Source organism: Mesorhizobium loti, from assembly GCF_013170705.1.
GTDB classification, from domain to species: Bacteria; Pseudomonadota; Alphaproteobacteria; order Rhizobiales; family Rhizobiaceae; genus Mesorhizobium; species Mesorhizobium loti_D.
In genome coordinates this window covers 3,533,895-3,587,624 of record NZ_CP033334.1, presented here as the reverse complement: position 1 = coordinate 3,587,624, position 53,730 = coordinate 3,533,895, and the positions used below count along the sequence as shown (strand labels likewise).

Genomic DNA, 53,730 nt, shown 5'->3' with positions numbered 1-53,730 from the left:
GGCCATGCTGGTGCGCCATGCGGCTTTCGCCGCTTGCCGGGCAAGCGTGTTGCCTATCCTGGCGATCAGGTCGGACCCGCTCTGCCGGACCGCCTCGAAGTTCGCGGTGTCGTTCGGGTCGCTGTTTGCGATGGTGGACATGGTGTCGACCTGGTCCACTCGGCCAACTCATAATCATCGCGCTGCACTTTCTGCCGCAGCGCCATACGCCAAGTGTCGACACATCACTCTTGAAGCAGAGGCAGAACCTTTTCATCCAGGAATTTGAGCCGGCTCGCCAGCGTCTCGGCGTTGGCGGGATTGGCATCGACATTGACAGGGATCAATTTCGCTACGGATTTTCCTTGCCGCGCAGCTTCAACCCAATCTTCCATTGCACCGATGTAACCGTCCAGCACCTCATACGGTGTCTGGACGTCATCGCCGGGCATATAGGCCGGAGGCACATCGCCCACGATCACCCATATCCATTGAGGCACATCTGGTCTGCTAGGTAAGATCTCGAAGAGAAAAATGTATACTATACCTTCGGCACCATACCCAAGATACTCGGATTTAATATTTTTCCCCCAGTTATAAGACTGGAGGTATTGACGGGCTTCCAGAAGAGCCGCGTCAATGTCATCCCCCGATTCAGGATCGTCGGCAGCCAGCGGCAAACGACTGACTTTACTGAGGTCTGGCGTAACTGCGTTCACGATGTTTCTCCAATACTGGCTTTTTCTGGCGACACCGTCTCTCCTAGCCCAGCGCTGAAAATACCCAGCTTCCTTGTGATGCCGTCCGAAATTACTTTCGAAGTAACGGAAGAACGTTGTCATTCAGGAATCTGAGGCGTCCACCCAGCATTTTGGCGTACTCAGGAGTAGCCGGGACATTGACAGGGATAATATTATCGACGGGCTTCCCCTCCCTGACGGCTTCGACCCATTCTTCCATAGCACCAATATAGCCATCTAACGCAAGATAAGGCGTCTTTCCATAATCGCAGTCTATATAGGCCGAAGGCAAATCACCAACAATTACCCATACCCAATATGGCACGTCCGGCTTGGCTGGCATAAAATTAAAGAGAAATATGTAAATGACGCCGTCGAGGCGATATCCGAGATATTCTCCATGAATAGCTGAAACCCAGCTATGAGACTCCAGATACGTACGGGCCCGACGCCGGGCATCCTTGAATTCTACACTGCCTCGTAGATTGCCAGGTGCCAACAGCCTAACCTTACTCAGATCAGGGCTGGCGTCTTCGACATCTTTTATCACGGCTTTGGTTTCCTTCCACCCTTGCCCAAGGCGCCCCACCTCTTGTAATCGCCCCGTTCCATGTGATGTTTAACGTGATCGGCTTGACTGAGAGCTCCAAGTTCCACACATCATCTGTCCCGCCTTCAGATCGAGGACGCTTGTGATGAACGTGCATGTTGCGGCCCGTGTCAGGGTCTATAGGCCAATCGAGATTGTATTCCACTTCCCATTTCTTACGAAGAGACCTAGAGCGGCCTCCGAGCCAGCCTGGCAACTCGTCGTGAATTGCCGTTGACTTTTCCTTGAAGAATTGGCTGCCGGCCCCCCATAGCGCGCCGGAAGCCATACCGCTGCCGATCGGCTCATCACGACCGGTCGCTTCGACGCCGCCATAAGCCGCACCCTCGACGCCCATAAGGCCTGCGCGAGCGAGAATGCCCGACAAGCCCTCCATCGTAGCTGTGCCAAACCGGCCGGTAAGTGTGATGCCCGCATTTCCAAGGCCGCTGCCACTCAGATATGCGCCAAGCATCTCCGCAGCGGTCCCGGCGGAGCCAGCTCGATCTCTCGCATCCTGTGTCCCACCACGTTCAGCGGCGAGTTCGTCTTCGTAGCTGTTGCCCGAGACCAGCGAATTCATGGTGGCGGCGAACTTGTCGGCGTACCCAAATGTCGCGCCGTCCGCTATGAGACGGACTGTGTCATTGAGCGCTACGAGCGCCTTTAGACCCACAGGCAGGGCGTCGAAGGCTGTTAAATTTCGGCTGACACGTTCCTCTGCAGATACGGGAACTGCGTTGTTCGCAATGCTCCGCGCAATCCGAGACTGGTTCTCGTTGCCCAGTTGCAGCGCCATGGCTGCCAGAACACCGGGATCAGATGTGCCTGCGAACAGATCGCCCAGCACCGCATCCCGCTCGCGTTGCGGCATGCTCTCATTGACCTGCCACTGAGAATTTCCTCCATCTGAGATTAGCGTCCGGCCCTTGATCGAAGGACGGACTGATGAAGAGAAAGCGGTTCACGGAAGAGCAGATCATTGCGGTTCTGCGCGAGCACGAGGCGGGAGCGAAGGCGGGCGATTTGGCTCGCAAGCACGGGGTCTCGGAGGCGACGCTGTATAATTGGAAGGCGAAGTATGGCGGGATGGACGTGTCCGACGCCAAGCGGCTGAAGGCGCTGGAAGACGAGAACGCCAAGCTGAAGAAGCTGCTCGCCGATCAGATGCTGGAAGCCTCGGCGCTGCGCGAGCTTCTGTCAAAAAAATGGTAGGGCCCGCCGTTAAGCGCGAAGCCGTCGCGCATCTGCAGGCCGTCATGGGCTTGTCGCAGCGTCGGGCCTGTTCCTTCGTCGGCGCCGATCGCAAGATGATCCGCTACCAGTCCCGGCGTCCGCCCGAGACGGAGCTGCGTGGCAGGTTGCGCGACCTCGCCAACGAGCGCCGACGCTTTGGCTACAGGCGGCTGTTCATCCTGCTCAGGCGCGAGGGCGAGGCATCTGGGGTCAACCGCATCTATCGTCTCTACCGCGAGGAAGGCCTGACGGTGCGCAAGCGCCGGGCAAGGCGGCGAGCGGTCGGCACGCGGGCGCCGATCCTGGTCGAGGCAAAGCCGAACGCGCGCTGGTCGTTGGATTTCGTGCATGACCAGTTCGCCTGCGGCCGGAGGTTCCGCGTGCTCAACATCGTCGACGACGTGACGCGCGAATGCCTGGCCGCGATCCCGGACACCTCGATCTCCGGCCGTCGGGTTGCCCGTGAACTGACGGAACTGATCACCCACCGCGGCAAGCCGGGCATGATCGTCTCCGACCACGGCACCGAGTTTACCTCGAACGCCATCCTCGCCTGGTCGAAGGATTGCAGGATCGAATGGCACTACATCGCGCCGGGCAAGCCGATGCAAAACGGTTACGTCGAGAGTTTCAACGGCCGGATGCGCGACGAGCTGTTGAACGAGAGCCTGTTCTTCGGTCTCGACCACGCACGAAGCGCCATCGCCGAATGGAGGGAGGACTTCAACACCGCCAGGCCACATTCCTCGCTCGGCTACCAGACCCCGGCAGCCTATGCCGAGGTCATCATCGCAACCGGCTCCGACGCTGTGCTGATGGAAGGCTCCGCGCCTCCGCCGGTTGCTCAACCCGCGCCACAAGGCGTAACAAAAACGCTCGAGGCTCTAATCGCAGCTGGATGACAGTTCAGTGGCAGGTCATCATCATTCAAGGTGTCGACTAGGTTTTTAACGACCGGCGGGAATTACGGTGACAGTGCACTATTTTCCATTTCTCGGTCCGGTGGCTCTCTCCAGCCACATGGGATGCGGCCTATAAAAGTGCACTGTCACCGTAATTCCCCACAACCAAATTGCCACTAAAATATGCAATATACAACCATAAGAGGCATTCTTGCGATCATTCATTGTCTCCGTAGCAGTGGTGCTCGCATTGCCATTTGGTACGGCTCAGGCCGACGACCTGGATGAGACCGACACTCTGTGGCAAAGCTGCCCGAAGGGCGTACTCTTCAAGGAACTCGAGCGGGGATTCTCCTGACCGTTATCCGACAAGGTTCCCTGCTGATATCCTTCCCCACAAACGGGGCAAGTGCACGTGCCGCAATCGAGCGTATTATCTTTTGAGTTCCGGCAAGATTTTCTCATCGAGGAATTTGAGCCGGCTCGCCAGCATCTCAGCGTTGGCGGGATTCGCATCGACATTGACCGGTATCAACTTCGCCACCGACTTTCCCGTGCGTGCCCCTCAACCCAGTCTTCCAGCGCACCGATATAACCATCCAGCGCCTCAAAAGGCGTCTTTCCATCATCAGCTGGCAGGTACGTCGGCGGCACATCCCCGACGATCACCCAAGTCCATGGATTCACGTCCGGTCGACTGGTCTCTATCTCGAAAAGGAAAATATAGATTATCCCTTCCGCGGCGTAACCAAGATATTCGTCCTTAATGGCCGATACCCAAGTGTAGAATTCGATGTATTGGCGGGCTTCGATGCGAGCAGAATCAAGCTCGTCGTCGCCGGTGCCGATATTGGCCGGAGGCAGGCGTGTGACGCTGCTCAGGTCGGGTTTGGCATTGTTTTCCATGACCAACTCCCTTGCCACCTTTGTATAGCCCAGCGTGAATGGTCTCCCGAATTACGGTGACAGTGCACTATTTTCCATTTCTCGATCCGGTGATTCGCTCCAGCGATCTGGGTGCGACTGACAAAAATGCACTGTCACCGTAATTCGCGTAATTCGTGGCGTCGCCGCGACAACAAACGCGCGATCCTGTTACTGCTCGTAGGGTTCGACCACAGCAAACGGTATTCCCAATGATTCCAGCAAATCAAGAACGCGTTTCGAGATGACGAGGCGGAAAGGCGTTGCGATCCCGAAGTCGTCACGGCCAGCCTTCCCATTTACCTTCAGCCAGACGAAAGGCGGTAGCTGCAGCCCGGGTTGATCCTCTTCACACTCTTCAGAGGTAGTCACCTCGGCCTCGGCGAACGACGCCCCCGAAAAGCCCATCTTCTGCAGTGCGCGCTGGGTTTCCTCAGTGACGAGGAAACAGGGGAATGTCGCAACGATCACATCACCGAACCAGCCCTCTACCACATAGTGAAGCCTGGTCACGATTGGCGGGTGGACGGTCGAGTCTAGAACGGTGTTTTCGCCTATCCCGCCCGCGACGTTCGGTCTTATTTTAAAGTATTGCATCACTCACCTATCGGGGGATTGAACAGATGCCCATATTTCTTATCGATATAAGTCACGTAGTCCAGCACTTGCTGACGGGTTGCCTGGGGGTGCGCCTCGTAAAATTGATCCCACTCGAATCGAAAAATGGTCTTGTGCAAAAGGCTATCTAGTTCTTTTGGTATGCCTCTTAGATTTGGAAGAGAGTGCATCTCGTCTTCCGCAAAGAGGTTTTTATACCTTGTCCATGCCTGTCGCTCTGCAGCGTGGTGGACGACAATATCTCCCGTCAGATTGGGGTTCGCGTCAAGAAATGTCTTTCTGTAGTTGTTCGAAAATGCTCTTCCAAGCGATGCTCCGGGATATTTTACTTTAGATGGGTCCCTGGCGATCGCCTTTATTATCTCAAGAAGTTCGGCCTTGTCAGGCTTGGCGCCTGTGCTCAAGCGGTAGGCGGCCTCTTTTGCTGCATTTATTGCACGAGACTCCGCCTCGACAGCCTGGTGAGCCACCGCCTTCTCGGCGGCGAGGTCCGATACTGTGCGCGAGCCACGATCAGCAAATTCCTCTATCGGCCTAGCAAGCTTGCCCGTCCCGCCGCGGACAATGGCCAGTCCTTTTGCAACAGCCTCTCCAGCTGCCTCTAATGCTAAGCGCCCTTCAGCAGCCGCCCCCGAGCCGGGGGTAGCCGGCAGTTGTTCAAGGAAGCCCCAAGGCGAATCGCGCAGATCCTGGAGACCCAGCCCGATGTCGTGCGGGATGCGGCCTAGAGCCTCAAAACCCTCACTCAGATAGTCGCCGAAGTCGTCCGCAGCTTGTTGGAATGCAGACCGGGCTTCGGCAGGCGGCGCTGATGGAGGCCGTTCTGTTGCGGTAGTAACGATCGGGTCGACTTGAGCCGGCCCAGAAAGGCCAGCTTGATCCAATTGCTGAGACAGGGCATCGCGAACAGCCGGATCGCGCGTTGCTGCCAGTAGGGCATCCAGCATGGCCCCTTTTTCAGCCTGCGGCACATCTTTGTTTCTAAGTGTGTCGACTAGGCTTTGAACAACCGCCCTTGGCAGGGGTTGGGGATTTTCAACGCCCAGTTGCCTTTGGGCCGCAACCGAGACGGCGATAGCCCATTTGTACGCCTCCGGATCGCCATTCTCCGGCCTGCTGCCCAGATTTGTTGCCGCCTTCCACGCAGCGTCAACATTGGGGAATACTTCTCGAACATAGCCGGCAGGGTCCGCCCGCCTAATGCCTAGTGTCTTGAGAGCAGCCGCAGCGGTAACCCGATAGCGCGTCTGCTCCTCCTCGGAACTGCCAGGCCCAGGCTCGGCATCGCGCAGCGCTGCGTGGATCGCCTGGTTGGGCATGGTCCGCATGCCGAAGGCTTGACGGCCGACATCCATCTTCAAGCTGAAGCTGTGGTACTGCTTGCCGCCCTCCTTGGCGCCATAAACGGCTGCGAAGTCGGCGGGGTCGGGTATCTTGCCGGAGTAACTGCCGGTCTTGGCGATTGCGTCCGGGGCATTCTGCGAAACGAGAGCGATGTTGGTGCGCGCCTCGATCAGTTGCGCCGTATTTGCGGCGTGTGCCTGGTCGATCAGCCGAGGAACGTCATCTGGAGACAGGTCGACGAGATAATCGGTTGTCAGCTTGATCGCCAAGGGATCCGGCGTCGGAGCGCTATTCCCGAACGCCTGCACCACACGCTGATCAGGCGTCCGTTTGCCGACGCGGTCGCCCGTCCCAGAACTGCCTGCCGCTTGCAAGCCATCGCCCGTAGCCCTGCCGTCGGAGGCGGGCGCCCCAACACCAAATATCTCCAGCGCGCGCTTCGGGTCCCTGGCAATCAGCGCTTCGAACCGCGCCCTGGTGGCAGTGCCGAACCAGTCCTTCACCTTCTGCTGCCTGATCACCGGATCGAGACCCATCTTGTCGATCAGGTCGAGCCCTTGCTGGCGGGCCGCTTCGAAGGTGACATGATCGTCGGGGTTGGCGTTGCCGATGGCGATGGCGCTGGTCTTGAGCGCGGTGTCGACCTCTGCCTGCTCGTAATCCTTGCGCCGCGCTTTCTGCCGCTGCGCCATGCGCCGCGCGCCAACCGCACGCATCGCCTCCTTCTGCCCGGCGAAAGCGGCGCGCTGGCTCTCGGGCATGCCAGGCAAGGCAGCGGCAAACAGCTTGTCGAACAGGCCGGTCTTGACCACTCGGCCGTCGTACGGATTGACCTGGCCATACATGGCGTCATGCAGGCCGGCACCGTCAGCCGGCGCGTTCGCCGCCACCTGGTCTTCGGCCTGCGCGATCTGGCCGTTGAAGCGGCGGCGCGCCAGCTCGGCGTCGAACGCCTCCTGCTGGTCCTTCATCTGCCGATAGCGCTCGGCGACTGCGGAAAGCTCATCGCCAAAACCCTGCATGGCGCCGCCGATCGACGATCCCTGCGGGTATTGCGGCGCACTGCCGGTATCGAGCCGGCGCTGGCCAATGGAGAGGGGGATGATGTGGACCATTTCAGTAGAGGCCCGAATAGCCGCCGGCTATGGCCGCGCTCGCCCGAGGCGAAAATGCCGAACCGCCTAGACTCACCGCCTTGGTCGGGTCGTAGATTTTGGAGAGGCCGCCAACGAGCGCGCTGCCGGCGCTGAAGATCGAGGCCGTTGCCGCCTGCTTGCCGGAGAAGCGCGAGATGGCGGCCTGGTCGTTGAGGTTGTTCTGGCGCAGCTGCGAGCTGTACTGGATCCCCTTGAGGTCGATCTGGCCCTGCCTGGCATTGGCCGCCAGCACCTCGGTTGGCGAGCCTGACATGCCGACGCCGGAGGCACCGGCCTGCGCGCGCGCCTGAGCCTGCAGCAAGTCCTGCTTGTGGCGCTCCTGGCTCTGTTCGAAGGCGGAACTTTGCGCCTCCGCTTGCGCCTGCTGCTCATAGGCCCTGGCCTGATAGTCGGCCATCTGCTTCTGCTGCTGGCCTTCCATCAGCGCGCCGCCGACCGAAAGAACCGTACCGAGAAGGGCAAGTGTGCACATGGTTCAGCCTCGTTCGTTCAGAGAGGGAGTTGCGGGAATGAATTTGCTTTTGACGCCGTCCACGGGCGCGCCGAGCGGCGGGCGCGGGTCGAGCGCGCCACCGGGGCTGAGGAAGGACAAGAGCAGCCTGTCGGCCTGCAGCGCGGGCCGGCTGAGCCGGGCGGGTGCCGCCGCTCGCGCGCCGGCCATGGCGGCGCGGCGCGTGGTGGTCAGGTTCACCTTCAGATCGCGGACGCCAGCGGCATCGAACAGGCTGTTGGCGGTGGTGATGGCGCGGGCGAGCGCATCAGCCTCGAAGAGTTCCTGGCGCAACTGCTCGACCAGCCGGTGCACGCCGCGCCAGCGTTCGCCAAGCAGGGTTGCCCTGGCCTTGATCTCCTCGCCAAGTGCCGCGATGTCGGCGCGGGCTTCGCAAAGCGCCGCCTCCGCGCGGCGCTTGCCGGCGGCGTCGATGGCTTTTTCGAGAAGCGCGACCTGGTCGTTGCAGTCGTCGAGTGCCGCGCGCGCGGCGGCCAGGTCGCCATCGCCGAAGACCGCGCGGTCCTCTGCCTCGGCCAGTTCGCTCTTGCGGGTGATCGCGTCGTTGAGGTCGGTGTCGAGCAAGGCGATGACGGCAGCGAATTCTGCAGCCGTCCTCGCCCTGCCGAGTTGTTCGGCATGGGGGGATGTCATTGGGATGTCCTTTTTGGAGTGTGGGCCGGCGAAGCGGGTATCTCCCCCCTCGAGGGGGGAGATCGGCAGCTTCGACGGCTCTACCTACGGCTCGGCGTCGAACACCGGCGTGAACGCGCGGATCGTGCAGGGCGTCGGGTTGACGTGGCGGATCCGCACCCGGCCTTGCCCTTCCCAGCTGTCGTCGATCGGCACTTCGACATTGCCGGTGAACAGCGTCGCCTTGCCGTCGGGTGCGACGATCGAAGGCATGCGCACCGGTTCCCAGCGGCCGCGCATGAGAGACTGCACCTCGAGCCCGGTGGTGTCGGTCTCGAGCAGCGACAGGATCGCTTTCGCCACCTTCTTGCGGCGGCCGATGACGGAGCCGTCGCGGCCGCCGACATCGAGCTCCAGCGTATCGGCGCCCGCCGCATAAGGCAGGCCGAGTTGCCATTTGGCGGCGGTCGAGCCGCCCGGCAGCGTCACCGTGCCGCCGCCGCTGACTGTGAGGCCGCGATAGACCTTGCCGTCGGCCAGCACATCGACGGACAGGCCGGCGAGATGCACGGCACCGCCCACCGTGGCCACCGCGGCGCCGATATAGGTCAGGCCGCAATCGACCTCGAAGGCATCAGTGATGGCGCCATATTCGAACGGCGCGGTCTTGATCTCGATATAGCGTCTCGTCACGCCGCCGATCGTGCGCTTGACGACCAACCAGAGGTCGTCATTGCCGTCCTGGCCAGGCGTCACCGCGGCACTCTCGACAATTGCCCAGCCGGCCCCGCTGAAAGTGCCGCCCAGGCGATGCCGGTGCATGCCGCGCACTTCCTGGCTCGGCTGATGCGTGTAGCCGCCGAGCTCGCCATTATCGAGCGGGAACCACAGCAGCGGGTCGGGATCGGTCTGGAAGGCCAGCTCGACCACGCCTTGCTTGGGAATATGCTCTGAAATCTGGCCGACATCGTCCGAGGTGAAACGGCTCTGCGCGGTCTGCGTCAGCTCGGCGATCGACCTGCGCGAGCGGGTGACATAGAGGAACGACTGGCCGGCATCGACCGGGCGGATGCGGGCGCAGCCGAAGGTGCGCGAGCGCCGGTTCTTGAACGAGGACGGCGTCAGCGCCTCGTCGATGCCCGAGCCCGACAGGGCGCGTACGCCGCCCAAGGTGCCGATCAGCAGCGCGCCGTCCGAATCGGCGATCCAGACGATGTCGTTGGCCTGGCCGCCGCCGGCCTGGATGAACTCCAGCGCGTCGTCATCCTTCTCGCCCAGCGCGAAATTGTCGAAATCGCCGGTGGCCGAGGCATAGACGGAGAACTTCCGGCTGAAGGCCAGGCGCTCCTCATAGAGCGAGCCGCTCTCGACATATTTGCCGGGAACCAGCGTGCCGAGCCGCCAGCGGGTGATCGGCGAGAGATCGGGCAGCACATGGCCATACATGCGGATCGTGACGACTGTCGCGCTGGCGCGCGCCGCTATGCGCGCCCACCGCCAACGCCCGTCCGAGCCGAGCAGACGAATGGCCCTGCCGACGTCCGTCGCCTGGAAGCCGGTGTCGCCGTTGATGCCGATGACCGAGGAGGCCGTGAAGTTGAACGGCGTCATCAAGTCGCCATCCTCGTTCGGGCTCCATTCGGCTAGCTGCGAGTTCGAGGCGTCAGGACCGCCGCCGCCCTCGAAGTCCAGGCGCAGATAGTTGAAGGGCGTCTTGTTGAAGAACTCGTAATAGCGGCGTTCGGCGGCGCCCCAGCCGGCCTGTGCGACCTGGGAGTCGATCGTCGTCCAGTCGGTACCGTTGTTCGAGCCTTGCACAACCCATTGCGTGGGCATGTCCTCGGCGCCTACCGGAGCGCCCGACGCCTGTATCCAATAGGCATTGCAGACCTTTTGCGCTCCGCCTGGAAGTTGATACTGGACCCACGCGGCGGTGCCCCCCGAGGGAAAGCTGATTGTGCGGCTGTTCTTGTCGAACAGCTGCCAGACATCCGACGTGCCGTTCTGACTTGAGACCGTGCCGCTCGGCGCGGTCAAGCTGGTCATCTTGGGGACGAAGGAGCCGTAGGATGCCGGGGTCAACGTCGTCGACGTATCGTTGATGTCGTCGTAGGGGCCGTCATCGATCACGTAATCGTCGAGCGACCATGCCGTGTGGGCGGTGCGTGTCAGAACCTGGAGCGGATAGTCGCGATGGCTGATCCACATCTGGTCGGCCGACTGGACATAGGCGAGCTCGAACAGGTCCGCCTCCAGATAGGGCGAGGCGACCTCCACCGTGCCGACGCGCGCGCCATAGGCGTAGACGCGGATATACTGGTCGCCGAATTCGAGCGCGTAGGCCTGGTCGGCCGAGAAGATGAACGGGATCAGCCGCGTCTTCTTGGCCGAAATCTTGACCTCGCCGGCGAAATAGGTGCCGCCGCGCTTGCGGATGCCGCCATGTGGCAGCGTGACGAAGTTCTCGCATCGGGCAAGTGCGGCCCGATAGAAATCGAGCGAGGCGCGGGCGTGCAGGCGCGGACTGATTTCGCCACGCGTGAAAACGTCCTGGACGGGATAAAGCGTGGTCATCAGCGCGAAATCCTGCTGTCGCCGCGCTGGCTGGACCAGGAGGCAGAGTAGAAGCGGCCGGCGCGCTGGAAGGCGTTGGCGTTGAGCGCCGCGTCCAGCGCCCGGTCATAGGCCGAGCGGGCAATGTCGATCATGCCCGATTTGTGGGTCAGCGGATGCGCGACCTTGATGGCAAGCGCCGCCACCAGCACCTCGGTGAACAGCGCGTCCCAATCATTGGGATCGGTGAGGTTGGCGACATAGCGGATGGCCAGCGGACCCGGCTGGTCCGAATAGATAAGACCGGCCTCCTGACGCCAGGAGATCGGCACGCCGTCCGGTTCGCCATTGTGGGTCAGAGGCAGCGGCCGCAGGCAGTCAGCGGGAAGCTCATAGGCGAAACTCAGGCCGCAATCATTGCCGCCCGTGTCCGCCCCCACCACCGTGGCACGCAGGATGGCGAACACCCAGGCGTATTTGGTCAGTTCCGCTTCGCGCGTCAGGTCGAAATGCAGGTTCAACAGCCGCGCCGCCTTGACGTCCTGATCGAGACTGTCGATCGGCGCCTCGTCGAGCACGGCGAGCGCCATGTTGGCGATATCGAGCGGGGTGATGGCCATGATGTCAAGCCTCCATTGGTTTCGGGTCGGTCAAGTCGCGACCCTTTGCGCGAAGGAATGCAGTCCAGACGAGATTGGGCGGGAGCTCTTCGCCCCCGCCCTCTCGCCTCGCTTCGGCTCAAGCCTCGGTGGTCTTCAGCGCGATAAACGTCATGTTCTTGACGCTGGTCGCCGTGCGGTCCCAGTTTGCCGCCAGCGCCAGCTCCGCATCGGTGGCGAACTCGCCGGTCGAGGAGGCATCGAGGAAGCGGGTGCCTGGCACATGCGGCACGAAATGCCGGCGGCCGACCATTTCGGTGACACCGCCGCCATGGCCCTGGCGTGGCTTGCGGTCGAACTCCAGCGGGCCGCCCTCGGTGTTGACCGGCAGCTCGTTCCACAGGATCGCCTTGTCCTTGAACATGAAGGCGGTGTAGACGCCCGCCGCCACCGGAATGTCGTCGTCGACGACGGCGCGCAGACCCATGTAGTAGGGGATCAGCGGCCCGCCCTGCTCGGACGACGGCACATAGTCGATGAGGTCGGCGAGCTTCAGCGCCTTCATCTGCTTGGAGTGCATCCAGATCGTCTTGAACTTGTCCGCGCGGTCGCCCATCAGATAGGCGGCCTCGATGATGTCGGTGTCGACGATGGAGGCGCCCGTCGTGCGCACCAGGTCGCCGCCGTCATTGGCGATGTTGTCGGCGACCACCCCCTTCAGGATGCCGAGCAAGGTCAGCTTGTTGGCGCGCTGCCAGTACTCGGTCTGCCGCTTGACGATCAGCTTCTGCGGATCATCGCCCGCCAGGATCGAGGTCAGGTCCGGCACGCCCCACGCCTGGGCGCGGACATTGCGCGCTGCAACCTCGCGGCGCGAGCCGACCTTCTTCATCTCGATGGAATCGGCCGGATCGTCATTGACCGGCTCGGACGGGTCGTTGCCGAGATCCTTCCAGCCGGGCATGTCGACGGAGCGACCGCCCATCGACAGCTTGGACGAGATCGCCGGGTCGGAAAACAGGATTCCGGCCTGGTAGATTTCGAGCGACTGCACATGTTCCTCGAACGCATATTGCGCATAGACGGACGGAACGATCGCGTCCGCGATACGGGTGTAGGCATCTGCCATTTCTATCTTCCTTCAGGTTTGGTTTGGTGGTGACCGCTCGTCAGAGCGGATTATTGGGCATCCAGAGTTCCGGGTTTTCTCCGGCCTCGCGAGCCAGCCGCCTTGCGCGGGCGGGGTCGCTTTTGACGAGGGCTGAAATGGCCGTCAGGTTGCGTTCGCCGGCGGCGTTGCGCTTGAACGGATTGCCGCCGCTCAGAAAAGCACCGCCGTCGATCGTGTCTTCCCTGAACATCGCCTCGCCAATGGCGTGGAACGCCTTGGCGATCCGCGGATCGGTCAGCGCCCCGTCAGGCAGAAGGATGCCCTTCGCCTTGTAGGCGTCGACCAGGCCGAGCTTCTTCATCGCCCGGTTGGCGACCTCGAGCTTCTGGCGAAAGCCGTCGCTGTCGGTCGGCCCCCAGTCCCGGACAAGGTCGTCATGGGTGGCCTCCACCGAGCGGGCGAGCGCGATCTCCTGAGCTTTTGCCTGCTCGGCCATGTAGCCGACGAACTTGTCGTGATAGGCCTGCGCGGTTCTTGGCGAAGCACCCGCCTCGACCGCCCAGGCCTTGGACGCCTGAGCGAGCTCGTCCGAATAGGCGAAGTTTTCCGGCAGGCCTTCCGGCCGGCGGTATTCGACCTTTTCCGACGAAGTGACCGGACGCATGGTCTCGGGCAGCCGGGCATGAAAACGCTCCCAGTCTTCCCGCGATGCGTCGGGGCCGGGAACGCGCAGGCTCTCACCCTGCTGACGCTCCAGCTCCGCATAGGATGTGAAAACCCTGTCGAGGCTTTCAGGCTTGGTCCAGCCCTTGGTTTCAGCGAGCTTGCGGTTGCCTTCGGAAAGACCGTCAAACCAACTCTTGCCGGCCGGCGGGATGGACCCGTTGTCTCCGTTGGCCGGTGGCCGTACTGGGTTGCCCGCCGGCAGCGCACGCGCCGCCACGGACCCGGAATCTGCCAGATCTGTCATGTGATGTTTTCCTTTGTTGAGATTGGAGGTCGAGGACGCCAAAGCTTGGTATCTCCCCCCTCGAGGGGGGAGATTGGCGCCTACGCGTTATCCCCCCAGTTCTCCCACAGCAGCGTCACCGTCCCCGTCACGGCAACCGTCCCGTCCGCATCGATGTCAGTGCCGGTGGCAAACCCCAGGTTGAGATAGAGATCGACCGGCGTCGCCGTCCCATCCAGCGTCGCCGCGGCGGCGATGTCGCCGGTCGAGGCAGTGGAGAGCGCGGCACCCGCGCCATCAAGCGTACGCGCGGTCGAGGCCAGCACATTGACCATGGTGCCGGCCAGCGTCGCGCTCGACGCAGCCGCCGAGCCGAGCGACCAGGTCAGCGCCGCATTGTCGTTGATGGTCGAGGCGCGGGCGGTCGGCACCGCGAACTGCAGCCTGGCCGTGCCGCCCTTGATGCGCACCTTGCCGTCGGCGAAATCGAATATCTTCTGGGCGGCATAGGCGAGCGCGTCGGTCACCGGCACCTGCATCCCGGCGAAGGTGAAGACGGTGCGATAAGTCCCGCCCTGCCCTGTGGTCACGGCCTTCAGGCCGAGTTTTGGCGGGGCAAGGCCGGCCTCGCGGGAAGCGGCACGGGCAAGGGTGCGGGGAAGTCCACGCGTCATTTCATGTCTCCATGGTTGGGTGAGGAATGGTGTGCGCCGCGCGCGGAGGCCAATTGGCTGTCTCTCCGAATGACGAAGGACTGGAGAGCGATAGCGGAGGGCCGGCTTAAGCCGGGGCGAGCCGCCAAAACTGAATCATCTTGACAAGGACTGGCGCTATCGCATTGTTCGAAAGGCCTGTTTTCGAAGCCGAGGTCTATCAACGCCCGAGAAACCATGACTCACTTCGTGAGAAAGCGCGCCGCCGTTCCGCCGCAATGCGACCGCACTTGGCTGGGCATCGGCCCGCGTGGCCTCAAAAGCAGGTTCTTCAGATGATCATCAAGAAAGCGATTTTGGCCGTCCTCATGACCGCGGCACTTGCGGGCTGCGAGACGCAAACCGAAGGCCAGCAGCGTGCCACCACGGGCGCCTTGCTCGGCGGCGCCGGCGGCGCTCTCGTCGGCCAGGCGATCGGCGGCAACACCAAGAGCACGGTCATCGGCGCCGCCAGCGGCGCCCTGCTCGGCGCCGTCGTCGGCTCGGCCACCACGCCGCAACGCCGCGGCGACCAACTCTGCCGCTACCAGGACCGCTACGGCCGCATCTATACCGCGCCCTGCGACGACCGCTACTACAACGGCAACTATTGATCCTTAGCTTCCTTTCCCCGTTCCACGGGGAGAAGGTGCCCGAAGGGCGGATGAGGGGCGGCGCCAAGGTCTGAAAAGCTGGCGCTGCCCTTATCCCCGGAGCAGTTCGCCGCTATCGTCTCCTCTCCAAGGGGGTGACGATGCGACTTCTGACAGCCTCACTGCTGGTTGCCTTTTCGGTCTCCGCACAGGCCAAGGAAGCTATCAACATTGGCCAGATCAGCGGTTTGCCTAGTCTTGCCGGGCGCCGCCGTCGACAATCGCATCAACGGGCGACCCCGATGGCGTTACGGATCTGAGGCCGATCAAAGATCGGCTGCCATCATCGAGTCTGAGAGCAGCGGCCAACGCACTCTTCAGCGTGATGCCCACACGTTCCTAATCAAAGTCGTCGCCACTCCCTCCGATACTCGAGCCGAAAGCGCAATCAACTTCGGCGCGAACTAAACTGCCTACCGGCCGTCGTAGGGCTCGACTGTTGCGGATGGAATACCAAAGTCCTCGAGTATATCTAGTACACGCCCCGATATGACCAGACGCAGATCGCGAGCAATGCCGAAATCATCATGACCTGCCTTTCCATTCACTTTCAACCATACGAACTGCGGGAGTTCTACGTTGGGTTGCAGTTCCAGAAAGTCATCTGACTTCGTGATTTCGGCATGAGCGAAGCTCGCACCCGAAAAGCCGATATTCTGCAAGGCCTGTTTGACTTCAGACACGACCAGAAAGCACGGGAAGGTGGTTATGATAACATCGCCGAACCATCCTTCCATCTGGTAGATGAGTTTGCTTACAACAGGGGGATGAACGCTTGTGTCCATGATGGTGCCACGACCTATTCCACCTGCGACATCGGGGTTTATGTAAAAATATTCCATCACTCACCTATCGGTGGATCAAAAAGATGACCATACTTTCTATCAATTTCAGTTATTTTTTCAAAAATTTCTCGACGCGTCGCACTTGCATGCTTCCTGAAGAAATCGTCCCATTCTGCCCTAATAACTTTTTTGTGTAAATTTACATCAATTGTCTTGTGTATCCCCCGTAAATTCTCGATTGAATTTAATTCTTCCTCAGAAAACAAACCTGGATATCGATCTAAGATCTGCCGCTCGCCTCCATGGTGAACCACATAGTCGCTGGGTTTCAGATTAGGATTTCGACCGAAGAATATTGCACGATAGTCTTTTGAGGGCTCCCACCCTACTGTTGCCCCATCATATTTGACTCGTGCCTGATCCCTAGCCAGCATTGCCCCCAGCATCGCATTGTCAAGTGCTCGTTTGGATTTGGGGACCGGTTGGAACGCGAATCTAGCCAGCCCTTGCTGGTAACGGAGCGTTTCGATGTCCACACCGCCAACGAGTGCCTCTCCTTCCTCAGCTAACTCGCCGGGCCGCCTGTTGGCGATGAAGCCTTCGGCACGCTCCGCCGCGCTAGCACTCGTCGACTCAATCGCGCGCGGTATTGCGCTCTCGACAGCTCGGCCAACCCCAGGCCCCGGTATCGCCCAGCCCAATGCGTCAGTCCCCTGACGCATCATCAGCTTCTCGACATTGTTCGAAGGCTCGTAGTAGGCGTGCTTGTAATCGGGAGGGCTGATCGTTCCTCCGGACATGCCATAGGCAAACCAATCATTTACGTTGGCTACGGCAATCCCGGCATTCGCAGCGACCTTGCCAAGGGCTTTGGCGTCCTCCCGAAACACCTCGCCCGCCGAAAGGCCCGGCTCTGCTGGTAGCGCTCGGCGACAGCGGAAAGATGTTCGCCAAAACCCTGCATGGCGCCGCCGATCGGCGATCCCTGGGGATATTGCGGCGTGCTGCCGGTATCGAGCCGGCGCCGGACAATGGAGAGCGGGATGACGTGGACCATTGGCGGCTTCCTGCTCGAATGGCTCTAGACAAAGGACGCGCCGCGCCGGCGATCACGGCACGGCCGGATCGCGCGGACGCTGCTGCGTTCGCGGGGGTTGTCGGATCGATGTTTTGGAAAAATCCGGAGCAGCGCGGGCCGTCGTCGTCCGCCGCATCGCGCCACGCCGAAATAGCCAATCTCCCCCCTCGTGGGGGTTGAGGAGTGGTCCGCGAAGCGGATGGAAAGCCAATTGCTTGGCTTTCCAAATGACGAATGTCCGGCAGGACAGAGGGGGGCGCCGTAGAGCGCCTACTTCTGTTGTCGCCAAACTTTGAACATGCCCATGCCTTTGCCGCCTACGGCCAAGCTTGAGCGACTGCTCGTCAGTTGATCGCCGTGCGACGGTCGCGGCAAAGTCGGTGGGACAGCGCCCCCCTCTGCCCTGCCGGGCATCTCCCCCACAAGGGGGAGATTGGCGGCTTCACCGCCTCGCTCCTACCCCTCCGCCCGCGCCGCCTTTTCCAGCGCCGCCAGCTGCGTCTCGTCGAGCGTCAGAAATCCCATAATGTGCTGCACCACTTCGGCGCGCGCATTGCTGAGCGCGCTGTGCAGTTCGAAGCCTTCGGGCGTCCGGGTCCGCGCCATCCATTCGCCATAGGACGGCCGCCTGTAGTAGCCGACGGTCGCCGCGAGGTCGGCCAGCACCATCTCGCCATCCTCGCCGGAGAACACGCGCAGATAGGCCTTGGTCAGCGCGTCTCGCGCTTTGGCCGGCCCGCCGGCCTGGCCGGCGCGGGCGAAGCGTTTGCCGCTCATGCGCCGCCTCCCGCCGGCGCCTGGCCGCCCGGTGTGCCTTGGCCGGCGCCCTGCCCGCCACCCGCGCCCTGCAGCATGCCTTGCAGGCCGTCGAGCAGGCCGCTGTCGCGCGCCTGCACCGCCGCCGGCACCGCATCCTTGGCCGCCTTGCCGGCGCTGGCGATCGCCGCCATGCCGGCCTGCGCTTGCTGGGCCTTGGCACGCGCATCGCGCATGCCGTCGACCTCTTCCTTGCGGCGAAAAATGCGCTGCGGGCTGCGGCCGGCGCTCTGCACGATCTTGATCGCCTCGTCGCTGTCGATATTGTCCATGACGCCCGGATCGAACTGCGCCATCTGCATGGCGGTCGTCACCACCTGGATGGTGTCGCGCGCCTCGGCCGAGCGCCTGAGCACGTCGAGCGGACCGGTGAAGGTCGGCCGCACCGTCTTGCCGGCCAGGCTTTCCGGGGGCACGAAGCGGCTGTCTTCGTCGTAAAGCCCCTTGTCGACGAGAATGCCGAGCTCGCGGTCGAGATTGGTGGCGAAGCCCGCCTGGATGATCGAGCCGGAAGGCCCGAGCAGCGCGCCCTTCTCTTCCTGCCGGATCAGCGCTTCGGTCGCCGTCATCTGCGGGTTCTGCACCAGCGTCTGGAACAGGTTGACGAACATCATGTCGCGGATCTCGTCGGCGCGGCTCTGCGCGTAGTTGAAGGCATAGGTCGGGTTCTGCCCGGTGGTGATGGGCACGATCAGCGGCCGGCCATTGTCGTCGATCAGCCCGGGATAATTCTCGCCGGGATTGAGCACCGGCACATAGTCGAGCCTGGCCTTCGAAGCGGTGGCCGGATCGGTGATCTGCTGCAACGCGCGGAGCCCAGAGCGGCGCACCGCGTTCTCCTCGCGCACCGTGGTCAGCGCCTCGATGGCGGGCGAGATGCCATAGGGGTCGCCTTCGTAGCGGCGCCAGTTGAAGGTCGACACCGGGAAGGTACGGAACCCGCTTTCCCTGACGATCTCCTCCTCATCCTCGATCACGTGGTAGGAGGCAAACGCCGTGTCGAGATACTGGTACTGATCGCCCAGCCGGTACATCCTGCGCTCGTCGCGCGGCTGGATGCACTGGACCAGCGAGATCTTTTCCTCGCATTTGACCGGATCGTCGACCAGCACCTTGATACGCGCCGGCAGTTTTTCATAGCCGAGCAGCTGCGCCGCCTGCCGCGCCGTGCGCTCGTAACGGCGATGGAAGATATCGACCTGGCCCCAACGGTTGCGGCTGAGATAGCCCTCGACCACGGGGATCGAGGCATAGTGGATCAGCGTGTTGCCGAACCCTTCCTCGGCATAGAGATAGGCCGGGCCGTAGCGCACGACATTGCGCAGGCAGGCTTGCGTGGCCGGCACGAAATTCGAATTGGCGGAGTAGCGCAGCGAGAACAGGAAATCGCGCAGCGCCTCCGCCCACTCCTTCTCCTCGTCGGTCTCCTCGTCGTTCATCGCCGCCGTCGACAGCCCGTGCCATTTTTCCGACTGCGGGATGATCAGGCTTTCCAAGCCCGCGGCGAGCCGGTTGGCGGCCGAGTTGATGGTGTTGGCGTAGACGCGGCTACCCCGCCGTTCCTGCCTCTCGGCCTGGGAGTCCGGCCCGGCGCTTCGGCGCCCGTTCCAGACATCGGGCGCGTCGGGGTCGCAGAACTCCGCCACCTGCTCCCACACGGCCTCATACTGGCTGCGCTCGCTCTCGAGCTCGGACTGACGGGACAGGATATCGCGGGCGCGGGAATCGGTCATGGGGATCTCACTGGGAAGGAAGGGATTGATGGGGCGCGCGGCGCCGAAGCTGCCGATCTCCCCACTTGTGGGGGAGATGGCCGGCAGGAGGGGGGCGCCGTAGAGCACCAACCCCTGCGTCAGGCCCGCCTGTCCTGAGGATGCCGGCGCGACTTGAGCAATGACGAGGAATACCCGCTGATGGTCTGGGCGTTCGCCAAGAGGGGGTGAAGTGAGAGCGGCGGCCAAGCTGCTGATCTCCCCCCTCGAGGGGGGAGATTACCCCCGCTTCTTCACCAGCCGTGCATGCCGGCGCCAGTACCACCAATCCAGCACGCGTTTGCGAAAGCTTCGCTTCATCGCGGTCATGGTCAAAGCCCCAGGAGCACGCGGCGCTGGCCGGTGAGGCTCGCCGGCGCGAGGTCGGTCTTGATCGTGCTGGCAGTGCCCTGGCGCTGTTCGAGCTCAGCCCGCAATGCCGCTTCGCGCGCCTGCACGTCCTTGTCCTCGGCGGTCGGCGCCGGCGGCAGCGGCTTCAGTTCCGGTGGTTTTTGAAACAGACACATGGTTCCAGCCTTCTCTTGTCCAGTCGTAGAGGAAGAAATCTTCGCCATTCCTGCCGTAGCCCGGCAGCAGGCAGCGTTGCGTGGCGCCCAGCCGGCCAAGCCAGCGCAGCGCCAGATGATTGGCGGCCAGGGCCCGGGCCTCGACCCGCCAGGCCTCGCGTGCCGCGACCTGAGGTCCAAGCACGGCATGAAAGAATTCGGTGATCCCGGGCACGCAGCGCCGCATGCGGCGCGTGCCCCAGCTCCAGGCGATCCACAGCCCGCTCCGCTGCTCGGCCGCGCCAAACCCCGCCTCCGGATTGCCGTCGAGCTCGGCGACATAGGCAAACCCCTGCAGCGCCGTCAGTGCCAGCAGCGCCGGCGACCAGTGGTCGAGCTGGCAGTCGATCTCGGCGCGGTCCTCGGGGCGCAGGTTCGCAGCGATGTAGGAGAGGTCACGCAGGGTTGCGGGGATGATACGGATCGTCATGCATGGACTTTCGTCGGTCGGAAGCGAAGCCATCGTCAGCGAAGGAAGCGCCGGCGATCGCAGCTTCGTCATTTCAGGGCGGAGCAAGGAGCAAGCGACGCAGACCCCTGCAGCTGCTCCGCAGCCCAGGCAATCCATTCCGAGACATCAAGGCGTCGCGACGATGCAGCGGCGCCGCGTTGCTTCGCGATCGTCGCGGCCGCGCCAACCATCGCACAAAAACAAAACCCGCCTCAGGGGCGGGTCGTTGGCGCAAATCAGCACCATGGACAACAATATACCATTGCTGCCCTCACGCGGTCAATGGCGTATAAGAAAAAATTCCCATCTTATGCTTGAACCGTCAATGAGCCCAACCGGAGTTCTATCATTGCGGCAGTGCACAAATTCTCGTCGCCCCACTGGAGAGGCCGGTTAGCGTTGCATCGCCACGACAACAACAGCGCGACTCCGTTACTGCTCGTAGGGTTCGACCACCGCAAACGGTATTCCTAATGATTCCAGCAAATCGAGAATGCGTTTCGAGATGACGAGGCGATAGTTTGCAGCGATCCCGAAGTCGTCGCGGCCGGCCTTCCCATTCACTTTCAACCAGACGAAAGGTGGAAGCTCCTGCCCAGGTTGATATTCATGAAACTCTTCGGATGTCGTCACTTCGGCTTCAGCGAACGTCGCACCTGAAAAGCCTATCTGCTGCAATGCACGCTGGGCTTCTTCGGTGACGAGATAACACGGGAACGTCGTAACGAGCACATCACCGGTCCAGCCCTCCACCACGTAGTGGAGTTTGGTCACAATCGGCGGATGGACACCAAAACAGTGTTTCTGCCAAGCCCGCCAGCCACATCAGGTCTGATATAGAAATACTGCATTATTCACCCCAAGAAGCGGTCGCATCAGAGAATGAATGCACTGTCACCCGCAATCCCATCCCTATTCGCCGTCGTAAGCCTCGACCACCGCAAACGGAATGCCTAACGATTCCAACAAATCGAGAATGCGTTTTGAGATGACGAGGCGGAAAGGTATTGCGATCCCGAAATCGTCGCGGCCGGCCTTCCCATTTACTTTCAGCCAGACCAAAGGTGGCAGTTCCAGCCCGGATTGATCCTCCTGGCACTCTTCCGAGATAGTCACCTCGGCGTCGGCGAACGTCGCACCTGAAAAGCCCACCCCCTGCAGTGCGCGCTGGGTTTCCTGGGTGACGAGGAAACAGGGGAATGTCGCAACGATCACATCACCGAACCAGCCCTCTACCACATAGTGGAGCCTGCTTACGATTGGCGGGTGAACGCTCCGGTCGAGAACGGTGTTTTCGCCAATCCCACCAGCGACATTCGGTCGTATTTTATAGTATCCTGCCGACTCGTTGGGCGAGTGTCCCCCTGTCGCTTCGACAGCTTTCGACCTCAGGATGGCAATCCATCGTTTCAACGCCGCCCCCCATGACTCGCCGAGACTGAGACATCAAGCCCCTTCAAAAGGTTCAATCAAGGCATTGGAGATCCCAAACGACCTGAGGGCGTCGAGAACGCGTTCGGAAAAGACAAGGCGATAGTCTTTCGCGATTCTGAAATCATCGTCGTCGGCATCCCCGTTCACTTTCAGCCATACGAATGACGGAAGCTTCTGGTCCGGTTGCATTTCTTCGAACAATTCATAGGTGGTACCTCGACCTTGCCGAACGCTATGCCGGAAAAGCCACTCTTGAGAATCTTCTCTTTGACATCCTCAGTGACAATGTAGCACGGGAACGACGTTACCATACTATCCCCCAGCCAACCATCAAACTCATAATGCAAACGGGTTACCGCGGGAGGATGCACGGCCGTATCCATGATGGTATTGTCACCAAGTCCGCTCGAAAATTCCGGCTCCAAATAATAATACTTCATTTCTTACCTACTGGTGGGCTGAAGAGGTGGCCATATTTTTGATCTACCTCCGCAGCCTTCTCTAGCCGCGCCCTAACGATCCGCCCGCGCCGCCTTCTCCAGCGCCGCCTTACGCTGAATTTCGATCGTTCGATTCCAGAAGCGCACCACTTCAAAATGCTCTTGTCTGGTCAACCAGATCTTGTTCTCCAAACTGACTGGATCGCCACCAACAATAATCGGTGTGATCTCAAACAGCTCCATGCCCTTGGGGCGCGAGTATTCATTTTGGTTGCTCATTTTCAGTCCTCTTCCAACCGAGAGAATAGATCGGCGAGGTCACGCGCAACGATGTCAGCGTATCGCCGATCCATACCAATGAATGGGATCTGCACGATTGGCATGGCCGCATCGTCAGTGTCAAAGCCATAGCCTTCACCCGCTCCGTTCGATCCGAATAGGAGGATGCCCGGCGCATACTTCTCAACCTCATACTCTATGTTGAATTGCACCAATTCTTCGGCTTTAAAGAAAACAATATAGCTATCGCCGATGAAACCTTCGCCTCCATTATGCTCCTTGAGGAAATCGGTGTAATCCTTGGGCAGCGCGACTCCCAGGCGTGCGGACAGGCCATCGACCAGCGAGGCTTCAGCCGGCGCATCAAGCTCTCCTTCGGTTAAACTATATCCCATCGCTATGCTCCTAGGTCTTTCTTTAACTGCTCCCACCATGGCGTAACCTGTTTTCGATGAACGTCGCGTGGCAGGATGATCTTGTTAGAGATGCCGTCGGGCTACCGCCAAACTTCACTGGCTTGATTTCATGCACATCCACGAGTTTGCCGGCAAGCCCTAGCTTGCGGCGGATAGTGTGATTGGTGTTGTCAGCGGCGTTACTAGCCGCATTGTACTCTGTACCTTCTAACAATCTGAATGGATTACGGTGACAGTGCACTATTTGATAGCGTGGCAGGCAGATGCTTAACCCAGAGGCTTATTTGGCACGAGACAGTGCGCTGTCAACTTAGTGCCAGATCAGTCAATCCTCTTCCGGCTCGTCAAATAAACGAATCCCAGCCGACTCATTGCCGAGGCGTTCAAATACTTCCAGAGCCCGCTCTGAGACGACAAGTTCGTGGTTCGGGGCCATGCCGAAGTCATCATGTCCCGGCCGCCCTTGGATCTTCATCCACACGAAAGATGGAAGTTTCGTGCTTGGCTGCAGCCGATGAAACAGCTCCGAGGCTGTCACCTCGACATCGGCAAACGTTATCCCTGATACACCTATCTCCAACAATTCCCGCTCAGCTTCTTTGGTGACAAGATAGCAAGGAAAGCTCCTGATCAGGACATCGCCAATCCAAACATCGATCTCATAGTGGAGTTTGTGCACAATCGGCGGGTGAACGCGGTTGTCGAGAACCGTGTTTTTGCCAAAATCGCCGGCAACAAATGGCTGTACATAATAATAATCCATTACTCACCTATATTTCCCGACAGGCGGGACGAAATGGTGACCATACTTCTTATCCATCATTTCCGAATGATCCAGAATTTGCCGCTCTGTAGGATTCGGGTACTTTGCGTAGAATTCGTCATTTTCCCCCCTAAGGATAACAAGATGCAGAATATCGTTTAGATCCTTGGGGATCCCGCGGAGATTTTCTACCGAGTTGATCTTCTTCTCCGATAAGAAATTTGGGAGCCTCTTCAGTAATTGCTGCTCAGCTTGATGGTGGATTACCAAATCCTTGACGTTCACGTTAGGGTTCGCCTGAGCATATCCTTTTCGGTAATTATTTGTAGTCGCCTCGCCAAATTTTGCGGCGGGGAGCTCTACGCGATCGGGGTCTCTGGCAAATAGCTCGCTCGCCACCGCGGCGATCATCTTGCGGTCCAACTTTGACTTCCGAGGCGAACGGATCGTCTGGCGAGCGCCCTGCAAGGGGCTGAGCGTCTTAACGCCAGAGAGGGCGTTGGAGTCAGCGATTGGAAGCTCCACGGCGGCTTCAAGCGATATCGTGGGCTGCTTGGAGAAATCCGTCGGCTGCGGCTTGGCCGGTATGCCGGCCGATTGCCCGGCAATCACCTTCTCGACCTGGCCGGGAGCTGTCTCGGGGATCGAAGCATTCGCTCCCTCCGAACTTGCAAAGGACTTTCTGATTGGGCCTTCTGCTCGACCGGCCGCTCTAGAACCAACCGATTCAACCGCCCCCGGTATTGCGCCTTCAACGGCTCGACCAACCCCGGGCACCGGTATCGCCCAACCCAATGCGTCAGTCCCTGACGCATCATCAGCTTCTCGACATTGTTCGAAGGCTCGTAGTAGGCGTGCTTGTAATCGGGAGGGCTGATCGTTCCTCCGGACATGCCATAGGCAAACCAATCATTTACGTTGGCGACGGCGATCCCGGCATTCGCAGCGACCTTGCCAAGGGCTTTGGCGTCCTCCCGAAACACCTCGCCCGCCGAAAGGCCCGGCTTGCCGCCAGGGAGAATTCCACCCAGACCGGTATCATCCAATTCCCGGACCAGGGCTGCCCGCACGACAGGATCTTTCGTGCGCACGAACAACGCGCTTGCCTTCGCGTAACTGTCCATGACGTCCATGCTTCCGCTGTCACGGTCCTCGGCAAGCCTAAGGAGAATGGAGAGCGGCACGGGCTGAAGATTTTCATCATCGATGCCCAATGCTTTTTGCCGGGCGACAGACAAGGCTAGCGTTTTGTCGTATGTGTCTTGGTCAAAAGCCGCTGGATCGGAAGGCCCATTGCCAAGTACAGCCTTCCAGCCTGCGGCGATCTCCGGAGACAATTCGCTGACGTAGCCACCGGGATCGGCACGTCTCCTCTCCAGGACCAGCTTTGCCGCGACGGCGGTTGCCTCATGGAGCGCCTGGTCTTCCTGCGAAGCGTTCGGCCCCGCATCAGCATCGCGAAGGGCGGCATGGATCGCTTGGTTCGGCATGGTGCCCATGTCGAAGACTTGCTTCCCGACATCGGCCCGCCGCTCAAGAGCCTTCAGGCGCCTGTCACCCTCGTCGAGGCCATAGATGGCTCTGTAGGCATCCCTGCCTGGCATGCTGCCCGAGTAGGTGCCTGTGCGGGCGATTTCGTCTGGCGCTTCGGCCTCGGCGCGAGCGAGCGCGACGCGCGTCTCGATGTCCTGGGTAAACTTGGCCAGCTTTGCCTTTAAGGACAGCGCATCCTGTTCCTCCTGCGGAAGGTCGTCCCTGAACGCCTGTGCTATGCGTTCATCCGGGGTCGGCGTGCCAACGCGGTCACCTTTCCCCGCAGCCATGTCTGGGCTGCCTGGCAAGGAGCTACCCTCAGTCTGCGCGCTATCGCCCGTGGCCTCGCTGCCGGAGGCCGCCGCCCCCACCCCAAACACCTCCAGCGCCCGCCTCGGGTCCTTGGCAATCAGCGCTTCGAACCGCGCCTTGGCGGCGGTGCCGTACCGGTCCTTGGACATCTGCTGCCTGATCCCCGGGTCGAGCCCCATCTTGTCGATCAGGTCGAGCCCCTACTGCCGGGCTGCTTCGAAGGTGACGTGATCGTCGGGGTTGGCGTTGCCGATGGCGATGGCGCTGGTCTTCAGCACCGTGTCGACCTCGGCCTGTTCATAGTCCTTGCGCCGCTGAAGCTGCCGTGCCGCCATGCGCAGCGCGCCGGTTCGACGCATCGTCTCCTTCTGTCCGACGAAAGCGGCGCGCTGGCTCTCGGGCATGTTTGGCAAGGCAGCGGCAAACAGCTTGTCGAACAGGCCGGTCTTCACCACCCGGCCATTGTACGGATCGACCTGGCCATACATGGCGTCATGCAGGCCGGCACCGTCAGCCGGCGCGTTCGCCGTCACCTCGTCTTCGGCCTGCGCGATCTGGCCGTTGAAGCGGCGGCGCGCCGGCGTCGAACGCCTCCTGCTGGTCCTTCATCTGCTGGTAGCGCTCGGCGACAGCGGAAAGATGTTCGCCAAAACCCTGCATGGCGCCGCCGATCGGCGATCCCTGGGGATATTGCGGCGTGCTGCCGGTATCGAGCCGGCGCCGGACAATGGAGAGCGGGATGACGTGGACCATTGGCGGCTTCCTGCTCGAATGGCTCTAGACAAAGGACGCGCCGCACCGGCGATCACGGCACGGCCGGATCGCGCGGACGCTGCTGCGTTCGCGGGTTTGTCGGATCGATGTTTCTGGGAGGGACCGGCCGACGTTGCGGACTAGGCGCGGCCCTAGCGCCCCGTGCGTCGTCATCCATGGGCGAAGCAAGGAGGGAGCGACGCGGCGCAGACCATAGGAGCTGCTCCGCAGCCCAAGGCATCCATGCCGAGACGCATGAGCGCCGCTACGGTACGGAATTCTGTTCCGCCGCAGTCTTCGGCCGGTGTCGCGGCATGGAGTCTCGGGTCAGGCCCGAGAATGACGAAGTGTGGAAGTTACCGAAACGCCCCCAGCGGGTCGCTCTGCCCCGCCGGCCGTCGCGCTGCCTTGAACTCCGCCGGGTCGACCACCGCCTCGCGCAGCATCATCACGCCATAACGGGTCGCCGCCATCAAATCGTCGCGCAGTTTTACAACCTGACCATCCTTGCGATGGAAAATCCTGAATTCCTCGAGCCACTCGCCGAGGGTGGAGAACACCTTGAAGCGGCCGGATTGCATGCGGTCGAGCATCTCCATCAGCCCGGCCTCGACCGAGACCGAGCCGTCGGGAAATTGCGCGTGGCGCGACAGCATGTTCAGCCCGTGCGCCGCATATTGTTTGGCAAGCGCCACCCCCGCCCCTTCCAGCGTCTCGCGGCGGCCGTCGCGCGGCCAGGCGAAGGGCAGCCATTCGCCCCAGGGTTTCAGGGTCAGCGTCTGCATGGCCGGCGTCTGCTGAGAGGCCCGCGCTGATTTGGTGACATAGACGACATCGGCTTCCGTATCCCAGGCGAGCTCGACGGCGGCGGAAGGATGGTCCCAGCCGAAATCGAGCGCGCCGATGCGCGGCCAATAGCGCGGCAGCCGGAACGGCTCGCAGACAATCAGCGCCTCGGCGACGGGAAAGATGCGGCCCGAGCCCAGCACGGGAATGCCCTGGGCGCGGGCCTCGCGCTCATGTTCGGGATAGGCAGCAACGATCGCCTTGCGTTCTTCGGGCGAATAATGCGCGGCATCGTCGATGGTCATGAAGGTGACGTGACGGGACATGGCGGGCCTGATTCAGCTTGTGAGATGACCACTGCATGGCGCTGTTCAGGCGTGGTTTTTTGGGGTCGGATGCGACAGTTCTTGGGAGAAGGCGGAGCGCGCTTTTCGATCTTTTTACCCAGCCACCGCCCGCATCTGCGCATGCTGCCGCACATGCTCCAGCGTCAGCTCCAGCCCGATATGCGACAGCTCTGTCGCAGCCGCCTCCGCGGCATGCGTGGCGGGTTCCACCACGCGCTCGAACATCTCCTGTTCGTAAAGCTTCACGGCTTGCCTCCAGTCACCGGCCTCGACCAGGTGGCGGGCGAGTTCGGCCGCGTCGAGCATGGCGGCGTTGACGCCCTCGCCGCCGAAGGGCGACATGACATGGGCGGCGTCCCCCAGCAGCGTCACGCCGACCCGGTTCGGCCAATGGTGGCCGATCGGCAGCGCGTGGATGGCGCGGGCCACGATATTGTCGTTGCTGGCCGCGATCAGAGCGACGAGCTCCGGCGCCCAGCCCTCGAATTCGGCCATCAGGCGGGCTCGCGCCGCCGCCGGCGAAGCGAAATCGAACGTCCTCTCCGCCCAGTCGGCGGGCACGCGGAAGATGGCATAGCCGCGCAGATGCGCATTGGCGTTGCGCTGCACGATCATGCCGCGGCCGTCGCCCTCGGCGCCGATCTTGCCGCGCCCGACCAGCTTCGACAGTTCGGGATGGCTGGCGTCGACATCGTCGATGCCGAATTCGATGAAGGTCAGCCCTGTATATTGCGGCCGGTAGCGCGAGACCAGCGGCCGCACCCGCGACCAGGCGCCGTCGGCGCCGACGACGAGGTCGAACGGGCCGAGCAGGTCGGCGCCGAAGGCCAGGTCATAGGCGCCGTCGGGGCGCGCATGGACCTCGCGCAGCTCCCTGCCCCATTGCACGCTGCCTTCCGGCAGCGAGGCAAGCAGGATGTCGCGCAGCGCCGAGCGGTCGACTTCCGGCCGGTCGCCGCTGTCATCGTCATCGGCCAGCACCAGCCGGCCGTCCTTGTCGTAGAGCCGGCTGCCCTGGTCCTCGTAGCGGGCGATGCGCAGGAATTCCTTTTCGAGGCCGGCGCGCCGCAAGGCGAGCTGGCCGGAGTCGACATGCAGATCGAGCGTGCCACCCTGCGGCCGGACCAGCGCATGCGCCTCGCGCTCGAAGACGGTGGCGGCGATGCCGTTGAGATGCAGGATGCGCGCCAGCGTCAAGCCCGCGGGGCCGGCGCCGATGATGGCGATGCGCAAAGGGATTCCGGTCATGGACAGGGGTCTCGCATTGATTTATATAGGAGCCTATACAATAAACATAGGCACCAATGCAAGTCATGACCGACTGGACCCTGTTCTCGAACCCCGCCCCACTCATCAACATGGCAGCGCGCAGCCTCGCCCGCCTTGGCGAGCGGCGGGTGAAAGCCTTCGGCTTCTCGATCGGCCAGATGCCGGTGATCTATCTCCTGCGCGACGGCGCGGCGATGTCGCAGAAGGAACTGGCGCGCTTCGCCAAGATCGAGCAACCATCCATGGCGCAGATGCTGGCGCGCATGGAACGCGACGGCCTGATCCGCCGCACGCCCGACCCCAATGATGGCCGCAGCAGCCTGATCTCGTTGACCGAAGCGGCGCTGAAAAAACTGCCCGCCGCGCGCGAGGCGCTGGACGAAGGCAGGGACGAGGCACTGGCCGGTTTCAGCGAGGACGAGGTGGCGACGCTGCTGGGCATGCTCAGGCGGCTGAACGAAAACCTGGACCGGATGGTGGCGCGGGAGGTGGAGTGAGCAAGTTCAGGCCCCCAGGTTCCGAGGCCCACCTAGCTCTTATACCCCTCGTTCAAGCAATCATTCTTCCAGGCCCAGTCGAAGTCGGCCCGCGACATGGACTGGCCCATGCCCGGCTCGACAAACGGGCCGGCGGTGTTGTCGATATAGACGATGAAGCGCGCCTGCTTGGTGAAGGTGCCGACCTTGGCGGTGATGACGCCGCAGGTCTGGCCGGACGAACTGTCGCCGGTAAGCTGCACATGTGAGAATGTGGCGGAAGGATCGCTCACCAGCTTGTGCATCTTGCCTTCGGCGGCACTGATTGCATCGGCGCGCCAATCGCCGCTGCCGCTACAGGCCGAAAGCAAGGCGCAAAGGAGAAGCAGTTCCGCAATCTGGCGCATGTGGGATCCCGAACGTCGCGCCCGACGCTACCCGGCCACCGGTTGCCGCAAAAGCGGTATTGCGGATCATGGTTTCGCGGCGGTTGACCCCTTCGCCATCCTCTCCACCTCACCCGCCGACAGGAACAGCAGCACCACATCGCTCATGCCGAGCAGCGGCGTGAAGGTGACGATCGTTATCCCGCCGGTCGCATTGGTGCGGGTCAGGCCTTCGGAATAGATGTCGAGCGGCGGCTCCTCGTCGAACCAGACGCCGTGCAGCGTCTCGCCCTGCCATTTCTCGCGGCCCTTCTCGAAACTCTTGAACGACAGCACGCTCTCGCCGGCCTGCACATCGCCGCCGCCACCATGGCGCACCACGACGCTGTCGAGCGCGCCCGGCGCGCCACGGCCCATGATGGTCTGACGAATGGCATCCGCCGGGATCATGCCGGTGCCCAAGGCCGCCTGCTGTTGCGGTGGGCCGACCAGCACGCGCTGCGGGTTGTCGCGCGTGCCCTCGCCGGTCACGCCGGCCGCCCAAAGCCGTACAGGCGTGTCGAAAACCTTGCCTTGCCACCAGGCGGGATAGCGGCCGGTCAGATGCATCGCCCATTCCGCGCCGCCGGCCCTGGTCTTGCCGAGCTGGTTGCCGGCCATGAACAGGCGCTCGCGGTTGACCGCTCCAGCCGCGTGAAATTCGGCCTGGCGCGGATACGGTCTGTACGCCGCCAGCTGGTTGCTGCGTCTGCGGCGGTCAAGTTCCGCCAGCAGCGCCAAATATTCCGTCTTCGCGGCGATCGGCGGGCTCTTCGAGGAACGGCCTGACGACGGCTTCGAGGGCCCGGATGCGGCTGCGGATCTGTTCATCGCTGAGGGCGTCCAGATGGTTGACGGCGGCGACATCGAAATCCTTGGGCAGGACTGAAAGCACGATCTTCAGATACTGGTCGGGCTTGTCGGCCCGCACCTCGGCGATGACGCCGGCGCCATGGGCGCGGAAATCGGCCCGCACGGCGGCGAGAAAGTCGTCGCCCAGCGTCTTTTTCGGCCGCTTCGGCCGAGGCGTCGGCGCGGCCGCCTCGCCGGCCGGCTTGCGCCTTGCCGGTCTTGTCTTGCGGCGCGCCGGCCCGGCGCCGGCTTCGTCAGCCATCGACCTGGCCCATCGCCTTTGCGGCGGCATCGCTGGCCGCCTTGCCCGCCTTCGGCATCGATCCGACCGGCTTTCTCGAGCGGCCGGTTTTCTTCTTGGCCCGCTTGGCCCGCTTGGCGCGCTTCGGCTTGGCGGTCGCGGCAGTTTTTGCCGCACCGGCGCGTTTTGCCATGCTGGCCTGCGCCTTCAGCCGCGCCAATACGAGACCGATGGCATGCCCGCCAATGCCGGCTTGCGGAAAACCAAAGCCGCCGGCCGCATCCCGCACCATGCCGATCAGCACGCCAGGCGCCACCGGCTCGACGCGGCCCAGACGCGGCCGGGGCGCGGCGCCCTCGAACTCGCCAATGGCGCTGACGATGTCGCGGCCGTCATCGTCGGTGATGATGGTGGCATAGCGTTGGGTCATCGGATTCTCGCAGAGGGGGGCGCTGTCCCGCCGGCGTCCAAAATCGGCAGCCTCAGCGCCGTCACATGACAAGGCGCCAAAAACACAAAACCCGCCTCGGCGGCGGGTCGTTGGCGCAAATCAGCACCATGGACGAGATGATAGCCTGACTGCCCTCACCCGGTCAAGGAAAAAATTCCTAGGCCTCAAAACCCGCCTCAAGCCTCCTCCTCGATCATGCTCTGTGCGACCTGCGTGGCGCCGCCATTGATCTGGGCGGCGACGATGTGGCCGAACGCCACGGCACCCACGCACAGCAGCACCGACAGGCCGATGTTGAGCGCCGCCCGGCCGAAGCCGCCGGCGCGCAGCAGGTCGAGCGTCTGCAGGCTGAACGATGAAAAGGTCGTATAGCCGCCGCACAGGCCGATCATCACGAACAGGCGAAGGCTTTCGGAGGCGGGATAGCGCCCGCCGGCCAACGTCAGCGTGCCGAAGAAGCCGATCAGCAGCGAGCCGCTGATGTTGATGATGATGGTTCCCCAGGGCAGTTCACTGCTCACCGGCAGCGCCCAGGTGGAAACGAGATAGCGCGCCAACGTGCCCAGCGCACCACCGGCCATGACCAGAAGACAGTTCGAAAAAGACATGCTCGATCCTCTCTGAGACGAGCACATCGGCCCGCCGTGGCGGCGGAATCGACAGATTCCCACCGCGGTTTTCGCGGCAGGAGTCATCAGCCATCACTGGCGGTTTCGGGAGAACCCCATTCCCATCACTGGTAAGATGCCAGACATCTCCCATTACTGGCAACATGCCAGAGCGCGGCCGCTTCGACAAGCCGGCGGCGGAAGCGGGAGGCTGAAAACACAAAACGGCGGCGGGTCGTCGGTGCAAATCAGCACCATGGTCGAAATCATGGCACGACTGCCATCACCGGACAATCGGATCGCCAACGGCCGATCGCCGAAATCCGGCATTGGCTAGCCGGCTTTTCTTCAGCCCGTAGCTGTGGGATCATCGGTTGAAGCTCATGGAATGATTCCCGTCACGGCCTTTGTGGGAGAGGACGATGGACAGACCAGCCATGGCATCCGTTTTCAGGATGCGACATGCTCCAGCCTCGGTTTCCGGGGTGCGAAGTACCGGCCAGGGACAGGCCGATCCGGTGATCCGCGTGAACTCGCTTGGCGAGGCGATCCGCTTCGTCGCGGGTGCATACCCCAACTACGACATCGGCGCCGTTGCCATCACGTGCGGCGATCCGTCGATCCCGCGCCTCGGCAGCCTGGAGGTCAAGGCGCTGTGGCGCGAATATGGCGAACGCCTGACGCAGGAATAGACTGTTTCCCACGACAGACGGCCTGCCCGTCGTCCGGATCGAAGATGACCGTACCCGGCGCCTTCATCGGCTGGTCGGGATTGCGGCGGCGATCCCGCTGGTGCTGCTGGTCGCGCTGTTCGCCGACAGGATCCGAGGCGGCACGCTTTGGCTCCGGATCGGAAACGCGGCTGGCGCGTTTCCGATCCGGTGAATAGAGGGAGCAATCGTCATGAATGTCGCCAACCTGCAACTCGAGGGCCTGCTGATGGCCGTCGCCTCGATCAACCATGTGCTGGTGCGCAAAGGCGTGCTGACATCGGAGGAAATCGATATCGCCCTGCGCAAGGCCGAGGCCGGCGAGACCAGCGAGGAGCGGTCCGGCGGCATGTCGGCGTCGAGCCGTGACGCCGTCAACTTCCCGATCCGGCTCCTGGAGCTCGCCAACCAGTGCCAGCCGGAGGCGGACATGCCCTCATTTTCGAAACTGGCCCGCATGGTCGGCCAGATGAAGGAGCCATATAACGACCAGATGTGAGATCAGCCGTTTCACGGAAACGGCTGACTCCTCTGATCATCCCCTATGCCCTGCCCGGCCAGCCCGGGTTCAGCGCCAGCGTCTGTCCCGGTCCGTGCACCGCCGCGAACAGCAGTCCGGCGATGAAGGAAAAATGGTCGACGAAGAAGCCGAACTCGGCCTGGTTGCCGGCCCAGTGGCTAGGGCCGTGGAAGGCGAAGGCCAGGAACAGCACATAGGCAGCGGCGACAAGGGCCGCCTGCGTGAAGAAGGCGCCGCTCAGGAAACACAGTACCAGCGCAACCTCCAGGATGGCCGCGCACCAGGCGAGGAAGAGAGGGAAGGGAAAGCCGGCGGCGGCGATGAAACCCGCGGTGGCGCCCATGCCCATGAACTTGAAGGTCACCGCCATGAGGAAGACGGCGGCAAAGATCAGGCGGGCAATGAGAAGGGCCGTGGTCTGCCACGGCGATTGAGCGATTTGCGACGGCATGACTTTCTCCAGGGGTTTGAAAACCGTTTCGCTCCCAAGGACGTGCGACCTTAGGCGGTTCCGACATCCCCCTCGCGAATTTACCCATAAGGTATCCGCCCGCCACGGCGGCAGGCGGTCACCCCGCTTCAAACGCCCTTCCGCCCCGGCCGAGTCGCTCGCCACAAAAATCGCGAAACTTGTTCGTAACCATGATCGTGGTAGCCTTAGCTTGGGCTAATGCACAGACTTGTCTGATGCAGTGTTTGGGTGGGTTGAGAATTGGGCGCGCGTGTCAGGCTGGGGACGGGACCCTTTCTGGTCGGGTCATCGGTGGTGGAGTGCAATGGCTGCGGCGGCAGCGGGCAGGTTTTCCAATGCCCGCGCTGGACAAGCTCCAACGGCCTTTGCTGTCCCGCGGGCACCCACCATCGTGGCTGCCCCGGCGCCAGCGCGCCCTGCGCAGAATGCGGCGACACCGGTCACCGCGACGCCGGCCCGGTTCATTCGCCGGCCTGAACAACGGCTTGCAAGCCGTTCCTGCCGGGGCGATCCGCCGTCATGGAACCAGCAGCGCCGATCGCTGTTATGTCTGATCGCGGCATCGCGTGGTACAATGTCCGCGCGACCATGCGGCTGACAGAAAGCGAGGCCCGCCATGCCTGACGACAAATCGAAGATCAAACAGGACCGCAAGCTGGTTTCGAGCGAGGAAACCTACGAGGTTGCCGCGTTTGCCCGCAAATACGGCATCCCGCAGAGCGAAGCCCAGACCATCATCAAGCGCTACGGACCTTCGCGCAAGAAGCTCGACAACCATATGGCGGCGCGCGGATAGAGGGCGGCTGCCGCGAGCCGCGAGAACGGAGGGCCGCGACCATGTCCGACACCATACGCAGGACCGGCAGCTGCCTGTGCGGCGGCGTGCATTTCGTCGTCACCGGTCAGCCGACGCGGGTCGGCCTCTGTCATTGCAAGGACTGCCGCAAGGCGGGCGGCTCGGTCTATTCGGCCTTTGCCATCTGGCCGCGCGATGCCTTCGAGACATCGGGCGAAGTCGCCACTTACGGGACGCGCAGCTTTTGCCCGACCTGTGGCGGCCGCGTGGCCTGGGTCGGCGACACCGAGGCCGAAATCATGCTTGGAAGCCTCGACGTCGTGCCGACCGACCTTGCGCCCGAATATGAATTGTGGATCAGCCGCCGCGAGACCTGGCTGCACGCCTTGCCGGGCGCGGAGCAATTCGAGCATGACCGGCCGCGGGCCGAAGACGCCGATCCGCCCGCGCCGCGACCTTTGTCGGACGCCGTCGCTGGCGACTGAAAATTGATCCTTCGGGCCTGGAACCCTCCCCTGCCAGCGACGTTATCCGGCGCCCCTTAGGCATGCCGCGGTTTCCTCGGACCGCGGGCCAAACCTACCCGTCACGGAGACTTCAGTTGAACGACAAGATGTTTCCCCGACCGATCCGCCTGAAATTTGCCCCCGAGCGCGAGCGCGTGGTGCGCAGCGCCTGGGAGGGCCTGGAATGCCTCGGCGACTGGCCGTCCGGCCAGGGCCGGCGATACCGGGCGGCGTTGCGCAGCTGCCGCGATGCGCTGGATGGCTGGACGCCGCCGGAAAAGGCGATGCGGGCCATGATCGATGCCGCGCGCGAAGCAGACATCCTCCGATAACTGAAAACAAATGGGGCGGGAAAAACAATGGCCGATGTGATGCTGTCGACACCAATGCGCATCAAACCGCACGGCTCGGACACGATCCGTGAGGTGGTGAGCCTTCAGGACGCCAGCGAGATCCTGATCGACTGGCCGCATGCCAGCCGCGGTCCCTTCTACCAGGCCGCGCGCGAGAAGGTGGAGGCGGCGCTGGAAAACAAGGACGGCGCGGCACAGGCGCAGGAAGCCTTCACCGCGCTGTGCGATCACGCCGGCGTTCTGGTTCGCTAGAACATTCCAGGAAACTGTGAAGCGGTTTCGCCTGACAAAAAAGCAGGCGATGCCCTCGCCTGCTTTTTTGCGGAGCGGGTCTTTTATTGGGCCGGCAGGTCGCCATCCACGATAGGATGAGACGTTTCGAACCCGAAACTCTTCGGCGCCATCAGCATAAGGACGATCACGATTGCGATGGTGGCAATAAACGTGGCTGTGTTAGCAATATCCCTCAAGTTTCCCGTCCTTTCAAATCCGATTCGTTAAGGAAACGTTTCCCGATCTGTGAGGTTCCATTACCCCGGCGGCAAAGCCGCCAGCCTGGCTTCTACTTGGACGGCGGCTGCGCCGGCACTTGGCCGGGCTTGATCACCGGCGTGTTGCCTTGGTCGGGCGCTGGCGCCGCCATTCCCTGGTCGCCGGTGGCCGGCGGCTTCAGCACCCCGCCGCAATCATTGAGCTTTTCAGTCAGATTGCCGTCGCCGGACGGCTGCTTGCCTTGCGCCGGCTGGACACGGCATTTGTCGGCTTGCTGGGCCGGGTTCTGCAGCTGATCCGTCTGTGCCGCCGCCGGCAGCGCTGCCAACACCAGCATCAGGGACGCGATGGCGAGAGGTTTCATCTCGGCCTCCTTCTCCTGCGCGGCCGCCCCGTGGCGACCTTCCTTTCGCAGGGACAACGCCTGTCGGCGCAAAAGGTGGCATCCAAGGCGGTGATAGGATCAAGGCGGACGTCGGCCCACCTGCAAACCGGATCAGCGGGTTTCCCCGGCATCGTCCTCGGACGGGGCAGCCGGCGGGTCCGGCCTTTGCGGGCACTCCTCATAGCGGTGGTCGCGGCCGCCGCAGAAGGAACAGCACATCGCCTCGCGGCCCTCGTCTCCGGGCCACCACCGCGGTGTTTCGTAAGCTTTCCTGTCCATTCCCAGCAATGCGCGACACGCGATTTGGTTGCGCCGATGGCCGCGCCGCGTTCAGGCCTCATGCTTGGCCTGTCGCGGAACCGGCGGGACGAAGGATGAGTTCTGTGGACAATGAGAGCCCGCTCGGGGATCCTCCGGCAAAAGTGAAGCGGCTTTCGACCGAAACCGCGTTAGAAGAGGTAACAATGATATCGGTTCGCTTTCGAATCTTGTTGATGACCTTGGGCACCGTGCTTGCGGCAACCGGTCTGGCCGAGGCGCGGCCCGACAGCCGTTCCATGAACTGCGCCGAAGTCCAGGCCATGATCCAGAGCCGCCGCGCGGTGGTGCTGACCACCGGCCCGAACACCTATGACCGCTATGTCAGGCAGTTCGGCAATGAATGCGACTGGCCGGAAGTGCCGATGTCGGCCTATATTCCGGCGCGCGACGGACACTGCCCGGTTTATCGCTGCGAAGAGCCGGTCAACAACTTCCCGAATTGACGCTTCGCCGTACTGGCGCCATAACCGTTCCAGCTTCTCCCGCTTCGTCTAATGGTAGGACAGCGCCCTTTGAAGGCGTGAATCGTGGTTCGAGCCCATGAGCGGGAACCAGTCTTCGACCGGCTGGAGCAATTCCGGGAAACCGTGAAACGGTTATCCCATGGAATTGCGTCTACGAACTCCCGGTTTTGGAACCGGTGCTCCTGAAACCATTTCATGGACCCCGCGTTGACGACCTGGCATGGCCAGACACAGGAGGCATTTCATGACCGTCAACTGCCGCATTTCCATCGACAACCGGCCGGACGCCACCGACGCAATTTTCCAGGCGGTGCCCAGGATCGGAGAAAGCGTTTCGCTGTCGGTCGACGGAAGCCCGCAGGACCTGCGGGTTTCGCGCGTCGTGCATGTCCCCGACGGGACACTGGATGGCGCAGCGATCATCGTCGAGGTGACGACCAACATCCTCTAGCCCTGCCCGCCGCCGGTCGGGGGATGGTTGCCGTCGCCGCCGACGGCCACCACCGAGCCTCACGCGACAGTGACTGGCAGGGATGAAACTTTGCGCCGACGCGAACGTTCAATATCCGCAACGCCGTCGAGGTTCCAATGCAGACCGCTTGGTTTTCCAAACCCGTGGTGGTTTCTGTCGGTGTCACCGGTGCAACCCGCAACCTGTCCAACACGCAGCAAGCCATCGAATTGCTCACGACCCATTGGCGCGATGCCGGTAGCCTGAAACATCAGTCCGCGCTGCGCGCCTGCCGCCGGGCGACCAGCGGCGACATGTCCCCCGATACCGCCAGGGAGGCCTTTGTCGAGGCCGCGCGCGAAGCGCACATACTGGTCGAGTAGGAACTGGCTGGTCGAATGGGAACCGGTCGCCGCCCGAATTCACGGGCCGCGGTCCCTATTCACAATCTCGTGATCGATGGAACCGACTGAAACGACAGGCGTTTTTTTGCAGGCGTCTTTTTGTCAGGCAACATCAGGAGGCGTTTATGCGCATCATGAATCTCGTCACGCTCGCCCTCATCATCCTTGGCGGCCTCAACTGGCTGGCCATGGCTGTGACCGGCCATGATATAATCGGCACGATCCTTGGGGGCGCCATGCTGGCCCGCCTTGCCTATCTGATCATAGGCCTTGCAGCCATATGGCAGCTCATGCCGGGCTTCCAGAGCTTCACCGTTGGAGAAGTCGATGCCGAGAGGCATCTCCCGCATCATCGGTGACCGGCAGGCCGGGGCGGCGGAAAAAACCTGCCGCCCCACCTGAGCGCAGCGCCGCGTGAGCAGCGCTCGTTATTACGCGCATCGCGCATGCTCCGCGATTGCCATCGGCAGGTGCCCGCCGTCGGATAAGCGCGACACCAAGGTCTCTGACGGGCGTCAGATGCCGAAGCCGCGCGCTTCGTCATCGGGCTCGGTGCCGGGTTGCGGCACGATGATCGCTGCCAGCGGCGCGGCCAGCTGCCATCTGAGATGCCCCGCGGACCGCTCGAGGACGGCGGAGCCCCCAAGCGACTGCGGCGCCACCCGCTGCAGGACGACGGTGCCGAATCCCTTGCGCGTGGTCTCTTCGCGTCTGTCGTCGGGACGGGGCGCGGATGTCTCGTTCCAAAGCAGTTGGAACTCACGCTCGCCCGAGCCGCCGGCATCGTGGGTGCCGGAGCCGATCGTCCAGGTGACTTCGATCCGGCCGTCTTCGCTGCCAAGCGCGCCATATTTGGACGAATTCGTGCCGAGCTCGTGGAAAGCCATGCCGAGATTCTGCACCGCGTTCGACTGCAGCGTCAGGACCGGACCGGAGAGCAGGATCTGCTCCTCGCGGCCGAAAGGCTTCAAATGTTCCTGGATCAGGTCGAACAGGCTGGCGCCGGCCCATTCCGAGGTGACAAGCAGATCATGCGAACGCGAAAGCGCCATGATGCGGGCACGGATCAGTTCCTCGAACTCGTGCGGGTCATTCGAGCGCTTGCTCGTCTCCCGGACCATCGACAGGATGACCGCGAACTGGTTCTTGACGCGATGGTTGACCTCTCGCATCAGCAGCCTGATCTTGCGCTCGCTCTCCTTGGCTGCGGAAATGTCGCGGGCGATCTTCGAGGCGCCGACGATCTCGCCATTGGCGTTCTTGATCGGCGAAACCGTCAGCGAGACAGAAATAAGCGCCCCGTCCTTGCGCTTTCGCGTCGTCTCGTAGCTGGCCACCCGCTCGCCGGCGCGAACCCGGCTGATAATCTCTATTTCCTCGCTCTTGAGGTGATCGGGAATGAGCATGACGATCGACCGGCCAATCGCTTCCTCGGCGCTGTAGCCGAACATGCGTTCGGCCGCCAGGTTCCAGCTGGTGACGATGCTGTTCAGATCCTTGCTGATGATGGCGTCGAAAGAGGAATCGATGATCGCCGCAAGGCGCGCATCCGCGGTCGCGCTCTGTTTTTGGTTGGTTGCTCCGATGTCAGCTGTCGCCGCCACGATATCGCTCATTTGCATGAGGTAGCGCGCAAACGGATCAAGGCAATCTCGCCCCAGGACAATCCGTACGGGCCGCGCGTCACGACCGAAACGGATTTCACTCCGAAGGCCGATCGTTTATCTTGCCGTCGCTCTCGGGCAGCACGCCGAAGTCTTGCGATTTGACGCCCTGCTCGGCCGTCAGGAAGCCATCCGAGGCAAGGCCACGTCGCAACAACTCCCTGACCGCGGCCGAGCGGCTTGGCATGCGCTTCTCGAATCGCCAGTTTTCCAAGGCCGCCAATTCGTCGGCGGTGAGCATGATTTGCAGCCGTTCGGGCCGTTCCAGTTCAGCCATGTGCGCCTCTCGCTCAAGACTAAAAATACAGCGAGTTAGTATCTAACTCATTATTCTATAATTGGGGTAGTGCGTGTCACACGTCAAGATCGGCCAGTGAGCGCTCCGCGTATCAGGCTCATGATGCGTATCAAACGCCGGACACACATTCCTGTAACTATCATAACTAATTGATTTATTTATGTATTTTATGGAAATTTACTTGTCATCCCGTCACGCTGGGCTCATGTTTCGATCTTGACAGAAAACCGTTCCCCTTGGGAGGTTTCAATGCGGTACGATTACTCCACGCGCTTGCGCGACGACGTCCATTCAGCGGTCCAGAAGGCATTCAAGACGGCTGGGATCGTCAACATCTCGGCGACGGCGGAACAGGTCCGGATGAGGAATCTGGTCGAGAACGTCGCCCTTGAGGACATTGAACACCTGGTGCTGCAGGCCGCCCAACTGCTTGGCGCGGCGATCGAATTCGACGCCTTGAACAGTGGCTTGATTGTGCTTGGAAACCATCTCGTCGAGGATGACGAGGAGAGCGCGATCACCCCAGTCGATCTCGGTCAATCCGCATCGATGCAGTAATCCAGGGACAGTGCCGACAGGCGCCCTATATGATCCGGGAAGCCTTTAACCGGAGACGCCCTGCCATGACCCTTGCCACGCGAAAACTCGGCAGCCAGGGGCTGCAAGTCTCGGCTATCGGCCTCGGCTGCATGGGCATGAGCCAGTCCTACGGTCCGGCGGACGAAGCCGAATCCATCGCCACGCTGCATAGGGCCATCGAACTCGGCTGCACCTTCCTGGATACCGCCGAGGTCTATGGCCCGTACGGCAACGAGGCCCTGCTCGGCCGGGCGCTGAAGGGCAAGCGCGGCCATGTCACCATCGCCACCAAATTCGGTTTCCGCATCGAAAACGGCAAGCAGGTTGGGGTCGATAGCCGGCCCGGCCATATCAGAGACGTTGTGGACGCCTCGCTCGGCCGGCTCGGAACCGACCATATCGACCTCCTCTACCAGCACCGCGTCGACCCGGCGGTGCCGATGGAGGATGTCGCCGGCGCGGTCGGCAAGCTGGTTGACGAGGGCAAGGTTCGCTTCTTCGGCCTGTCGGAGGCAGGCAGCGCCAACATTCGCCGCGCCCATGCCGTGCATCCCGTCTCGGCGGTGCAAAGCGAATATTCGCTGTGGGAGCGCAATCTGGAGCCAGAGATCATCCCGCTGCTCGGTGAACTCGGCATCGGCCTGGTGCCGTTCTCGCCGCTCGGCCGTGGCTTTCTCACCGGCGACGTCATGCGCGCCGAGGACTATCCCGAAGGCGACTACCGCCGCGACGACCCGCGCTACCAGGGCAGGAATTACGACGCCAACGTCGAGGCGGCCGGCACGGTGCGCGACGTGGCAACGGCCCGAGGCGTCAAGCCGGGTCAGGTCGCACTCGCCTGGCTGCTGTACAAGGGAAGCGATTTCGCGGTCGATATCGTGCCGATCCCCGGCACCAAGCGGACAAAATACCTGGAGGAGAACATCGCCGCCGCCTCGCTGAAGCTCGACGCCGCCGAAATGGCCGCGCTCGACGAGGCGCTCGCGCCAGGGAAGATCGCCGGCCCACGCTATGGCGAGCGTGGCATGGCGATGGTGGACCGGTAGAGATGGTGGAGATCGGCAGGAAGCGGATATTGCCGAGGCCGATGTTGTGATGTCGCCTTTGGGGCCGATAGTGGACGGGCAGCTTCTGGCGTCCGAAAAGCCTTAGCGGACGTTCCGCTTGCTGCGACTAAGATCTCCGACTAACCGGCCTTTGGCCCCTCGGCCGCTTTGCGCCAGTCCTGCCGTCCGGCAAGCTTTGCTTTGTCAGCTGGCGGTGAACGGCATCGCCGGGCTTGCGTCCTTCGGCTGTTCGCCGAGGGCAAAGACAGCGCTCGCCTCGCTGACGATCGAGACATGGTCCTTTGCTGCTGCTCCAGCGGTTGCGCCGTCGCCGCGCAAGATCGCGGTGACGATGGCGTCATGCTCCTGCCAAGACTTGGCGAGTCGACCAGAAAGCCTGAATTGCGCCCGCCGGAACGGCGCCAGCCGGCTACGCGTCATCACGGTCAGTTCGTAGATGTGGGTGCTGTGAGCGCCGCGATAAAGCCGACTGTGGAATTCGGTGTTGAAATATTCGTAGTCTTCCTGGGCGCCCAGCCGCACCAGGCGGGCCGAGGCCTGATGCTCGACCTCCAGCGCGCGGCGCTCGCCGCCGGTCATGCGTTCTGCGCAGAAGCGCGCGCATATCCCTTCCAACTCGGCCATGCTTTCGAACATTGAGGCGAGATGCTCCTGCGTAACGACTGCGACGATGGCGCCCCGGTTGGGTCGCCGCTCGACCAGACCCATGGCGCTGAGTTGGCCGAGCGCCTCGCGAACCGGCGTGCGTGAGACCTCGAAGCGGATGGCAAGCGAAACCTCGTCGAGCTTTTCGCCTGGACGCAGCACGCCGGTGACGATGCGGTCGCCGATCGCCCGCACCATCTGATCTACGGTCGTGCCCGACCGGATCAAGCTGCGCTTTCCCGACATATCTGTCTCGCCTCCCATGCGTTGGCTGCCATGAAATCAACTGGCTGGACGGCACGATCCCGACTCAGTCGCATTCTCTATGCCTATGTTTTAATCTTCCTGTCAAATTGGCTGTTTTCAAGGCAAAAAGTGCATGCAATTGCCTCTCGCTTGTGCATAGTGCGTTAAAAGTGTCATTGATTTTATTAGATAAATTTATCAATCCCAACTGGCACAGTGATTGCATGCACTTTGTTGAGAAGGCGTTAACCGACCCGGAAAAGGGTCCTATAGGGGAGCATAAGAGATGACCGACAAATTCATGCTTAGCCGTCGCCAGTTGCTCAAGACCTCCGCCGCCGGGGCGGCGCTCGGGCTTGCCTCCGCGGCCTTTCCCATCTCCCGGGCCTTTGCCGCCACCGCTACCGTCGGCTTCATCTATGTCGGACCGAAGGATGACTATGGCTACAACCAGGCGCATGCCGAAGGTGCGGCGGTGCTGAAGGGCATCGAGGGCGTCACCATCGTCGAGGAAGAGAACGTGCCGGAAACGGTCGACGTCCAGAAGACGATGGAATCGATGATCAATCTCGATGGCGCCTCGCTGATCTTCCCGACCTCGTTCGGCTATTTCGATCCACACATGCTGGCCATGTGCAAAAAGTTTCCCGACGTGCAGTTCCGCCATTGCGGCGGCATGTGGGACAAGGCCAAGCATCCGATGAATGCCGGCTCCTATTTCGGCTATATCGGCATGGGCCAGTATCTCAACGGCGTCGTCGCCGGCCACACATCGAAGACCAAGAAGCTCGGCTTCGTCGCCGCCAAACCGATTCCGCAGGTTTTGCTGAACATAAACTCCTTCCTGCTCGGCGCGCGCTCGGTCGATCCGACCATCACTTGCCAGGTCATCTTCACCGGCGAATGGTCGCTGGCGGTCAAGGAAGCAGAAGCCACCAACGCCCTGGTCGACCAGGGCGCCGACGTCATCACCTGCCATGTCGACAGCCCGAAAGTGGTGGTCGAGACGGCAGCCGGGCGCGGCGCCTTCGTCTGCGGCTATCACGCCAACCAGAGCCCGCTGGCGCCGGAAAAATATCTCACCGGCGCCGAGTGGAACTGGGCCAAGGTCTACAAGATGTTCGTCGACGAGCTGACGGCCGGCACGCAGCTGCCCAACTTCACGCGTGGCGGCCTCGCCGACGGCTTCGTCAAGATGAGCCCTCTCGGCCCCGCCGTCGGCGAGCCGGCGCGCAAGCAGTTCGACGCCACGCTGGCCGAAATGATGAAGGGCGGCTTCGCCGTCATCAAGGGTCCGCTGAAGAGCAACAAGGGGGCAGTCGTGGCCACCGCGGGCCAAGCCTTCCCGGAGACCGCGATCGAACTCGAAAGCATGGACTATCTGGTCGACGGGGTCGTCGGCTCGACCGCCTAATCTTGAGGGGAACGGGTCGATGGCTAATACGGTGACAGGAGCCGGCATGCCGGCATTGTTCGGAGCCAGGGGATATCCTCCGGCGCTGGAATGGATCGCGAGGCGGGCGGAGGCCTTCGTCATTCCGCTCGCGGCACTTGTCGTCGGCATGGCGCTGTTCAGCCTGTTCATCTTGGCTGTCGGCAAGTCGCCGATCCTGCTTTACGAGACCATGTGGCGGGGTGGCTTCGGCTCGTGGTTCTCGATCCAGAACTCGCTGTCGCGGGCCGCACCGCTGCTTCTGGCGGCGCTGTGCGTGGCGCTGCCGGCGCGACTTGGGCTCGTCGTCATCGGCGGCGAGGGCGCCATCGTGCTCGGCGGCGTCGGCGCCGCGGCCATCGGCGTTGCGCTGAGCGGCGCGCCTTCCTTCATCGTCATTCTTGCCATGGGCGTGGCGGGCATGGCCGCCGGCGGCATCTGGATCGGTGCCGTCGGCGCGCTGCGCCACTACCGGGCCGTCAACGAAACCATTTCCAGCCTGCTGATGGCCTACATCGCAATCGCGCTGATGAACCAGTTGGTGGAAGGGCCGCTACGTGACCCGGCCTCGCTCAACAAGCCGTCGACGCAGCCGCTGGCGGACATGTACCGCATCGGCAACATTCCGGGCATGGACGTGCATTGGGGGCTGGTCGTCGGCGTCGTCGCCTGCATTCTCTCCTGGGTGCTCATCGAAAAGACCCGCTGGGGATTTGCCGCGCGCATCGCCGGCGGCAATGTGCGGGCGGCCCAAGTGCAAGGGCTTGCGGTCGGGCCTCTGATCGTTGGCTTCACGGCGCTCGCCGGCGGGTTCGCCGGGCTTGCCGGCATGCTGGAAGTCGCCGCCGTGCAAGGCAGCGCCAACGCCTCGCTGGCGGCCGGCTATGGTTACACGGGCATCCTCGTCGCCTTCCTTGCCCGCCACAACCCGCTGGCCATCATCCCCGTCGCCATCCTGCTTGGCGGCATCGATGCCTCGGGCGGGCTGATCCAGCGCCGCATGGATCTGCCGGACGCCACGGTGCTGGTGCTGCAAGGCATGATCTTCATCGTCATCCTGTTCAGCGAAACCTTCTACGGCCGCTTTAAGGCCTTCAATCCCGATCTCTGGAAAGGAGCCTCCTGATGGGCGCTACCGAGATCGGCCTGTGGGGCGTGCCGCTGGCCATACTGGGCGGGGCCATCCGCGTCTCCACTCCGTTCATCTTCGTCTCGTTGGGCGAGGCGATCACCGAGCGCTCCGGTCGTATCAATCTGGGCCTTGAAGGCACGCTCGTCTTCGGCGCCATGACCGCCTATGCGGTGGCGGTGAAGACCAATTCGCCCTGGCTCGGCCTGCTTGCCGCGGCCTTCGCCGGACTGTGCTTCGGCCTGTTCCACGGCTGGATCTGCAAATTCCCGAAGGTCAACGACATCGCCATCGGCATCGCGCTGATGCTGTTCGGCTCGGGCCTCGCCTTCTTCTTCGGCAAGCCATTCATCAAGCCCAAGGCGCCCAATTTGCCGGCCATTCCCTTCGGCGGCTGGTCGGACATTCCGCAGGTTCAGGCCGCGCTCGACGTCAACGTGCTGTTTCTCATTGGGGCCGTGCTTTCGGTCATCCTGTGGTGGGCGTTCCGCAACACCCGCGCCGGCCTCATCGTGCGCGTCGTCGGCGACAGTTCGGACGCGGCACGTGCCATGGGCCTCAACCCCGACACTATACGGCTGCTGGCCACCGGCGTCGGCGGCGCGCTGGCCGGCATCGGCGGCGCCTATCTGTCGCTCTATTATCCCGGCAGCTGGACCGAGCGTATCTCGTCGGGCCAGGGGCTGATGGCGGTGGCGCTGGTCATCTTCGCGCGCTGGAACCCGCTGGGATGCTTTGCCGCCGCCCTTCTGTTCGGCGGGGCCGGCGCGCTCGGCCCGGCGCTGCAATCTGTAGGCGTGACCCAAGGCTACTACCTGTTTTACGCCGCCCCCTACATCCTAACCCTCATCATCATGATCGCCACCTCGTCGCCGACCCGCTCGCTCGCGGGCGCGCCGGGCGAACTGTCTATCACCAAATGACTGGAGTTTTGCCCGTGAACGCCAGAGTCGAAATTACCCAGCATACGATCGATGCCGAGCCCTATCCGTGGCCCTACAATGGCGATCTGCGGCCCGACAACACGGCACTGATCATCATCGACATGCAGACCGATTTCTGCGGGCCGGGCGGCTATGTCGACCATATGGGCTACGATTTGTCGCTGGTGCGCGCGCCGATCGAGCCGATCAAGTCGGTGCTGTCGGCGATGCGGGCCAAGGGCTACACCATCATCCACACGCGCGAGGGGCATCGCCCCGATCTCGCCGACCTGCCGGCCAACAAGCGCTGGCGCTCGCGCCGCATCAATGCCGGCATTGGCGATGCCGGTCCGTGCGGGCGCATCCTGGTGCGCGGCGAGCCGGGTTGGGACATCATCCCCGACCTCTATCCGATCGAGGGCGAGCCGATCATCGACAAGCCCGGCAAGGGCTCGTTCTGCGCCACCGACATGGAGCTGATCCTCAACCAGCGCGGCATCCGGAACATCGTGCTCACCGGCATCACCACGGATGTCTGCGTGCACACAACCATGCGCGAGGCCAACGACCGTGGCTATGAGTGCATGATGCTGGAGGATTGCTGCGGGGCGACCGATTACGGAAACCATCTGGCGGCGATCAAGATGATCAAGATGCAGGGCGGCGTTTTCGGCACGGTGTCGAATTCGAAGGTGCTCGTCGCGCAGCTGCCGTGAGGAGGCGGCGATGAGTGACAGCATCAGAAAAGCCGTCGGCGTCGAAACCATCGGCATGACCATGCGTTTCGGCGGCTTCACGGCGCTGGACGGCGTTTCGGTGAAGGTGCCGGCAGGCTCCTTCCACGCGCTGCTCGGCGAGAATGGCGCCGGCAAGTCGACCCTGGTCAAATGCATGATGGGTTTTTATCACCCGACCTCCGGCGACATCGTGGTCGACGGGCGCGAAGTTAAGATCGCCAGCCCCAGGGACGCCTCGGCGCTTGGGCTCGGCATGGTCTACCAGCATTTCACGCTGGTGCCGTCGCTGACGGGAGCGGAGAACCTTGTCATCGCGCGCGAGAAGGTGCCGGGCGTTATCGACTGGCGCAAGGAGGGCGCCGAGCTCGCCGTGTTCATGGAGCGCATGCCGTTCAAGCTGCCGCTCAATGTCAAGGTGGCGGAGCTTGCCGCCGGCGAGAAGCAGAAGCTCGAAATCATCAAGCAGCTCTATCTCGGCCGCTCCTTCCTGGTTCTGGACGAGCCGACCTCGGTGCTGACGCCCGGTGAGGCACAGGAGGTGCTGGGGCTGGTGCGCGACATGACCAAGGCCGGCGACCTCACCGTGCTGATGATCTCGCACAAATTCCATGAGGTCACGGCGTTTGCCGACGATGTCAGCGTGCTGCGCAAGGGCAAGCTCACCGGAACCGGCCGCGTTGCCGACCTCGACCACAAGGCGATGGCGGCGATGATGATCGGCGACCAGCCGATCGCGGCGCTCGACAGTCGCACGGCGCCCAAGGCCGATGCCGAGACGGTGCTGAAGATCAAGTCGCTGAAGGCGCCGGACCGCACCGGGTTGAAGTCGATCAACATCGCCGATCTCGGCGTACATTCGGGCGAGATCGTAGGCATTGCCGGGATTTCCGGCAACGGCCAGAAGGAATTCCTGGAAGTGCTGGCCGGCCAGCGGCCGCGCGACGCCGGCGAAGTGCTGGTGCGCGGCGAAGCTTATGCGGCGACGCGCGCCGAGGCGCGGGTGCTCAATGTGCGGCTCATTCCCGAGGAGCCGCTGAAGAATGCCTGCGCACCGAAAATGACGGTGGCCGAAAACATCTCGTTCCGGACCTTCGACATCGACGGCAATGGCAAGCCGGTCAATTGGATTAGCGCCGGCGCCATCCGCGCGTTCAGCGGCCGACTGGTCGAACAGTTCAAGGTCAAGACCGCATCGCTGTCCTCGCCCATCGCCTCGCTGTCGGGCGGCAATGTGCAGCGTGCGGTGCTGGCGCGCGAACTAACCGGCGAGGTCGACCTGCTGATCGTCTCCAACCCATGCTTCGGCCTCGACTTCTCGGCGGTGGCCGAAATCCGCGCCCGCATCATGAAGGCGCGCAATGCGGGTGCCGCCGTGCTGCTGATGTCGGAGGACCTCGACGAGTTGCTGGAACTGTCGGACCGCATTTTTGTCATGTCGGACGGTGCTCTGGTCTATGAGACGCCGATCGCCAGAGCGAGCGTGCAGACCATCGGCGAGCATATGGCGGGGCATCACTGATGGCTGAAATCGACGCGCAGCCATTCGCCTTTGCGTTCAAGCCCGTCACGATGGCGCTGGTTGTCATCGACATGCAGCGCGACTTCGCCGAGCCGGGCGGCTTCGGCGCCAGCCTGGGCAACGATGTCAGCCGGATCACGGCGATCGTACCGACGGTGAAGCGGCTGATCGAAGGGTTCCGCGCCGCCGGACTGCCGGTGATCCACACCATGGAGTGCCACCGCGCCGACCTCTCCGACCTGCCGCCGGCCAAGCGCGACCGCGGCAATCCGTCGATCCGCATCGGCGATGTCGGCCCGATGGGCCGGGTGCTGATCGTCGGCGAGCCGGGAACGGCCATCCTCGACGAATTGGCGCCGCTGCCCGGCGAGATCATCATCGAGAAGCCCGGCAAGGGGGCGTTCTATGCGACCAGGCTCAGTGAGGAACTGAAGCATCTCGGCGCCCAGCAACTGGTTTTCGCCGGCGTCACCACCGAGGTCTGCGTGCAGACGACGATGCGCGAGGCCAATGATCGCGGCTATGAGTGCCTGCTCGCCGAGGACGCGACGGAAAGCTATTTTCCCGAGTTCAAGGCAGCCGCCATCGCCATGATCCGCGCACAGGGCGCCATTGTCGGCTGGACGGCGACGACCGACCAGGTGCTGCAGGGACTTGCCAATGGCTAATCTGAGTTTTGCCGGCCTCGTCGATGGCGGCTGGCGCGACCTGGCGTTCGAGCCTTTTCGCGAGGGCATCACTGTGCACTGGCTGCTCAAGGGCGGACCGGTCGAGCCGTCGGTCGCGATCCTCGACTACCGGGCCGGCGCCGGCGTGCCGCGCCATCGCCACGTCGGGCTGGAAACCATCGTCGTGCTCCAGGGCACGCAGAGCGACGAGAATGGCTGTTATCCCGCGGGCAGCGTCATCCTGAACCCGGTCGGGACCGAGCATTCGGTGTGGACGAAGGACGGCTGCGTGGTGTTGATTCAGTGGGATCTGCCGGTGATCATTCTGGGGGAGGCCACATGAGCGAGATCCGCTTCGACATCGGCAGTCTGCATGCGGCCTATGCGGCCGGTGTCAGTGTTGCCAACATGATCGATACCGTTCACGCCCGCATCGCGGCAGCCGACGATCCCGGCATCTTCATTCATCTCGCCGCCAAGGCACAGATGCTGGCGCAGGCGCAAAAGCTCGGACCGTTCGATCCGGCGGGCAGGCCGTTGTGGGGCGTGCCGTTCGCGGTCAAGGACAACATCGATGTCGCGGGAATGCCGACCACGGCAGCCTGCGCCGAATATGCGTACGTGCCGGAGCACGACGCCACCGTGGTGGCGCGGCTGAAGGCAGCCGGCGCGCTGGTGGTGGGCAAGACCAATCTCGACCAGTTCGCTACCGGACTGGTCGGCGTGCGCACGCCCTATCCGATCCCGAGGAACGCCGTCGATGCCAGCCTGGTGCCCGGCGGCTCCTCGTCAGGATCGGCGGTGGCGACAGCGCGCGGCATCGTCTCCTTCGCGCTCGGGACCGACACCGCCGGCTCCGGCCGCATCCCTGCCGGCCTCAACAACATCGTCGGGCTGAAGCCGACTGTCGGCGCACTTTCGGCCGCCGGCGTTGTGCCGGCCTGCCGTACGCTAGATTGCATCTCGGTGTTCGCGCTCACCGTCGACGACGCCTATGCGGTGTTTGGTGTCGCGGCGGCCAAGGATGCCGCCGATGCCTATTCGCGCGCCATCAAGGTGCCGGCGTTTGCCGCGCGCCCGCCGGTGCTGAGCGTCGGTGTGCCTGCGAAAGGCGACCTGAAGTTCTTCGGTGACGCCTCGATGCAGGCCGGCTTCGAGACGGCCCTTGGCCTTCTGGAAACGCTTGGCTGCCGGCTGGTCGAAATCCCGTTCAGCGATTTCTACGCCACAGCCAGTCTTCTCTACGAAGGCGCCTGGGTGGCCGAACGCTACGCCGCGGTCCGCGACTTCATGGATGCCAACGAGGCCGCCATGCATCCGGTGACGCGGAAAATCATCGGCGGTGCGCGCGGCCTGTCGGCGGCCGATGCCTTCAAGGGTCTCTATGCGCTGCAGGCCTGTAAGGCGAAGCTCGCTTCGGCCGTCGCCTCGGTCGACCTGTTCTGCGTGCCGACCGCGCCGACGCATTACGCGCTGGATGCCGTGCTCGCCGATCCGATCACCACCAACAGCCGGCTCGGCACCTACACCAATTTCGTCAATCTGCTGGACATGTGCGGCATCGCCGTGCCGACCGGCAAGCGCCATGACGGGCTGCCGATGAGCGTGACCTTGCTCGGCACGGCAGGCAAAGATTGGCTGACGGCGGCACTTGCGCGCGACATCCATGCCGCAAGCGGACTGCCGCTTGGCGCGACCGGCTGGCCGCAGCCGGGAAGTGCGTTGCCTGGCAACATTGCGCAGGATCAGACGATCGATCTGGTGGTGGTCGGCGCGCATCTTTCGGGGATGCCGCTCAACGGTCAGCTAAGGGATCTAGGCGCCCAATTCTCGAGAGTAACGAAAACCACACCTGCCTACCGGCTCTATGCTCTTGCCGGCCAATCCGTGCCCAAGCCTGGCCTCGTCCGGGTATCCAGGGATGGCATGCGAATAGACGTCGAGGTCTGGCGGCTTGACCCGGATGCCTTCGGACGGTTCGTCGCCGCCATCCCCCCACCGCTGGGCGTAGGAACGATCGAACTCGAGGACGGCAGCGCGGCCAAGGGGTTTCTGGTAGAAACCGCCGGCCTGACTGACGCTTCCGATATCTCCGCCTATGGTGGCTGGCGTAGTTTTGTCAGATGCGACCAAGAAAGGGCCAATCTTCTGGCGACCTAGCAACCTCAGCTGGGTCTCCGACGGTGTCTGCTTTCAGGAACGGCGAAGGTGACCTTAATGGCCGATATGCGGCGCGAGGCCGCCATCAGCACCTTTACCGGGAGAGCCCGCCCACCCGGTCGCTCGCGGCAGTCGGGTTTCATCCCTAGCCAGCCGCCGCGGCCGCCACCTTCCTCGGAGCCGCCCGCCGTCGCGCGCGCCGTTTGGCGACGAGCTTCAACGCGATCGGCGGCTCTTTCGACAGCGCGCCCGTCACCGCGCCGGCCATGCCGTGCGCGACGAAATCCGCGCTGATGTCCTCGGCGAGCCTGGCGGCCGCTTCCTTGTCGCCGTTGCCGGTCTCCGACCAGAACACGATGCCCACCCGAAGTGCCGCCTTCGCCCGCTTCAGCCGGCGAACCAGGAAGCGGGCGTGCTTGACGGAATCGCGGTTGAGGAAGCCGACCACGACCGTGTCGATGGCTTCGAGTTCGAGCCGGCGGATGCTGGCGGGTTCCATGTCGGCAAAGCCCGCCTTCGGCGCGGTCGCCCCCTGGACTTCCAGGACCTGCGCCAGCATCGCGGCCGCGGCATCGTCGAGTTCGCCTCGCCCGCCGGCGCAAAGCACCGACAGGCCGGTGCCGTCTGGCAGGTCGGCCGCGTCCTCATCGGCCGCGTCGCCGGGCTCGCCCCCCTCCTCGGCCTGCTCATCCTCCTCACCCGCTTCCTCTTTCGCTTCGTCCTCCAGATTGGCCACCAGCACCAGGGCGCTGGCCGCCACTTGCCGTCTTTGCAGGTCACCCATGACGCCGCGCACACGGTCCCGTTCGCCCAGCAGAAGGGCCGGAATGGCGACCTTGTCGTAGAACTCGACCAGGTATTTTTCTTCCAGCATCTCCTCGGCATGATCGGTGGCCTCGTCCGGATCGCCGGCCAGAAGCCGCTGGTAGAGCCGCGCATGAGGTTCCAGGACGGGCTCGTTGCCGAACAGCACGTCGAGGAATTCGAACTGCGGCACGTGCCTGCCCAGAACCACCAGGCAGACGGTGAGCGGCGTCGACAGCACCAGCCCCAGCGGCCCCCACAGCCACGTCCAGAAGATCGCCGCGACGATGATCGCCAGCGGCGACAGCCCGGTTCGCGAACCGTAGAGCCAGGGCTCGACGACATTGCCGGTGACCAGTTCCATCACCACGAACAAGGCGGCCGTCCACAGGACGAGTCCCCAGCCGGGCGCCACGGCCAGCGCCAGGAACAGCGGCAAAAGCATGCCGATGGCGGGGCCGATATAGGGAACGAAACGCAGCGCCAGCGCCAGCAACCCCCAAAGCAAGGCATTGGGAATGCCGAGGATCCACAGCCCGATCGCGATGGGAATGGCGTAGACGGTGTTGACCACCAATTGCATGAGCAGATAGAGCCCCACGCGCTTGCCGGCATCCTGGAGCGCCTCGGTGGTGCGGTGAAGGTCGCCATAGCCGACAAGCCTGATGAAGCGGTCGCGCAAATCCTCCCGCTCGAGCAGCATGAAGATGACGACGACAATGATCAGCCCGGCCGATCCGAGCGGGCTGATCAGCGGACCGACGATGTTCTGCAGGACCTCGAGCGGCCTTTCGTGCGCGACGATTTCGACGGGCACCGGCACGCGCGGCGGCTTGTCGGGCGTGGCGGCCGGCAGCGTTGCGTCCTGCCTGTCGATCTCCTGGCCGACACGCTCGACCACGCCGCTCAATCTCGAAATGATCCCTCCCCCGACCCCGGTTTCCTTGAGCGAGCGGATCTTGGCCAGGATGTTGGTCTGATAGACCGGGATGTTCTGCGCCAGTTCGCTGACCTGCGTGGCGACGATGAAGCTGAACAGGGCAAGTGCCGCGAAGGCGGCCAGCACGCTGGCGATGACAGCCGCGATCCTGGGAATGCCCACCCGCTTGAGCGCCGAAACCAAGGGCGCGAGCGCGAAGGTCAGCAGCAGTGCAATGGCGATCGGCAGGAACACCTCGCGCCCGAAATACAGCGCAGCCACCGCGGTGACGGTGGTCGCCACATTTGGCAGTGACGTTCGCGGGTGGGGCGCGGCGGCCGAAAGAATGTCGTCCAGCCCCTGCGACGCCATTCCATTCCGACGATTGTTCGCCACCTTGTACCTCTCCCCTGCCAATGGCCATGGTCCGATATATTGAACCGGCGTGCAACCTTGGCCGGCGGCTGTGCGCTGCTCCCCCAACGGGCGCCGGTCCGAATGGCTCCATGCGCTTGACATTTTGTGCACATGTCAATAAATGAGTGACCACTCACTCAAATGGCTTGGACATGGCACGCCCTCTCAGCGAAGAAAAACGTCAGGCAATCCTGGCTTCGGCTACCGAACTGGTGGCGACGCTTGGAACCGGCGCGGCCACGGCCAAGATCGCCAGGGAGGCCGGCCTCTCCGAAGGCACGCTCTTCAACTACTTCGCCAGCAAGGATGAGTTGCTCAACCAGCTCTACCTCGAGATCAAGACCGATCTCGGCAACGCCTTGCTGACTTCGTATCCGTCGCAGGCCAGCGTGCGCGAGCGCAGCCGCCACGTCTGGAACAACTTCATCGACTGGGGCGCGAAACACCCCATGAAGCGCAAAGCCATGCGCCAGCTCAGCGTCTCGGAGCGGATCACCGAGCAGAGCAGGCGTCAGGGCAACGCGGCCTTCGGCGATATTAACAGGATGATCGAGGAAAGCCTCGTCGATGGCGGGCCGAAGGGCTGCTCGATGGCCTTTGCCGGAGGCATTTTCGAGGCCCTCGCGGAGACGACGCTCGAATTCATCG

General features: G+C 62.8%; 66 protein-coding genes, 1 tRNA gene, 1 pseudogene and 1 riboswitch (2 of these 69 running past the window's edge). Of the genes and pseudogenes, 25 read left to right on the top strand and 43 right to left on the bottom strand.

Translation table 11 applies throughout. The annotated features are described in order from the left end of the window. From EB815_RS17485 to EB815_RS17470, 4 genes are all read right to left on the bottom strand, one after another. Positions 1–141: the 5' portion of a hypothetical protein gene (locus tag EB815_RS17485; protein ID WP_155772447.1), read on the bottom strand. It extends 66 nt beyond the left edge of the window; the window shows 141 of its 207 coding nt (coding positions 1–141); the start codon lies at positions 139–141; its stop codon lies beyond the left edge, outside the window. Positions 142–224: 83 nt separating this feature from the next. Next, on the bottom strand, positions 225–821 hold the full coding sequence (locus EB815_RS17480; protein WP_245303359.1) for a hypothetical protein: 597 nt from the start codon (positions 819–821) through the stop codon (positions 225–227). Further along, complete coding sequence (locus EB815_RS17475; RefSeq protein ID WP_245303358.1) at positions 790–1,269, bottom strand: hypothetical protein; 480 nt, start codon at positions 1,267–1,269, stop codon at positions 790–792. Before EB815_RS17475 ends, EB815_RS17480 begins: the two co-directional genes overlap by 32 nt. Next, positions 1,238–2,182, bottom strand: a complete 945-nt coding sequence (locus tag EB815_RS17470) for an HNH endonuclease signature motif containing protein (protein WP_065005337.1) — start codon at positions 2,180–2,182, stop codon at positions 1,238–1,240. Before EB815_RS17470 ends, EB815_RS17475 begins: the two co-directional genes overlap by 32 nt. A gap of 74 nt (positions 2,183–2,256) precedes the next feature. Between EB815_RS17470 and EB815_RS33615 the strand changes: the two are divergent. Next, positions 2,257–2,409 (top strand): annotated as a pseudogene (locus EB815_RS33615) (transposase); the annotation flags it as partial. Further along, a complete protein-coding gene (locus tag EB815_RS17465; protein WP_245303357.1) occupies positions 2,376–3,446 on the top strand; it encodes an IS3 family transposase in 1,071 nt (356 codons plus the stop codon). The pseudogene EB815_RS33615 and the gene EB815_RS17465, both read left to right, overlap by 34 nt. Positions 3,447–3,977: 531 nt before the next feature. Here the strand turns inward: EB815_RS17465 and EB815_RS17460 are convergent. From EB815_RS17460 to EB815_RS17415, 10 genes are all read right to left on the bottom strand, one after another. Next, a complete protein-coding gene (locus EB815_RS17460; protein WP_081294883.1) occupies positions 3,978–4,352 on the bottom strand; it encodes a hypothetical protein in 375 nt (124 codons plus the stop codon). Positions 4,353–4,541: 189 nt separating this feature from the next. Beyond that, the gene (locus tag EB815_RS17455) at positions 4,542–4,967 is read right to left on the bottom strand and encodes a hypothetical protein (protein WP_065005335.1); all 426 of its coding nucleotides are present in this window, start codon (positions 4,965–4,967) and stop codon (positions 4,542–4,544) included. After that, positions 4,967–7,447, bottom strand: coding sequence for a hypothetical protein (locus EB815_RS33440; RefSeq protein ID WP_196772383.1), 2,481 nt, complete (start codon positions 7,445–7,447; stop codon positions 4,967–4,969). Before EB815_RS33440 ends, EB815_RS17455 begins: the two co-directional genes overlap by 1 nt. Before the next feature lies 1 nt (position 7,448). Next, the gene (locus tag EB815_RS17445) at positions 7,449–7,961 is read right to left on the bottom strand and encodes a hypothetical protein (protein ID WP_065005334.1); all 513 of its coding nucleotides are present in this window, start codon (positions 7,959–7,961) and stop codon (positions 7,449–7,451) included. 3 nt (positions 7,962–7,964) lie between these two features. Next, the gene (locus tag EB815_RS17440; protein WP_065005333.1) at positions 7,965–8,633 is read right to left on the bottom strand and encodes a hypothetical protein; all 669 of its coding nucleotides are present in this window, start codon (positions 8,631–8,633) and stop codon (positions 7,965–7,967) included. 84 nt (positions 8,634–8,717) lie between these two features. After that, on the bottom strand, positions 8,718–11,186 hold the full coding sequence (locus tag EB815_RS17435; RefSeq protein WP_065005332.1) for a hypothetical protein: 2,469 nt from the start codon (positions 11,184–11,186) through the stop codon (positions 8,718–8,720). Next, positions 11,186–11,785: a hypothetical protein gene (locus tag EB815_RS17430; protein WP_065005331.1), complete on the bottom strand. Its 600-nt coding sequence runs from the start codon at positions 11,783–11,785 to the stop codon at positions 11,186–11,188. The genes EB815_RS17435 and EB815_RS17430 overlap by 1 nt, the downstream gene beginning before the upstream one ends. 118 nt (positions 11,786–11,903) lie before the next feature. Further along, on the bottom strand, positions 11,904–12,893 hold the full coding sequence (locus EB815_RS17425) for a Coat protein (protein ID WP_065005330.1): 990 nt from the start codon (positions 12,891–12,893) through the stop codon (positions 11,904–11,906). A 40-nt stretch (positions 12,894–12,933) separates the two neighbouring features. After that, positions 12,934–13,845, bottom strand: a complete 912-nt coding sequence (locus EB815_RS17420) for a hypothetical protein (RefSeq protein ID WP_065005329.1) — start codon at positions 13,843–13,845, stop codon at positions 12,934–12,936. Positions 13,846–13,925: 80 nt separating this feature from the next. Further along, on the bottom strand, positions 13,926–14,498 hold the full coding sequence (locus tag EB815_RS17415; RefSeq protein ID WP_065005328.1) for a hypothetical protein: 573 nt from the start codon (positions 14,496–14,498) through the stop codon (positions 13,926–13,928). A 314-nt stretch (positions 14,499–14,812) separates the two neighbouring features. Here EB815_RS17415 and EB815_RS17410 point away from each other — a divergent pair, with 314 nt between their 5' ends. Next, the gene (locus EB815_RS17410; RefSeq protein ID WP_040980804.1) at positions 14,813–15,130 is read left to right on the top strand and encodes a YMGG-like glycine zipper-containing protein; all 318 of its coding nucleotides are present in this window, start codon (positions 14,813–14,815) and stop codon (positions 15,128–15,130) included. Positions 15,131–15,582: 452 nt separating this feature from the next. Here EB815_RS17410 and EB815_RS17405 read toward each other — a convergent pair whose 3' ends face one another. From EB815_RS17405 to EB815_RS17340, 17 genes are all read right to left on the bottom strand, one after another. Continuing rightward, entirely contained in the window at positions 15,583–16,011 is a 429-nt protein-coding gene (locus tag EB815_RS17405; RefSeq protein ID WP_065005327.1) for a hypothetical protein, read from the bottom strand. Beyond that, complete coding sequence (locus EB815_RS17400) at positions 16,011–16,844, bottom strand: hypothetical protein (RefSeq protein ID WP_065005326.1); 834 nt, start codon at positions 16,842–16,844, stop codon at positions 16,011–16,013. Before EB815_RS17400 ends, EB815_RS17405 begins: the two co-directional genes overlap by 1 nt. Before the next feature lie 644 nt (positions 16,845–17,488). Further along, the gene (locus tag EB815_RS17395; RefSeq protein WP_065005325.1) at positions 17,489–17,809 is read right to left on the bottom strand and encodes a hypothetical protein; all 321 of its coding nucleotides are present in this window, start codon (positions 17,807–17,809) and stop codon (positions 17,489–17,491) included. Continuing rightward, positions 17,806–19,581 (bottom strand): portal protein, encoded by a 1,776-nt coding sequence (locus EB815_RS17390; RefSeq protein ID WP_065005380.1) that lies wholly within the window; start codon positions 19,579–19,581, stop codon positions 17,806–17,808. Before EB815_RS17390 ends, EB815_RS17395 begins: the two co-directional genes overlap by 4 nt. Positions 19,582–19,931: 350 nt before the next feature. Further along, positions 19,932–20,057, bottom strand: coding sequence for a hypothetical protein (locus EB815_RS33975; RefSeq protein WP_280940267.1), 126 nt, complete (start codon positions 20,055–20,057; stop codon positions 19,932–19,934). After that, the gene (locus EB815_RS17385; RefSeq protein WP_065005379.1) at positions 20,026–20,595 is read right to left on the bottom strand and encodes a hypothetical protein; all 570 of its coding nucleotides are present in this window, start codon (positions 20,593–20,595) and stop codon (positions 20,026–20,028) included. Before EB815_RS17385 ends, EB815_RS33975 begins: the two co-directional genes overlap by 32 nt. Positions 20,596–21,048: 453 nt before the next feature. Continuing rightward, positions 21,049–21,390, bottom strand: coding sequence for a hypothetical protein (locus EB815_RS17380; protein WP_245303356.1), 342 nt, complete (start codon positions 21,388–21,390; stop codon positions 21,049–21,051). Positions 21,391–21,528: 138 nt separating this feature from the next. Next, positions 21,529–22,029, bottom strand: a complete 501-nt coding sequence (locus EB815_RS17375) for a hypothetical protein (RefSeq protein WP_245303355.1) — start codon at positions 22,027–22,029, stop codon at positions 21,529–21,531. Positions 22,030–22,562: 533 nt separating this feature from the next. Then, the gene (locus tag EB815_RS17370; protein WP_065005324.1) at positions 22,563–22,769 is read right to left on the bottom strand and encodes a hypothetical protein; all 207 of its coding nucleotides are present in this window, start codon (positions 22,767–22,769) and stop codon (positions 22,563–22,565) included. Between the two features lie 2 nt (positions 22,770–22,771). Further along, positions 22,772–23,164: an SMI1/KNR4 family protein gene (locus EB815_RS17365; protein ID WP_065005377.1), complete on the bottom strand. Its 393-nt coding sequence runs from the start codon at positions 23,162–23,164 to the stop codon at positions 22,772–22,774. A gap of 346 nt (positions 23,165–23,510) precedes the next feature. Next, positions 23,511–23,948: a hypothetical protein gene (locus tag EB815_RS17360; protein ID WP_065005323.1), complete on the bottom strand. Its 438-nt coding sequence runs from the start codon at positions 23,946–23,948 to the stop codon at positions 23,511–23,513. A 3-nt stretch (positions 23,949–23,951) separates the two neighbouring features. Continuing rightward, complete coding sequence (locus EB815_RS17355; protein WP_065005322.1) at positions 23,952–24,560, bottom strand: hypothetical protein; 609 nt, start codon at positions 24,558–24,560, stop codon at positions 23,952–23,954. Beyond that, complete coding sequence (locus EB815_RS33435; protein ID WP_196772382.1) at positions 24,557–25,942, bottom strand: hypothetical protein; 1,386 nt, start codon at positions 25,940–25,942, stop codon at positions 24,557–24,559. Before EB815_RS33435 ends, EB815_RS17355 begins: the two co-directional genes overlap by 4 nt. A gap of 51 nt (positions 25,943–25,993) precedes the next feature. Next, positions 25,994–26,326: a hypothetical protein gene (locus EB815_RS33430; protein ID WP_065005320.1), complete on the bottom strand. Its 333-nt coding sequence runs from the start codon at positions 26,324–26,326 to the stop codon at positions 25,994–25,996. Continuing rightward, entirely contained in the window at positions 26,304–26,546 is a 243-nt protein-coding gene (locus EB815_RS33425) for a hypothetical protein (RefSeq protein ID WP_065005319.1), read from the bottom strand. The genes EB815_RS33430 and EB815_RS33425 overlap by 23 nt, the downstream gene beginning before the upstream one ends. A gap of 356 nt (positions 26,547–26,902) precedes the next feature. Continuing rightward, positions 26,903–27,658, bottom strand: coding sequence for a terminase large subunit domain-containing protein (locus EB815_RS17345; protein ID WP_065005318.1), 756 nt, complete (start codon positions 27,656–27,658; stop codon positions 26,903–26,905). Between the two features lie 114 nt (positions 27,659–27,772). Next, positions 27,773–28,927 (bottom strand): FAD-dependent oxidoreductase, encoded by a 1,155-nt coding sequence (locus tag EB815_RS17340; RefSeq protein ID WP_056571613.1) that lies wholly within the window; start codon positions 28,925–28,927, stop codon positions 27,773–27,775. Between the two features lie 65 nt (positions 28,928–28,992). Between EB815_RS17340 and EB815_RS17335 the strand changes: the two genes are divergently transcribed. Continuing rightward, positions 28,993–29,445 (top strand): MarR family winged helix-turn-helix transcriptional regulator, encoded by a 453-nt coding sequence (locus EB815_RS17335; RefSeq protein WP_056572139.1) that lies wholly within the window; start codon positions 28,993–28,995, stop codon positions 29,443–29,445. Positions 29,446–29,477: 32 nt separating this feature from the next. Here EB815_RS17335 and EB815_RS17330 read toward each other — a convergent pair whose 3' ends face one another. The 5 genes from EB815_RS17330 to crcB form a co-directional block, all read right to left on the bottom strand. Next, positions 29,478–29,831, bottom strand: coding sequence for a hypothetical protein (locus EB815_RS17330; RefSeq protein WP_056571609.1), 354 nt, complete (start codon positions 29,829–29,831; stop codon positions 29,478–29,480). A gap of 66 nt (positions 29,832–29,897) precedes the next feature. Next, positions 29,898–30,590: a terminase large subunit domain-containing protein gene (locus EB815_RS17325; protein WP_245303354.1), complete on the bottom strand. Its 693-nt coding sequence runs from the start codon at positions 30,588–30,590 to the stop codon at positions 29,898–29,900. Then, the gene (locus tag EB815_RS17320; RefSeq protein WP_056571604.1) at positions 30,568–30,963 is read right to left on the bottom strand and encodes a hypothetical protein; all 396 of its coding nucleotides are present in this window, start codon (positions 30,961–30,963) and stop codon (positions 30,568–30,570) included. Before EB815_RS17320 ends, EB815_RS17325 begins: the two co-directional genes overlap by 23 nt. After that, positions 30,956–31,372, bottom strand: coding sequence for a hypothetical protein (locus EB815_RS17315; RefSeq protein WP_056571600.1), 417 nt, complete (start codon positions 31,370–31,372; stop codon positions 30,956–30,958). The genes EB815_RS17320 and EB815_RS17315 overlap by 8 nt, the downstream gene beginning before the upstream one ends. Positions 31,373–31,569: 197 nt before the next feature. Continuing rightward, the gene (crcB, locus tag EB815_RS17310; protein WP_065005316.1) at positions 31,570–32,001 is read right to left on the bottom strand and encodes a fluoride efflux transporter CrcB; all 432 of its coding nucleotides are present in this window, start codon (positions 31,999–32,001) and stop codon (positions 31,570–31,572) included. A 70-nt stretch (positions 32,002–32,071) separates the two neighbouring features. Next, positions 32,072–32,134, bottom strand: a riboswitch (Fluoride riboswitch). Positions 32,135–32,423: 289 nt separating this feature from the next. Here crcB and EB815_RS17305 point away from each other — a divergent pair. Both EB815_RS17305 and EB815_RS17300 read left to right on the top strand, forming a co-directional pair. Beyond that, positions 32,424–32,693 carry a hypothetical protein gene (locus tag EB815_RS17305; RefSeq protein WP_056571594.1) on the top strand — a complete coding sequence of 90 codons (270 nt, stop codon included), beginning with the start codon at positions 32,424–32,426 and terminating at the stop codon, positions 32,691–32,693. A gap of 211 nt (positions 32,694–32,904) precedes the next feature. Next, complete coding sequence (locus EB815_RS17300; protein ID WP_056571591.1) at positions 32,905–33,210, top strand: hypothetical protein; 306 nt, start codon at positions 32,905–32,907, stop codon at positions 33,208–33,210. A gap of 43 nt (positions 33,211–33,253) precedes the next feature. On the opposite strand, the gene EB815_RS17295 is transcribed toward EB815_RS17300, so the two are convergent. Then, complete coding sequence (locus EB815_RS17295; protein ID WP_056571588.1) at positions 33,254–33,682, bottom strand: DoxX family protein; 429 nt, start codon at positions 33,680–33,682, stop codon at positions 33,254–33,256. A gap of 637 nt (positions 33,683–34,319) precedes the next feature. Here EB815_RS17295 and EB815_RS17290 point away from each other — a divergent pair. From EB815_RS17290 to EB815_RS17275, 4 genes are all read left to right on the top strand, one after another. After that, positions 34,320–34,499 carry a DUF3606 domain-containing protein gene (locus EB815_RS17290; protein WP_027052489.1) on the top strand — a complete coding sequence of 60 codons (180 nt, stop codon included), beginning with the start codon at positions 34,320–34,322 and terminating at the stop codon, positions 34,497–34,499. Positions 34,500–34,540: 41 nt separating this feature from the next. After that, positions 34,541–34,984, top strand: a complete 444-nt coding sequence (locus EB815_RS17285) for a GFA family protein (RefSeq protein WP_056571585.1) — start codon at positions 34,541–34,543, stop codon at positions 34,982–34,984. A 116-nt stretch (positions 34,985–35,100) separates the two neighbouring features. Next, positions 35,101–35,337 carry a DUF982 domain-containing protein gene (locus EB815_RS17280; RefSeq protein WP_056571581.1) on the top strand — a complete coding sequence of 79 codons (237 nt, stop codon included), beginning with the start codon at positions 35,101–35,103 and terminating at the stop codon, positions 35,335–35,337. A 27-nt stretch (positions 35,338–35,364) separates the two neighbouring features. Next, positions 35,365–35,610 carry a DUF982 domain-containing protein gene (locus tag EB815_RS17275; protein WP_056571578.1) on the top strand — a complete coding sequence of 82 codons (246 nt, stop codon included), beginning with the start codon at positions 35,365–35,367 and terminating at the stop codon, positions 35,608–35,610. 310 nt (positions 35,611–35,920) lie between these two features. Here the strand turns inward: EB815_RS17275 and EB815_RS17270 are convergent, their stop codons facing one another. Continuing rightward, positions 35,921–36,214: a hypothetical protein gene (locus EB815_RS17270; RefSeq protein WP_056572137.1), complete on the bottom strand. Its 294-nt coding sequence runs from the start codon at positions 36,212–36,214 to the stop codon at positions 35,921–35,923. A gap of 515 nt (positions 36,215–36,729) precedes the next feature. Here EB815_RS17270 and EB815_RS17265 point away from each other — a divergent pair. The 5 genes from EB815_RS17265 (at position 36,730) to EB815_RS17245 (ending at position 38,234) form a co-directional block, all read left to right on the top strand. Then, on the top strand, positions 36,730–36,999 hold the full coding sequence (locus tag EB815_RS17265) for a hypothetical protein (RefSeq protein WP_081294881.1): 270 nt from the start codon (positions 36,730–36,732) through the stop codon (positions 36,997–36,999). 37 nt (positions 37,000–37,036) lie between these two features. Next, positions 37,037–37,110, top strand: a tRNA-Gln gene (locus tag EB815_RS17260). A gap of 154 nt (positions 37,111–37,264) precedes the next feature. Further along, entirely contained in the window at positions 37,265–37,471 is a 207-nt protein-coding gene (locus EB815_RS17255; protein WP_056571572.1) for a hypothetical protein, read from the top strand. Positions 37,472–37,608: 137 nt separating this feature from the next. Further along, on the top strand, positions 37,609–37,854 hold the full coding sequence (locus EB815_RS17250; RefSeq protein WP_056571570.1) for a DUF982 domain-containing protein: 246 nt from the start codon (positions 37,609–37,611) through the stop codon (positions 37,852–37,854). A gap of 146 nt (positions 37,855–38,000) precedes the next feature. Then, a complete protein-coding gene (locus EB815_RS17245; RefSeq protein WP_056571567.1) occupies positions 38,001–38,234 on the top strand; it encodes a DUF378 domain-containing protein in 234 nt (77 codons plus the stop codon). Between the two features lie 156 nt (positions 38,235–38,390). Here the strand turns inward: EB815_RS17245 and EB815_RS17240 are convergent, their stop codons facing one another. The 3 genes from EB815_RS17240 to EB815_RS17230 form a co-directional block, all read right to left on the bottom strand. Beyond that, on the bottom strand, positions 38,391–39,479 hold the full coding sequence (locus EB815_RS17240; RefSeq protein ID WP_244494084.1) for a sensor histidine kinase: 1,089 nt from the start codon (positions 39,477–39,479) through the stop codon (positions 38,391–38,393). A 97-nt stretch (positions 39,480–39,576) separates the two neighbouring features. Further along, complete coding sequence (locus tag EB815_RS17235) at positions 39,577–39,816, bottom strand: hypothetical protein (RefSeq protein ID WP_056571560.1); 240 nt, start codon at positions 39,814–39,816, stop codon at positions 39,577–39,579. Between the two features lie 312 nt (positions 39,817–40,128). Further along, a complete protein-coding gene (locus EB815_RS17230) occupies positions 40,129–40,377 on the bottom strand; it encodes a hypothetical protein (RefSeq protein WP_155772445.1) in 249 nt (82 codons plus the stop codon). 83 nt (positions 40,378–40,460) lie between these two features. On the opposite strand from EB815_RS17230, the gene EB815_RS17225 reads away from it, so the two are divergent. Then, a complete protein-coding gene (locus EB815_RS17225) occupies positions 40,461–41,462 on the top strand; it encodes an aldo/keto reductase (RefSeq protein WP_056571554.1) in 1,002 nt (333 codons plus the stop codon). 204 nt (positions 41,463–41,666) lie between these two features. Here the strand turns inward: EB815_RS17225 and EB815_RS17220 are convergent, their stop codons facing one another. Continuing rightward, complete coding sequence (locus EB815_RS17220) at positions 41,667–42,374, bottom strand: GntR family transcriptional regulator (protein ID WP_056571552.1); 708 nt, start codon at positions 42,372–42,374, stop codon at positions 41,667–41,669. 286 nt (positions 42,375–42,660) lie between these two features. On the opposite strand from EB815_RS17220, the gene EB815_RS17215 reads away from it, so the two are divergent. Genes EB815_RS17215 through atzF form a run of 8 tightly spaced genes read left to right on the top strand, consistent with a single transcriptional unit; the run spans position 42,661 to position 50,942 of the window. After that, positions 42,661–43,788, top strand: coding sequence for a BMP family ABC transporter substrate-binding protein (locus EB815_RS17215; RefSeq protein WP_056571547.1), 1,128 nt, complete (start codon positions 42,661–42,663; stop codon positions 43,786–43,788). A 19-nt stretch (positions 43,789–43,807) separates the two neighbouring features. Next, a complete protein-coding gene (locus EB815_RS17210; protein ID WP_081294880.1) occupies positions 43,808–44,932 on the top strand; it encodes an ABC transporter permease in 1,125 nt (374 codons plus the stop codon). Continuing rightward, complete coding sequence (locus EB815_RS17205) at positions 44,932–45,858, top strand: ABC transporter permease (protein ID WP_056571541.1); 927 nt, start codon at positions 44,932–44,934, stop codon at positions 45,856–45,858. Before EB815_RS17210 ends, EB815_RS17205 begins: the two co-directional genes overlap by 1 nt. Before the next feature lie 14 nt (positions 45,859–45,872). Then, entirely contained in the window at positions 45,873–46,574 is a 702-nt protein-coding gene (gene biuH, locus EB815_RS17200; protein ID WP_056571538.1) for a biuret amidohydrolase, read from the top strand. Positions 46,575–46,584: 10 nt separating this feature from the next. Beyond that, entirely contained in the window at positions 46,585–48,114 is a 1,530-nt protein-coding gene (locus tag EB815_RS17195; RefSeq protein ID WP_056571535.1) for an ABC transporter ATP-binding protein, read from the top strand. Further along, complete coding sequence (locus EB815_RS17190; protein ID WP_056571532.1) at positions 48,114–48,782, top strand: cysteine hydrolase family protein; 669 nt, start codon at positions 48,114–48,116, stop codon at positions 48,780–48,782. Before EB815_RS17195 ends, EB815_RS17190 begins: the two co-directional genes overlap by 1 nt. Then, positions 48,775–49,125 carry a cupin domain-containing protein gene (locus tag EB815_RS17185; protein ID WP_056571529.1) on the top strand — a complete coding sequence of 117 codons (351 nt, stop codon included), beginning with the start codon at positions 48,775–48,777 and terminating at the stop codon, positions 49,123–49,125. The genes EB815_RS17190 and EB815_RS17185 overlap by 8 nt, the downstream gene beginning before the upstream one ends. Then, positions 49,122–50,942 carry an allophanate hydrolase gene (atzF, locus tag EB815_RS17180; RefSeq protein WP_056571526.1) on the top strand — a complete coding sequence of 607 codons (1,821 nt, stop codon included), beginning with the start codon at positions 49,122–49,124 and terminating at the stop codon, positions 50,940–50,942. Before EB815_RS17185 ends, atzF begins: the two co-directional genes overlap by 4 nt. Before the next feature lie 145 nt (positions 50,943–51,087). Here the strand turns inward: atzF and EB815_RS17175 are convergent, their stop codons facing one another. After that, positions 51,088–53,061: an AI-2E family transporter gene (locus EB815_RS17175; RefSeq protein ID WP_056571523.1), complete on the bottom strand. Its 1,974-nt coding sequence runs from the start codon at positions 53,059–53,061 to the stop codon at positions 51,088–51,090. 173 nt (positions 53,062–53,234) lie between these two features. On the opposite strand from EB815_RS17175, the gene EB815_RS17170 reads away from it, so the two are divergent. Next, on the top strand, positions 53,235–53,730 hold the 5' portion of the coding sequence (locus EB815_RS17170) for a TetR/AcrR family transcriptional regulator (protein ID WP_056571520.1). Its footprint extends 74 nt past the window's final position; 496 of the gene's 570 nt are visible here — the first part of the coding sequence; it begins with the start codon at positions 53,235–53,237; the stop codon falls past the right edge of the window.

Coding starts and splice junctions, on each gene's coding strand:
- EB815_RS17480 (WP_245303359.1), bottom strand. CDS start 821: ATGACAACGTTCTTCCGTTACTTCGAAAGTAATTTCGGACGGCATCAC.
- EB815_RS17470 (WP_065005337.1), bottom strand. CDS start 2,182: ATGCCGCAACGCGAGCGGGATGCGGTGCTGGGCGATCTGTTCGCAGGC.
- EB815_RS17460 (WP_081294883.1), bottom strand. CDS start 4,352: ATGGAAAACAATGCCAAACCCGACCTGAGCAGCGTCACACGCCTGCCT.
- EB815_RS17455 (WP_065005335.1), bottom strand. CDS start 4,967: ATGCAATACTTTAAAATAAGACCGAACGTCGCGGGCGGGATAGGCGAA.
- EB815_RS33440 (WP_196772383.1), bottom strand. CDS start 7,447: ATGGTCCACATCATCCCCCTCTCCATTGGCCAGCGCCGGCTCGATACC.
- EB815_RS17445 (WP_065005334.1), bottom strand. CDS start 7,961: ATGTGCACACTTGCCCTTCTCGGTACGGTTCTTTCGGTCGGCGGCGCG.
- EB815_RS17440 (WP_065005333.1), bottom strand. CDS start 8,633: ATGACATCCCCCCATGCCGAACAACTCGGCAGGGCGAGGACGGCTGCA.
- EB815_RS17435 (WP_065005332.1), bottom strand. CDS start 11,186: ATGACCACGCTTTATCCCGTCCAGGACGTTTTCACGCGTGGCGAAATC.
- EB815_RS17430 (WP_065005331.1), bottom strand. CDS start 11,785: ATGGCCATCACCCCGCTCGATATCGCCAACATGGCGCTCGCCGTGCTC.
- EB815_RS17425 (WP_065005330.1), bottom strand. CDS start 12,893: ATGGCAGATGCCTACACCCGTATCGCGGACGCGATCGTTCCGTCCGTC.
- EB815_RS17420 (WP_065005329.1), bottom strand. CDS start 13,845: ATGACAGATCTGGCAGATTCCGGGTCCGTGGCGGCGCGTGCGCTGCCG.
- EB815_RS17415 (WP_065005328.1), bottom strand. CDS start 14,498: ATGACGCGTGGACTTCCCCGCACCCTTGCCCGTGCCGCTTCCCGCGAG.
- EB815_RS17410 (WP_040980804.1), top strand. CDS start 14,813: ATGATCATCAAGAAAGCGATTTTGGCCGTCCTCATGACCGCGGCACTT.
- EB815_RS17405 (WP_065005327.1), bottom strand. CDS start 16,011: ATGGAATATTTTTACATAAACCCCGATGTCGCAGGTGGAATAGGTCGT.
- EB815_RS17395 (WP_065005325.1), bottom strand. CDS start 17,809: ATGAGCGGCAAACGCTTCGCCCGCGCCGGCCAGGCCGGCGGGCCGGCC.
- EB815_RS17390 (WP_065005380.1), bottom strand. CDS start 19,581: ATGACCGATTCCCGCGCCCGCGATATCCTGTCCCGTCAGTCCGAGCTC.
- EB815_RS17385 (WP_065005379.1), bottom strand. CDS start 20,595: ATGACGATCCGTATCATCCCCGCAACCCTGCGTGACCTCTCCTACATC.
- EB815_RS17370 (WP_065005324.1), bottom strand. CDS start 22,769: ATGAGCAACCAAAATGAATACTCGCGCCCCAAGGGCATGGAGCTGTTT.
- EB815_RS17365 (WP_065005377.1), bottom strand. CDS start 23,164: ATGGGATATAGTTTAACCGAAGGAGAGCTTGATGCGCCGGCTGAAGCC.
- EB815_RS17360 (WP_065005323.1), bottom strand. CDS start 23,948: ATGGATTATTATTATGTACAGCCATTTGTTGCCGGCGATTTTGGCAAA.
- EB815_RS33435 (WP_196772382.1), bottom strand. CDS start 25,942: ATGTCCAAGGACCGGTACGGCACCGCCGCCAAGGCGCGGTTCGAAGCG.
- EB815_RS33425 (WP_065005319.1), bottom strand. CDS start 26,546: ATGGTCCACGTCATCCCGCTCTCCATTGTCCGGCGCCGGCTCGATACC.
- EB815_RS17345 (WP_065005318.1), bottom strand. CDS start 27,658: ATGTCCCGTCACGTCACCTTCATGACCATCGACGATGCCGCGCATTAT.
- EB815_RS17340 (WP_056571613.1), bottom strand. CDS start 28,927: ATGACCGGAATCCCTTTGCGCATCGCCATCATCGGCGCCGGCCCCGCG.
- EB815_RS17335 (WP_056572139.1), top strand. CDS start 28,993: ATGACCGACTGGACCCTGTTCTCGAACCCCGCCCCACTCATCAACATG.
- EB815_RS17330 (WP_056571609.1), bottom strand. CDS start 29,831: ATGCGCCAGATTGCGGAACTGCTTCTCCTTTGCGCCTTGCTTTCGGCC.
- EB815_RS17320 (WP_056571604.1), bottom strand. CDS start 30,963: ATGGCTGACGAAGCCGGCGCCGGGCCGGCGCGCCGCAAGACAAGACCG.
- EB815_RS17315 (WP_056571600.1), bottom strand. CDS start 31,372: ATGACCCAACGCTATGCCACCATCATCACCGACGATGACGGCCGCGAC.
- crcB (WP_065005316.1), bottom strand. CDS start 32,001: ATGTCTTTTTCGAACTGTCTTCTGGTCATGGCCGGTGGTGCGCTGGGC.
- EB815_RS17305 (WP_056571594.1), top strand. CDS start 32,424: ATGGACAGACCAGCCATGGCATCCGTTTTCAGGATGCGACATGCTCCA.
- EB815_RS17300 (WP_056571591.1), top strand. CDS start 32,905: ATGAATGTCGCCAACCTGCAACTCGAGGGCCTGCTGATGGCCGTCGCC.
- EB815_RS17295 (WP_056571588.1), bottom strand. CDS start 33,682: ATGCCGTCGCAAATCGCTCAATCGCCGTGGCAGACCACGGCCCTTCTC.
- EB815_RS17290 (WP_027052489.1), top strand. CDS start 34,320: ATGCCTGACGACAAATCGAAGATCAAACAGGACCGCAAGCTGGTTTCG.
- EB815_RS17285 (WP_056571585.1), top strand. CDS start 34,541: ATGTCCGACACCATACGCAGGACCGGCAGCTGCCTGTGCGGCGGCGTG.
- EB815_RS17275 (WP_056571578.1), top strand. CDS start 35,365: ATGGCCGATGTGATGCTGTCGACACCAATGCGCATCAAACCGCACGGC.
- EB815_RS17270 (WP_056572137.1), bottom strand. CDS start 36,214: ATGAAACCTCTCGCCATCGCGTCCCTGATGCTGGTGTTGGCAGCGCTG.
- EB815_RS17265 (WP_081294881.1), top strand. CDS start 36,730: ATGACCTTGGGCACCGTGCTTGCGGCAACCGGTCTGGCCGAGGCGCGG.
- EB815_RS17255 (WP_056571572.1), top strand. CDS start 37,265: ATGACCGTCAACTGCCGCATTTCCATCGACAACCGGCCGGACGCCACC.
- EB815_RS17250 (WP_056571570.1), top strand. CDS start 37,609: ATGCAGACCGCTTGGTTTTCCAAACCCGTGGTGGTTTCTGTCGGTGTC.
- EB815_RS17245 (WP_056571567.1), top strand. CDS start 38,001: ATGCGCATCATGAATCTCGTCACGCTCGCCCTCATCATCCTTGGCGGC.
- EB815_RS17235 (WP_056571560.1), bottom strand. CDS start 39,816: ATGGCTGAACTGGAACGGCCCGAACGGCTGCAAATCATGCTCACCGCC.
- EB815_RS17225 (WP_056571554.1), top strand. CDS start 40,461: ATGACCCTTGCCACGCGAAAACTCGGCAGCCAGGGGCTGCAAGTCTCG.
- EB815_RS17220 (WP_056571552.1), bottom strand. CDS start 42,374: ATGTCGGGAAAGCGCAGCTTGATCCGGTCGGGCACGACCGTAGATCAG.
- EB815_RS17215 (WP_056571547.1), top strand. CDS start 42,661: ATGACCGACAAATTCATGCTTAGCCGTCGCCAGTTGCTCAAGACCTCC.
- EB815_RS17210 (WP_081294880.1), top strand. CDS start 43,808: ATGGCTAATACGGTGACAGGAGCCGGCATGCCGGCATTGTTCGGAGCC.
- EB815_RS17205 (WP_056571541.1), top strand. CDS start 44,932: ATGGGCGCTACCGAGATCGGCCTGTGGGGCGTGCCGCTGGCCATACTG.
- EB815_RS17195 (WP_056571535.1), top strand. CDS start 46,585: ATGAGTGACAGCATCAGAAAAGCCGTCGGCGTCGAAACCATCGGCATG.
- EB815_RS17190 (WP_056571532.1), top strand. CDS start 48,114: ATGGCTGAAATCGACGCGCAGCCATTCGCCTTTGCGTTCAAGCCCGTC.
- EB815_RS17185 (WP_056571529.1), top strand. CDS start 48,775: ATGGCTAATCTGAGTTTTGCCGGCCTCGTCGATGGCGGCTGGCGCGAC.
- atzF (WP_056571526.1), top strand. CDS start 49,122: ATGAGCGAGATCCGCTTCGACATCGGCAGTCTGCATGCGGCCTATGCG.